General features: G+C 73.1%; 50 protein-coding genes and 3 pseudogenes (1 of these 53 cut by a window edge). 26 read left to right on the top strand and 27 right to left on the bottom strand.

Translation table 11 applies throughout. The annotated features are described in order from the left end of the window. Nucleotides 1-660: the 5' portion of an aldo/keto reductase gene (locus tag LG396_RS28645; RefSeq protein WP_225796981.1), read on the bottom strand. 312 nt of this gene lie to the left of the window's left edge; the window shows 660 of its 972 coding nt (coding positions 1-660); the start codon lies at nucleotides 658-660; the stop codon falls past the left edge of the window. A gap of 293 nt (nucleotides 661-953) precedes the next feature. Between LG396_RS28645 and LG396_RS28640 the strand changes: the two genes are divergently transcribed. From LG396_RS28640 to LG396_RS28620, 5 genes and pseudogenes are all read left to right on the top strand, one after another. Continuing rightward, on the top strand, nucleotides 954-1,511 hold the full coding sequence (locus tag LG396_RS28640) for a MarR family winged helix-turn-helix transcriptional regulator (protein ID WP_225796980.1): 558 nt from the start codon (nucleotides 954-956) through the stop codon (nucleotides 1,509-1,511). 221 nt (nucleotides 1,512-1,732) lie between these two features. After that, a pseudogene (locus LG396_RS39970) lies at nucleotides 1,733-1,826 on the top strand (transposase); the annotation flags it as partial. 496 nt (nucleotides 1,827-2,322) lie between these two features. Then, nucleotides 2,323-3,012: an ankyrin repeat domain-containing protein gene (locus tag LG396_RS28630; RefSeq protein ID WP_225796979.1), complete on the top strand. Its 690-nt coding sequence runs from the start codon at nucleotides 2,323-2,325 to the stop codon at nucleotides 3,010-3,012. A gap of 148 nt (nucleotides 3,013-3,160) precedes the next feature. Further along, nucleotides 3,161-4,375: a polysaccharide deacetylase family protein gene (locus tag LG396_RS28625; RefSeq protein WP_263979705.1), complete on the top strand. Its 1,215-nt coding sequence runs from the start codon at nucleotides 3,161-3,163 to the stop codon at nucleotides 4,373-4,375. A gap of 133 nt (nucleotides 4,376-4,508) precedes the next feature. Next, on the top strand, nucleotides 4,509-5,414 hold the full coding sequence (locus LG396_RS28620) for an NADP-dependent oxidoreductase (RefSeq protein ID WP_225796978.1): 906 nt from the start codon (nucleotides 4,509-4,511) through the stop codon (nucleotides 5,412-5,414). A 29-nt stretch (nucleotides 5,415-5,443) separates the two neighbouring features. Here the strand turns inward: LG396_RS28620 and LG396_RS28615 are convergent, their stop codons facing one another. Beyond that, on the bottom strand, nucleotides 5,444-5,854 hold the full coding sequence (locus LG396_RS28615; RefSeq protein WP_018839056.1) for a DUF2000 domain-containing protein: 411 nt from the start codon (nucleotides 5,852-5,854) through the stop codon (nucleotides 5,444-5,446). A 77-nt stretch (nucleotides 5,855-5,931) separates the two neighbouring features. On the opposite strand from LG396_RS28615, the gene LG396_RS28610 reads away from it, so the two are divergent. Beyond that, complete coding sequence (locus LG396_RS28610; protein ID WP_027767998.1) at nucleotides 5,932-6,777, top strand: AraC family ligand binding domain-containing protein; 846 nt, start codon at nucleotides 5,932-5,934, stop codon at nucleotides 6,775-6,777. 12 nt (nucleotides 6,778-6,789) lie between these two features. Here LG396_RS28610 and LG396_RS28605 read toward each other — a convergent pair whose 3' ends face one another. From LG396_RS28605 to LG396_RS28535, 16 genes are all read right to left on the bottom strand, one after another. Further along, nucleotides 6,790-8,772 (bottom strand): hypothetical protein, encoded by a 1,983-nt coding sequence (locus LG396_RS28605; RefSeq protein ID WP_225796977.1) that lies wholly within the window; start codon nucleotides 8,770-8,772, stop codon nucleotides 6,790-6,792. A gap of 107 nt (nucleotides 8,773-8,879) precedes the next feature. Further along, entirely contained in the window at nucleotides 8,880-9,359 is a 480-nt protein-coding gene (locus LG396_RS28600; RefSeq protein ID WP_225796976.1) for a hypothetical protein, read from the bottom strand. Nucleotides 9,360-9,689: 330 nt separating this feature from the next. Continuing rightward, a complete protein-coding gene (locus LG396_RS39435) occupies nucleotides 9,690-9,821 on the bottom strand; it encodes a hypothetical protein (RefSeq protein ID WP_263979704.1) in 132 nt (43 codons plus the stop codon). Nucleotides 9,822-10,014: 193 nt separating this feature from the next. Next, entirely contained in the window at nucleotides 10,015-10,815 is an 801-nt protein-coding gene (locus LG396_RS28595; RefSeq protein WP_225796975.1) for a hypothetical protein, read from the bottom strand. Nucleotides 10,816-10,970: 155 nt separating this feature from the next. Beyond that, nucleotides 10,971-11,234: a hypothetical protein gene (locus LG396_RS28590; protein ID WP_160310979.1), complete on the bottom strand. Its 264-nt coding sequence runs from the start codon at nucleotides 11,232-11,234 to the stop codon at nucleotides 10,971-10,973. Between the two features lie 445 nt (nucleotides 11,235-11,679). Continuing rightward, a complete protein-coding gene (locus LG396_RS28585; RefSeq protein ID WP_225796974.1) occupies nucleotides 11,680-12,807 on the bottom strand; it encodes a PD-(D/E)XK nuclease family protein in 1,128 nt (375 codons plus the stop codon). Then, entirely contained in the window at nucleotides 12,804-13,505 is a 702-nt protein-coding gene (locus LG396_RS28580) for a GIY-YIG nuclease family protein (RefSeq protein ID WP_225796973.1), read from the bottom strand. Before LG396_RS28580 ends, LG396_RS28585 begins: the two co-directional genes overlap by 4 nt. A gap of 594 nt (nucleotides 13,506-14,099) precedes the next feature. Then, the gene (locus LG396_RS28575; protein ID WP_225796972.1) at nucleotides 14,100-15,629 is read right to left on the bottom strand and encodes a UDP-N-acetylglucosamine 1-carboxyvinyltransferase; all 1,530 of its coding nucleotides are present in this window, start codon (nucleotides 15,627-15,629) and stop codon (nucleotides 14,100-14,102) included. Nucleotides 15,630-15,667: 38 nt separating this feature from the next. Continuing rightward, nucleotides 15,668-16,645, bottom strand: coding sequence for an ECF transporter S component (locus LG396_RS28570; protein WP_225796971.1), 978 nt, complete (start codon nucleotides 16,643-16,645; stop codon nucleotides 15,668-15,670). Next, nucleotides 16,642-18,285, bottom strand: a complete 1,644-nt coding sequence (locus LG396_RS28565; RefSeq protein ID WP_225796970.1) for an ABC transporter ATP-binding protein — start codon at nucleotides 18,283-18,285, stop codon at nucleotides 16,642-16,644. The genes LG396_RS28570 and LG396_RS28565 overlap by 4 nt, the downstream gene beginning before the upstream one ends. Then, on the bottom strand, nucleotides 18,282-19,571 hold the full coding sequence (locus tag LG396_RS28560) for a CbiQ family ECF transporter T component (protein WP_225796969.1): 1,290 nt from the start codon (nucleotides 19,569-19,571) through the stop codon (nucleotides 18,282-18,284). The genes LG396_RS28565 and LG396_RS28560 overlap by 4 nt, the downstream gene beginning before the upstream one ends. After that, on the bottom strand, nucleotides 19,568-20,341 hold the full coding sequence (locus tag LG396_RS28555) for an SCO2322 family protein (protein WP_225796968.1): 774 nt from the start codon (nucleotides 20,339-20,341) through the stop codon (nucleotides 19,568-19,570). Before LG396_RS28555 ends, LG396_RS28560 begins: the two co-directional genes overlap by 4 nt. Next, nucleotides 20,338-21,663 (bottom strand): SCO2321 family membrane protein, encoded by a 1,326-nt coding sequence (locus LG396_RS28550; protein ID WP_225796967.1) that lies wholly within the window; start codon nucleotides 21,661-21,663, stop codon nucleotides 20,338-20,340. Before LG396_RS28550 ends, LG396_RS28555 begins: the two co-directional genes overlap by 4 nt. A gap of 380 nt (nucleotides 21,664-22,043) precedes the next feature. Then, the gene (locus LG396_RS28545) at nucleotides 22,044-23,114 is read right to left on the bottom strand and encodes a prenyltransferase/squalene oxidase repeat-containing protein (RefSeq protein ID WP_225796966.1); all 1,071 of its coding nucleotides are present in this window, start codon (nucleotides 23,112-23,114) and stop codon (nucleotides 22,044-22,046) included. After that, a complete protein-coding gene (locus LG396_RS28540; protein WP_037749551.1) occupies nucleotides 23,111-23,836 on the bottom strand; it encodes a class I SAM-dependent methyltransferase in 726 nt (241 codons plus the stop codon). Before LG396_RS28540 ends, LG396_RS28545 begins: the two co-directional genes overlap by 4 nt. Further along, nucleotides 23,830-25,176, bottom strand: a complete 1,347-nt coding sequence (locus LG396_RS28535) for a glycosyltransferase family 4 protein (RefSeq protein ID WP_225796965.1) — start codon at nucleotides 25,174-25,176, stop codon at nucleotides 23,830-23,832. Before LG396_RS28535 ends, LG396_RS28540 begins: the two co-directional genes overlap by 7 nt. Before the next feature lie 161 nt (nucleotides 25,177-25,337). Here LG396_RS28535 and LG396_RS28530 point away from each other — a divergent pair, with 161 nt between their 5' ends. Both LG396_RS28530 and LG396_RS28525 read left to right on the top strand, forming a co-directional pair. Next, nucleotides 25,338-25,973, top strand: coding sequence for a TetR family transcriptional regulator (locus tag LG396_RS28530; RefSeq protein ID WP_225796964.1), 636 nt, complete (start codon nucleotides 25,338-25,340; stop codon nucleotides 25,971-25,973). An 88-nt stretch (nucleotides 25,974-26,061) separates the two neighbouring features. After that, complete coding sequence (locus tag LG396_RS28525; protein ID WP_225796963.1) at nucleotides 26,062-26,856, top strand: maleylpyruvate isomerase N-terminal domain-containing protein; 795 nt, start codon at nucleotides 26,062-26,064, stop codon at nucleotides 26,854-26,856. Between the two features lie 195 nt (nucleotides 26,857-27,051). Here the strand turns inward: LG396_RS28525 and LG396_RS28520 are convergent, their stop codons facing one another. From LG396_RS28520 to LG396_RS28510, 3 genes are all read right to left on the bottom strand, one after another. Further along, the gene (locus LG396_RS28520; RefSeq protein ID WP_018839072.1) at nucleotides 27,052-27,936 is read right to left on the bottom strand and encodes a hypothetical protein; all 885 of its coding nucleotides are present in this window, start codon (nucleotides 27,934-27,936) and stop codon (nucleotides 27,052-27,054) included. Nucleotides 27,937-28,147: 211 nt separating this feature from the next. Continuing rightward, entirely contained in the window at nucleotides 28,148-29,065 is a 918-nt protein-coding gene (locus tag LG396_RS28515; RefSeq protein ID WP_225796962.1) for an N-acetylmuramoyl-L-alanine amidase, read from the bottom strand. A 30-nt stretch (nucleotides 29,066-29,095) separates the two neighbouring features. Continuing rightward, on the bottom strand, nucleotides 29,096-29,752 hold the full coding sequence (locus LG396_RS28510) for a class I SAM-dependent methyltransferase (protein ID WP_225796961.1): 657 nt from the start codon (nucleotides 29,750-29,752) through the stop codon (nucleotides 29,096-29,098). A 165-nt stretch (nucleotides 29,753-29,917) separates the two neighbouring features. On the opposite strand from LG396_RS28510, the gene LG396_RS28505 reads away from it, so the two are divergent. Further along, nucleotides 29,918-31,372 carry an MFS transporter gene (locus LG396_RS28505; protein ID WP_225796960.1) on the top strand — a complete coding sequence of 485 codons (1,455 nt, stop codon included), beginning with the start codon at nucleotides 29,918-29,920 and terminating at the stop codon, nucleotides 31,370-31,372. 91 nt (nucleotides 31,373-31,463) lie between these two features. Here the strand turns inward: LG396_RS28505 and LG396_RS28500 are convergent, their stop codons facing one another. Further along, entirely contained in the window at nucleotides 31,464-32,654 is a 1,191-nt protein-coding gene (locus LG396_RS28500) for a CapA family protein (RefSeq protein ID WP_225796959.1), read from the bottom strand. Nucleotides 32,655-32,953: 299 nt separating this feature from the next. Between LG396_RS28500 and LG396_RS28495 the strand changes: the two genes are divergently transcribed. Beyond that, nucleotides 32,954-33,832: a MaoC/PaaZ C-terminal domain-containing protein gene (locus LG396_RS28495; RefSeq protein WP_225796958.1), complete on the top strand. Its 879-nt coding sequence runs from the start codon at nucleotides 32,954-32,956 to the stop codon at nucleotides 33,830-33,832. A gap of 93 nt (nucleotides 33,833-33,925) precedes the next feature. Here the strand turns inward: LG396_RS28495 and LG396_RS28490 are convergent, their stop codons facing one another. Then, complete coding sequence (locus LG396_RS28490) at nucleotides 33,926-35,185, bottom strand: hypothetical protein (RefSeq protein ID WP_225797066.1); 1,260 nt, start codon at nucleotides 35,183-35,185, stop codon at nucleotides 33,926-33,928. Between the two features lie 444 nt (nucleotides 35,186-35,629). Between LG396_RS28490 and LG396_RS28485 the strand changes: the two genes are divergently transcribed. From LG396_RS28485 to LG396_RS28465, 5 genes are all read left to right on the top strand, one after another. Next, nucleotides 35,630-36,544: a Nif3-like dinuclear metal center hexameric protein gene (locus tag LG396_RS28485; protein WP_225796957.1), complete on the top strand. Its 915-nt coding sequence runs from the start codon at nucleotides 35,630-35,632 to the stop codon at nucleotides 36,542-36,544. Then, nucleotides 36,541-37,284 (top strand): zinc ribbon domain-containing protein, encoded by a 744-nt coding sequence (locus LG396_RS28480; protein ID WP_225796956.1) that lies wholly within the window; start codon nucleotides 36,541-36,543, stop codon nucleotides 37,282-37,284. The genes LG396_RS28485 and LG396_RS28480 overlap by 4 nt, the downstream gene beginning before the upstream one ends. Continuing rightward, the gene (locus LG396_RS28475) at nucleotides 37,284-38,501 is read left to right on the top strand and encodes a bifunctional RNase H/acid phosphatase (RefSeq protein ID WP_225796955.1); all 1,218 of its coding nucleotides are present in this window, start codon (nucleotides 37,284-37,286) and stop codon (nucleotides 38,499-38,501) included. The genes LG396_RS28480 and LG396_RS28475 overlap by 1 nt, the downstream gene beginning before the upstream one ends. A 120-nt stretch (nucleotides 38,502-38,621) precedes the next feature. Next, nucleotides 38,622-39,209, top strand: coding sequence for a TetR/AcrR family transcriptional regulator (locus tag LG396_RS28470; protein ID WP_027743877.1), 588 nt, complete (start codon nucleotides 38,622-38,624; stop codon nucleotides 39,207-39,209). A gap of 65 nt (nucleotides 39,210-39,274) precedes the next feature. Beyond that, complete coding sequence (locus LG396_RS28465) at nucleotides 39,275-40,798, top strand: MFS transporter (protein ID WP_225797065.1); 1,524 nt, start codon at nucleotides 39,275-39,277, stop codon at nucleotides 40,796-40,798. 179 nt (nucleotides 40,799-40,977) lie between these two features. On the opposite strand, the gene eda is transcribed toward LG396_RS28465, so the two are convergent. Both eda and yaaA read right to left on the bottom strand, forming a co-directional pair. Next, nucleotides 40,978-41,622, bottom strand: a complete 645-nt coding sequence (gene eda, locus LG396_RS28460) for a bifunctional 4-hydroxy-2-oxoglutarate aldolase/2-dehydro-3-deoxy-phosphogluconate aldolase (RefSeq protein WP_225796954.1) — start codon at nucleotides 41,620-41,622, stop codon at nucleotides 40,978-40,980. 108 nt (nucleotides 41,623-41,730) lie between these two features. After that, the gene (gene yaaA, locus LG396_RS28455; RefSeq protein WP_027767983.1) at nucleotides 41,731-42,528 is read right to left on the bottom strand and encodes a peroxide stress protein YaaA; all 798 of its coding nucleotides are present in this window, start codon (nucleotides 42,526-42,528) and stop codon (nucleotides 41,731-41,733) included. 234 nt (nucleotides 42,529-42,762) lie between these two features. Here yaaA and LG396_RS28450 point away from each other — a divergent pair, with 234 nt between their 5' ends. Next, nucleotides 42,763-44,721 carry a right-handed parallel beta-helix repeat-containing protein gene (locus LG396_RS28450; RefSeq protein WP_225796953.1) on the top strand — a complete coding sequence of 653 codons (1,959 nt, stop codon included), beginning with the start codon at nucleotides 42,763-42,765 and terminating at the stop codon, nucleotides 44,719-44,721. Nucleotides 44,722-44,798: 77 nt separating this feature from the next. Here the strand turns inward: LG396_RS28450 and LG396_RS28445 are convergent, their stop codons facing one another. After that, nucleotides 44,799-45,830, bottom strand: coding sequence for a chitinase (locus tag LG396_RS28445; protein ID WP_018844751.1), 1,032 nt, complete (start codon nucleotides 45,828-45,830; stop codon nucleotides 44,799-44,801). A 109-nt stretch (nucleotides 45,831-45,939) separates the two neighbouring features. Then, nucleotides 45,940-46,692: a chitinase gene (locus LG396_RS28440; RefSeq protein ID WP_018839088.1), complete on the bottom strand. Its 753-nt coding sequence runs from the start codon at nucleotides 46,690-46,692 to the stop codon at nucleotides 45,940-45,942. Between the two features lie 374 nt (nucleotides 46,693-47,066). On the opposite strand from LG396_RS28440, the gene ureA reads away from it, so the two are divergent. The 10 genes and pseudogenes from ureA to LG396_RS28390 form a co-directional block, all read left to right on the top strand. Further along, nucleotides 47,067-47,450 carry an urease subunit gamma gene (gene ureA, locus LG396_RS28435; RefSeq protein WP_037749600.1) on the top strand — a complete coding sequence of 128 codons (384 nt, stop codon included), beginning with the start codon at nucleotides 47,067-47,069 and terminating at the stop codon, nucleotides 47,448-47,450. Nucleotides 47,451-47,460: 10 nt separating this feature from the next. Further along, nucleotides 47,461-48,045 carry an urease subunit beta gene (locus LG396_RS28430; protein ID WP_225796952.1) on the top strand — a complete coding sequence of 195 codons (585 nt, stop codon included), beginning with the start codon at nucleotides 47,461-47,463 and terminating at the stop codon, nucleotides 48,043-48,045. A 31-nt stretch (nucleotides 48,046-48,076) separates the two neighbouring features. Next, nucleotides 48,077-49,951: an urease subunit alpha gene (ureC, locus tag LG396_RS28425; RefSeq protein ID WP_225796951.1), complete on the top strand. Its 1,875-nt coding sequence runs from the start codon at nucleotides 48,077-48,079 to the stop codon at nucleotides 49,949-49,951. Nucleotides 49,952-49,959: 8 nt separating this feature from the next. Then, nucleotides 49,960-50,613, top strand: coding sequence for an urease accessory protein UreF (locus LG396_RS28420; protein ID WP_225796950.1), 654 nt, complete (start codon nucleotides 49,960-49,962; stop codon nucleotides 50,611-50,613). Between the two features lie 31 nt (nucleotides 50,614-50,644). Continuing rightward, nucleotides 50,645-51,235, top strand: a pseudogene (gene ureG, locus LG396_RS28415) (urease accessory protein UreG); the annotation flags it as partial. 197 nt (nucleotides 51,236-51,432) lie between these two features. Next, nucleotides 51,433-52,203: an urease accessory protein UreD gene (locus LG396_RS28410; RefSeq protein ID WP_225796949.1), complete on the top strand. Its 771-nt coding sequence runs from the start codon at nucleotides 51,433-51,435 to the stop codon at nucleotides 52,201-52,203. Nucleotides 52,204-52,423: 220 nt separating this feature from the next. After that, on the top strand, nucleotides 52,424-53,158 hold the full coding sequence (locus LG396_RS28405) for an alpha/beta hydrolase (protein ID WP_225796948.1): 735 nt from the start codon (nucleotides 52,424-52,426) through the stop codon (nucleotides 53,156-53,158). Nucleotides 53,159-53,320: 162 nt separating this feature from the next. Next, nucleotides 53,321-53,833: a tetratricopeptide repeat protein gene (locus LG396_RS28400; RefSeq protein WP_225796947.1), complete on the top strand. Its 513-nt coding sequence runs from the start codon at nucleotides 53,321-53,323 to the stop codon at nucleotides 53,831-53,833. An 82-nt stretch (nucleotides 53,834-53,915) separates the two neighbouring features. Continuing rightward, nucleotides 53,916-54,215 (top strand): annotated as a pseudogene (locus LG396_RS40030) (ATP-binding cassette domain-containing protein); the annotation flags it as partial. A 1,738-nt stretch (nucleotides 54,216-55,953) separates the two neighbouring features. Next, nucleotides 55,954-56,797, top strand: an 844-nt coding sequence (locus tag LG396_RS28390) for a beta-ketoacyl synthase N-terminal-like domain-containing protein (protein WP_225796946.1), incomplete at its 3' end; no start/stop codon positions are given.

The following is a 56,797-nucleotide window of genomic DNA, read 5'->3' as shown; positions in this document are numbered from 1 at the left end:
GTCGTCCAGGCCGTCCAGGGTGCGGATGTCACCGGTGAGAAAGCCGTGTCCCAGCGGTGCATAGGGAACCAGTCCGATGCCGAGCTCACGCAGCGTGGGCAGCACCTCGGCCTCCGGGTCCCGCGTCCACAGCGAGTACTCGCTCTGGACAGCGGCCAAGGGATGGACCGCATGGGCCCGGCGGACGGTCGCCGCTGCCGCCTCCGACAGTCCGATGTGGAGGACCTTGCCCGCCTCCACCAGCTCACTCAGCGCCCCCACCGTCTCCTCGATGGGAGTGTTGGGGTCGACCCGGTGCTGGTAGTAGAGGTCGATGCGGTCGGTTCCGAGCCGCCGCAGTGAGCCGTCGACAGCCGTGTGAATGCTGGCGGGGGTGCTGTCCGGGCCCGGCCGACCGGTGTGGGAGACGAGGCCGAACTTGGTGGCGAGGACGACTTCGTCCCGGCGGCCCTTGATCGCGCGGCCCACCAGTTCCTCGTTGACGTAGGGCCCGTACACCTCGGCGGTGTCCAGATGGGTGACACCGAGGTCGACGGCGCGACGAATGGTGCGGATCGACTCGGCTTCGTCCCGACCGGCGCCGGTGTAGTACGCCGACATCCCCATGACACCCAGGCCGATGCGCGAGACATCGAGCCTGCCTAGCGACGTGGACTGCATCTGTTGTCCTTTCCTGAACCTCTCCGCCGGCCCTGCGGTTCCCAAAGGGCAGGCCTCAGCGCCGCAGAAGGGTGTGTAACGGCGTCGATGGCACATTGCGCCGCTATCGGTTAGGCGCTCGGTCGGCAGCGAAGAGAACTTGACGCGTCAAGTTCTACTCCATCAAACTTGACGCGTCAATAAGCGTCTAGGATGTCCTCATGGCGAGCACGGCAGATGACACGAACGGCCAGCGAGGTCGGCGTCCACGGACCGGGTCCGAGGCGGCGGCGCTTGCCGGAGGAAGCTCCGGCTTGAAGAAGTCCACTGGTCCGGTTGCCGAGACGCGATGGCTGAACGGCGACGAGCTGGCGGCGTGGCTGGCCAACTCCGCGATCATGATCAGCCTGCCGGCTGCGCTGGATGCGCGCATGCAGCGCGAGGCTCAGCTGACTTTCTTCGAGTACATGGTGCTCTCGGTCCTGTCCGAGCAGCCGGATCGCACCATGCAGATGAGCGCCCTGGCCGCGCGAACGGCGGCGTCGCTGTCGAGGCTGTCCCATGTCGTCGGTCGGCTTGAGAAGCGCGGACTGCTCGCACGGAAGCGGATCCCTGGTTCCGGAAGGCGCACCACTGCGACGCTGACCGAGGCCGGTTACGAGGTAGTCGTGGCAGCGGCGCCGGGACACGTCGCCGCAGTCCGCGAGTACCTGATCGATGATCTCGAGCCCCACGAGCTGGCGGCACTGCGCCGCATCGGTGCTGCAGTGGACGCGGCCATCAAGCGCGGGCAACCCGATGCGAGCTCTGCGGCTTCGCCTCCGCCCGAAGCGCCGACGATCCACAGCGGACCGAGGCGTACTGCGGACTGATGGAGGAGCAGCGCCACGCGGGTCCGCCAGCACGTCCGCGGCGCGTCCTCGGCGTTCTATGGCCTGTGGGGGTCGTGATCATTCGGTTGGTAGAACACTCGCGTGGCGAGGCGTGAACTGAGCGATGACGAATGGGCGTTGGTGGGGCCGCTGCTCCCGATAGGCACCTACGCCCGTATCCGCACCGGCTGCGGGATCACTTCGAGAGCGTGATCTGGAGGTTTCGCTCCGGAGCCCAGTGGCGGGAGGCCCCGGAGGAGTTCGGGAACTGGTCCACGGTCTACGACCGGTTCCGCCAGTGGCGCGACGCGGGCGTCTTCCAGGCCCTGATGGAGGCGGTGATCGCTGAGGCCACACGGCGGGACCAGGTGGACCTTTCCCTGGTCAGCGTCGACTCCACCACAGCGAGAGCGCATCACGGCGCGGCCGGCATGGGGGTGGACGCCAAGACGCTGGCAGCGCTGGAGAAAGCGCTGACGGAGGAAAGGGGGGCCGTGGGAAGGGACGACGGGACTTTCGACAGACCCTGGGCGCCCGCGGCAGTCGCACTCCCCGGGCCCGGCCCGACAGATCCGGCAGACCCGCGGCCGGGCCCGGGGCCCCACGAACGGCCCCGGCCGGCCCGTTACCGCGTACGGGCCGGCCGGGGTCGCACGCGGTAACGGGCCGGCCGGGCGCCGCACGTACGGACAGCCCCGCACCCCGCCGCGTAGACTCCCCGACTCCCGCGCCGGATCCGCCGCCGGGGAGCGGTCCCGGAACCGTTGCGCGACACTGTCCCCGCTCCCGACCGCGGAGAAGTGGAGAGCCCGTGCTGGGTCTGCTGATCGCCCTTGTGACCTGCCTCGTCGTCGTCGGCTCCGGGCTGCGCGTACGCCGCCGCCGGAACACCTTTCTCGGCGCCGTGGTGCGCGGCGATCCCGCCGAGGTGCGCGCCCTGGTGGACAGCGGCTACGGCGTCGGCATCGCCGACAACCGGGGCGACACGGCGCTGCACTACGCCTACTACGCGGGCGACGACGACCTCGTGCAGACCCTCCTCGCCCTCGGCGCCCGCCAGGACGCCCACAACCGCGACGGTCTGCTGCCGCACCAGCTCGCCGAAGTGGCCGAGGTGGAACTCCGGATCGACGAGCTGGCCGCACTCCGCCAACCGGCCGGCGACGAGGAGGTGTCCCGGGCCGCGGAGCTGGCCGAGGAGCTGCGTCCATACCACCCCGACCCCGTCTACCCCGCCGCGCTGACCAACGTCCTTGCCAGGACCGCCGACGGCGAGCCGCTGCGGGGGGTCCTGGAGACCGCCGTCCGGCTCGGCCGCGCGGACCTCCTCGCCGTGCTGGAACTGGAGCTGCAGAGCAGAGGGGACCGGGGGATCGCCGAGGACTTCCTCAACAGCGGCTCGCCGCGGCTCGGGTACGCGGCCCAGCAGTGGGCCGCCGGCCACGGCTTCGCGATCACGGCCCACGGCCGGGGCGACCGGGCGGCCTGGGGCGGGCTCTGAAGCGCCGTCGCCGCCCGGTCCCGTAGCGCATCAGGACCAGGGGCGTCGTCCGGGCGGTGTACCTGTCCGGGCAGCCGGGTGAGCATCCGGTATTTGTATGTTTTTCGGGTTATCACTCCAGCGAATCGGCGCGGGAGAGAGGTGACCCATGGGCAGGGCGAGGCGTGCGGTGGTCGGCGCGTGTGCGGCGGCGGTGCTGGTGCCGGTGGCGGCGGCCGGGTGCTCGGCGGGGCCGGGAGGCGGCGGGGAGGACGGCGGGACGGGCGGCAAGGGCAGCGAGCGCGCGGCCGCGCGGAGCGACGCCCGCGGCACTGCGCAGCAGGGCCGCGCCGTACGCCTCATCGGCGACGGCTCCACCGCCTACACCGGCGCGCAGCCCCGGCAGCCGCGGGTGCGCAAGCTCGCCGACGGCGAGAAGCCGCCGCAGTTCGTCGTCTTCTCCTGGGACGGCGCCGGCGAGATCGGCGACGGCCTCTTCGAGCACTTCCGCGAGGTCGGGCGGAAGTACGACGCCGCCATGACGTACTTCCTCTCCGGCATCTACCTCCTCCCCGAGTCCGAGCGCTCCCTGTACGAGGCCCCCGGCCACGCCCCCGGCGCCTCCGACATCGGGCTGCTCAGCGACGCACACATCAAGGACACCGTCGAGCAGGTCCGCGGCGCCTGGCTCGACGGCAGCGAGATCGGCACCCACTTCAACGGCCACTTCTGCGGCCCCACCGGGGTGGCGAGCTGGTCGAAGGAGGAGTGGAAGAGCGAGATCGCGCAGGCCGAGCGGTTCGTGACCCGGTGGAAGACCCACACCGGCCTGCGCGACGCCGCGCCGCTGCCCTTCGACTACGCCAAGGAGCTGACCGGCGCCCGCACCCCCTGCCTCGAAGGCGGCGACAACCTCCGCGCCGCCGCCCGCGACCTGGGCTGGCGCTACGACACCAGCGGGGTGAGCGAACAGGTGTGGCCGGCGAAGAAGGACGGCCTGTGGGACCTGTCGATGCAGCTCGTGCCGTACCCCGGCAGCGACCGCGAAGAGCTGACCATGGACTACAACTTCAAGGTCAACCCGCTCACCACCCCCGCCAACGCCGAGGCGCGGATGCGCGACGGGCTGCTCGCCGGCTTCGAGCGCGCGTACACGGGCAACCGCGCCCCGCTGGTCGTCGGCAACCACTTCGAGACCTGGGACGGCGGCGCGTACATGCGCGCGGTCGAGGAGACCATCAAGGAGGTCTGCCCCAGGAAGGACGTGCGGTGCGTGTCCTTCCGCCAGCTCGCCGACTGGCTCGACGCGCAGGACCCGAAGACCCTGCGCAAGCTCCGCGCGCTTGAGGTGGGCCAGGCGCCGCGGGGCGGCTGGGGGGCGTAGGACTCCGTAACGGAGCCGTACGGACCGGCCGTCCCGCGCCCGGGCTTGCACCTGACGCCGACGTGAGGTCCTAGCGTGGCAGGCGCCGGCAGCCGCCGGAAGCCACCCACCGGTCACACGAAGGCAGAACGTCATGCGCGCAGTCCGATACCACCAGTACGGCGGGGCGGAGACCCTCGTGGTCGAGGAGGCGCCCGACCCGCATCCCGGGCCCGGCGAGATCCGCATCCGGGTGGCGGCGGCCGGCGTCAACCCCGTCGACTGGAAGGTGCGTTCCGGCGCGGTGCGCGAGGTGCTCCCCGTGGACCTGCCCGCGGTGCCCGGGCGCGACGCCGCCGGCGTCGTCGACGAGACCGGCGCGGGCGTGCAGGGGGTACGGGCCGGCGACCGCGTCTTCGGGCTGGGCGGCGTCACCGGCGCGACGGCGGAGCTGGCCGTGCTCTCGGCCTGGGCGCCCGCGCCCGCCGCGTGGACCGACGAGCAGGCCGCCGGCGCCGCCCTGGCGGCGGTGACCGCGATGGGCGGGCTCGCCGTACTCGGCCCCCTGCCGGGCCGCACCCTCCTCGTCGAGGGCGCCGCCGGCGGCGTGGGCAGCGCCGCGGTCGAGATCGCGGTGGCCCGCGGCGCCACCGTGATCGGGACGGCCAGCGAGCGCAACCACGACTTCCTCCGCTCCCTCGGAGCCGTCCCCACCACCTACGGCCCCGGCCTCGCCGGGCGCGTCGCCGCCCTGACCCCCGGCGGTGCCGACCTCGCGCTCGACACCGCCGCCTCCGGGTCCCTGGCCGACCTCGTCGCGATCACCGGCGACCCGGCCCGCGTGGCGACCATCGCCGACCACGCCGGCGCGCAGCGTCTGGGCGTCCACCTGGCCAACGCGGAGAACGACCCCGCGCTCCTCGCGGAAGCCGCCGAACTCGGCCGGCAGGGCCGCTACACACCGCGCGTCGAGCGGACCTATCCGATGGCGGAGACCGCGGCGGCGCACGCGTACGCCGAGCGCGGGCAGACCCGCGGGAAGGTCGTCGTCCGCGTCTGAGCCGGCCCGCCCGGGAGGCCGGGGAAGGCTCAGGTGTGCAGGGAGAGGCCCTTGACCGTGCGGTCGACGGCGTTGCGCGGCCCGTAGACCGCCAGCCCGGCCAGGGACAGGCCGTCGGCGGGGACGTCGCGGACGGCGGCGCGGTTGTCGTCGTCGTTGCCGGTGGCGAACAGCTCGTCGGTGTAGACGGCGGCGGCCAGGCCGCGGCCGAGGGCCCGGGTGTGGGTACGGGTCAGGCCCGCGGCGTCGGCGGCGAAGACGAGGACGGGCTCGCGGAACATCGGCAGGTAGGTGTTGCCGGAGGCGTCCTCGTACGGCTTGCCCATGATGTCGTCGGCGGCGTGGGCGATACCGCTGCACAGGAAGGCGGTGACGTTCAGCCGCTGCCAGGCGGCCAGGTCGTGCCGTACGACCACGGCGATCTTGGTCTCGAAGCGCATGCCGCCCAGCGTGCCCCGGCGGGGCGGCGGGCGTCTTGAACGCTCGTGCGCCGGGCGGGCCGCGCGGGTGCGGCACCATGGAGGACGTGAGCGACTGGGTCTCGTACTGGCGGGACGCGCAGCGGCCGGTGGAGGCCATGCGCGCCCACTTCGAGGAGCACGTCTTCCACCGCCACAGCCACGACGCGTACTCCTTCGGCCTCACCGAGACCGGCGCCCAGCGCTTCGTCTGCCGCGGCGGCACGCACACGTCGGCCGCGGGCCTCGTCATGGCCTTCAACCCCGACGACCCGCACGACGGCGAGGCGGCGACCGAGCTGGGCTTCACCTACCGGATGGTGCACATCGGCCCCGACGTCGTACGGGACGTCCTCGCCGACGTCGCCGTGCACGCGGGCGCCCGCGCCGCCCTCCCGCTGTTCGCCGACCCCGTGCACCGCGACCCGCGGCTGTGGCGCGCCCTGCTGCGGCTGCACGCGGCGCTGACGGAGGGCGCGGGCCCGCTGGTACGCGACGAACGGCTGACCGCCGCCGTCACGGCGATGGTCCACCGCGCCGCGACGGCCCCGCCGCGCACCCGCACGCTGCGCCCCGGCGGCCCGCGGGCCGGTGCCGCGCGGCGGGCGCGGGCGGTGCTGGAGGAGCGGTTCGCCGAGGAGATCCCGGCGGCGGAGCTGGCCGCGGCGGCAGGCTGCAGCCGCTACGCGCTGTACCGGGCGTTCCAGACGGAGTACGGGATGTCGCCCAGCGACCTCCAGCGCCTCCTGCGCCTGCGCGACGCCCGCCGCCGGCTGTCGGCGGGGGCCGGCGGCGCCGAGGCCGCGGCGGCGGCGGGCTTCGCGGACCAGAGCCACCTGCACCGCTGGTTCGTCCGCACCTACGGCATCACGCCGGGCGAGTTCGCCCTCGCCGGGCGGCGGTGAGCGGGAGCGCGGCTACCAGGGCCGGGCCTGCGACCCGTCGGCCTCCACGCCGAAGCGGCTGAGCCGTTGCCCCCGGGCGGCGTCCCCCGTTTCCTCGTACAGCCGCGCCAGGTCCGCCATGGCTTTGATGCGCCCCGCGTCGAGGGCCTGCCGGTACAGGAGTTCCGCCTCCCCGGCCTCCCCTGCGGCCGCCCGCAGCCGCGCCAGGTCCGGCAGGGCCCAGGTGTCCCCGGCGCCGGCGGCCCGCTGGTACAGGCGCTCCGCCTCGTCCGGGTTCCCGGCATTCTCACGGAGGCGGGCGAGGCGGCTCAGTGCCGGGATGTCGCCGTCGTCGATGAGACCGCGGTAGTGGCTCTCGCCCTCGGTCCGTTCCCAGTCCTCGTCGTCCATCGCCTCCCCGCGCCTGTACCAGAGGTTGCTGTGGACCCGGGACCTGCCGTCGAAGTCGACCTCCAGGGCGAGCCGTTCCGCACCCTCCGGATCCCTGGCGTCGCGCAGCCGCACCAGGTGTCTGGCGACGGTGTAGCTGCCCGCCCTGGCAGTCCGGTGGGCGAGCCGTTCCGCCCCGCCGAAGTCCCCGGCCTTCTCACGCAGTTGCGCCAGGACCACCAGAGGCCAGACGTCCCCGGCGGCGTACGCCTGCCAGGCGAGCCGCTCGGCGCCCTCCGGGTCCCCGCACTCCTCGCGCAGCCGCGTCAGGTCCGTCATCGCCGGGTGCCCGGCGTCGAGGGCCTGCCGGTAGAGGCGTTCCGCCTCGCCGGTGTGCCCCGCCGCCGCGCGCAGCCACGCCAGGGCGCTCAGGGCGCGGGTATCCCCGGCGCCTGCCGCCTTGCGGTACAGCTCTGCCGCGATGCGGTAGCGCCCCCGCGTGCCGGCCGCTTCCGCGAGCGCGGAGAGGTCCGCCGCGTCGGTCACGTGGTCCCGTACGGCCGTCCAGAAGGACGCCGGCGGGACGTCGTAGCGGCGGGCGGTGCGGGCGTGGTGGTCGAGGTAGTCGTTCAGGCCGTGGACGTCCGGGACGGCGCCCATCCCCTCGGGTCCCGCGACGGGTTCGAGGGCCGCCGCCACGCCTTTGACCCGCTCCCGCGCGTAGGCCAGGGCGCCGGCGAACCACGTGGCGGGGTCTGCGGCGGCGCGCTGCTCCCCGGTCAGGTAGCCGGGGGCGGCGGCCTCCAGGAGGGCCACCGGCAGATGGGCGGCGTGGCCGAGGCGGCGGGCGTCCAGCGCCGCGGTGATGACGGCGCGTCCGTACGGGCCGTGGGGCCCGGTGGGCTGCCGGTAGTGGTCGACCAGTTGGGGACCTGCCGCGAGGGTCTGGGCGACCTGCCCGCCCGTGCTGGTCGCGGCGGCCGCGGCCAGCGAGGGGTCGCGCCCGACGCGCGGGTCGGCGAGGGCCTCGGCGGTGAAGGCCGCCGGGACGTCGACGACCGCGGCCTGGCCGAGCAGGGCCCGGGCGTGGGGGTGTGCGTCCGCGGCCTGCGCACCGGGCTCGGGGACGGCAGTGAGGCGCCGGTGGTACTCGGGCCACAGCGTGCCCAGGACCACGAGCGGTCCCGGTTCCTCCAGCCGGCGGTGGAGCGCGGCGGCGGCCTCCTCGCCCGCCGGCGAACCGAGGTGGTTCTGGGCCTCGTTGAGCCACAGGACGGTCCGCGGCACGAGGGCGCCCGCGTCGAGCAGGGCCGCGAGCCCGGCGGGGGTCTTGGGGAAGACCAGCTCCCAGTCGTGCAGGCACGCGCGGACGGCCTCGAAGGCGGTACGGGTCTTGCCGGCCGACGACGGCCCCCGCACGAGCACGAGCACCGGGTGCGCACGGTCGGCCGCCGCCCGGCGCAGGCGGTCGCGCAGCCGGCGGTCGTGGTCGCGTTCGACGTACTCCGGGAGTACGAACCCGCCGCTGTCCTCGGGTGTCCCGGTCCCGTGGATGGCGGGGTGGACGCCGAGTTGCCGCGCGCTCCACCCGGCGGCCGGCAGCCGCCGGTCCAGGCGCGCGGTCACCCGCGTCCCGGGGAAGTGCTGGTGCAGGTTCTCGACGGTGCCGGCGGCGATCGCGCCGTGGGTGGCCTGGATCGAGTGGGCGGGGGCCGCGGTGGCGCCGGGAGCGCTCAGCCCTGGGGCGCTCCCGGCGGGGGAGGGTCCGGTACGCCCACGTTGACGCTGCCCATGTGCCAGGCGGCCGCGGAACCGCCGTCGGCCCGGATCTCCACGTCCCCGCCGACGGCCACCCCGCCGTCGCCCGCGGACGCGCCCGCGGCGCGGGCGTACGGGGCGACCAGCTCGCGCAACTGGTCGGCGGCGACGGCGCGCTCGGCCTCGTCCAGGCTCTCCAGCAGGATCTCGATGCGGGTCCGCCAGGCCGCTTCCAGGCCGACGCGCGCCCGCTCCACCGCGTCGGCGTCGGCCGCCGCGAGTTCGCCCGCGGTCCGGTCCAGGCGCGCCGACTCCGCCTGTTCGCGCTCCTCGTCGCCGCGGCCGAACCAGCCTGCCACCGCCCGCCGCAGAGCGGTCCAGCCGTCCGTGCCCGCGGCCTGGACCACCGCCGTCCCGCCCGCCGCCGCCAGTGCGGCCAGTGCCGGATCCAGCATCCCCACCCCTTTACCCGATTTACCCGGGTCGCGGGACCCGGGGCACTCAAGCTACCCGCCGGCCGGGGCGGCCGGGCGGCTTCCGCCGCGGCCGAGTGCACCGCGCCGGTCCCACTCGACGGGCAGGATGGGGGTACGTGGTCAAGAACGTTGCCCAGAACCGGAGGCACCGCGGGCCGACCGCAAGTCACGGGCGGCCGCCGCTGTCGGCGAACGGACGGAGCGCGGTCAGGGGTGCGCGTATCCGCAGGTGACCGGCGGCCGAGCCGCGGTCCGCCGGCCTGGGGCGTGGCCCCGGTTCGGCCGGAGCCGGGCCGTTCTGGCGAACCGTCAGGGGAGGTTCTGCTCGATGGCGGCGATATAGCGCTTGATCGAGTGGTCCCTTACGCCGTCCGCAGCGGGGGCGAAGGCGTCCGCGGTCAGTCCTTTGGCCCGGTCCGCCAGACTGCCGAGCAGAGGCATGGATGGAAGCTCAAGCGGTGAATCGCGCGACCTGATCGGCCATGATTGGCCGGTGCCCTTGTCCTTGGTCGGGCGACAGACCCCGGCGTACAGCCCGACTCGCCTGACGCCACCAGCGGCTTTTCCTTGGATAGGGCCTCCGACGCAGGTCGGAGGCCATGTCTAGTGATGCGCCATCCGAAACGGCACGGCTCTACGCTCGGTCGCGCCTGAGAGTCGTCTCGCAGAGCCCCAGGGCCATGCTGCCCATGAGCTGACGAGCGAAGTCCTCCAGAATCGAGGGGTTGGTAGCTAGGAACTCCATGACCCGCTCAGTTCGCTGCTCAGTCGAAAGCTCTTTCAGTTCCTGCTGCCATGCCAGGGTGGCAGCACCGCCATCCTCGACCTCGGCATTCACGATGAGGCTCCAGAGTGCCTGCTGGGCGTCCTCACGAGCGAGCCAAGTCATGAACATCCGCTGGAACTGCTCGCTCGTCACAGTGACCTTCGGGTCGCTGGGCGCGGTGGTCAGATCTTGGGAAGGCGCGTCAGCCTCGACCCCCGGGACGGCAACGGGAGGTGCCGTCGTGGTCCCGGCCCGCAAGGCCTTCTTCTGGGCTCTGCGGGCCTGCTGCTTCAGCACCAAGGCTTCGCCCTTGGCAACGAGGACCGGCACGGCCTGGGTATGCCACCAGTGGGCAACGCGAGGTTTTGCGATTTCTACGAGAGCACCGATGATCTGGTTCGCGATGACAGCCACGGCCTGTTGGCCGGGGGTGAGCTGAGGACGCTGATTCTCCACGTACTCGGTGACGTAGACGATCTCGGGTTTGTCTGTGGAACCTGACTCCTTTTCGGCCTTCAGGCGGATCTCGACGTGCTCCGGCCCCTTGCCACTCGTCTTGGGAGTGAACCCACGACTCCAGCCTTCGCTCTTCCGCGAGTCGGCGAGGCGCTCGCCCTTGGGGATACGAACAACTGCGTTGACCTCGTCGTACTCCTGGTCCTCGGCCATGCGTCCTCGTCAGTGCTCGGGTCCTCCTCGGCGCTCGGTCGGCGAGGAAGTCGCGGTAGTAGAACCTCACTCCTGACCGTAGCTGCAGCGTCCGACGATTTGGCAGGTTCGGCGAGCATCGCATCAGCCGCCACAGAGCCGCAGGTCCAAGGTTGTCACCAGTCCCCTTGCCGGATCCGCTCGTCGGACACGATCCCGTAGACGTACCGCCCAGAACGTTCGGGGCATCGTGGAATCTCCGACGGCCCCGCGATCGGCCATGCCTCCAGCGCTGACCTGATCTCGTGCCACTGCACGTTGCGCCGGCTCTCGACGATGACCAGGGTGTAGTGGTTGGTCCGGTAGGTGAAGGGCTTGCCGGTCTTCGTGTAGAAGACCTCGCCCTGGTGCTCCTCGATCCGAGGCCTCGCCGTCTCCATGTTGGGACCGACCGGCACCGGCTCGGGCGGAGGTGGCGGCGGCACTGGATGCCCTGCCCACCGGAGCCGTTCCTCGGGCGTTGGCTCTCGGCTACTTCGATGCCAGGATGCGCTCCCCGGCACGGTGGTCGAGGTGACTGCCAGCTCTGTTCCGTCCGGCAGCACCCCACGGCCAGGCTCTCGGTAGGGCTCCGCTATCTTGATGTCACGCCGCTCATAGCCGAGCCTGCTGGCAACTGACTCCAGGTCCCCATCTGAATGTTCCCGACGTACGACCACTGGTCCTCGCTCGCATCGTTCGAGAACTCCACGACGCCGACCAGGTAGACCCCGTTCTCGTTCGGGTCGCCGAAGAGCTGCCGCAAGCGGTCGGGTCCAAAGTCACCCATCATCTATCCGTCCACCCCTGCATCGCCGCTGTCAGATTCTCCGTCGATCAATGCGATCACAGTCTCCCTTGCGGCTGAGTCGCGTGCTTCGCCATCCGGGACCCGATCACAGCCACCCTGCTGAGCACCTCGGTGGCTTCCTTGAGTGTGGTTGAGGGCGGCAGCACGAAGCGCGCGCCGAACTCGACTTCACCGCTGAGCTTGGCCTGCTTCTCGCCGTAGCCAGCGCCGAGGAACGCTGGAGCGCCGAGCGCCTTGAGTCTAGCCACGCCATCCTTCTCCCACTGCAAGGTCTTGCGCGGCGGATGGGGTCTCCACGGAATCCAGTCCTCTTGGGCGAGGTATTCCTGCCAGAGCAGCGCCAGGTGATCCCAGTCGAAGGCCTTGGAGGAGGTGACTCGCTGCTGCACGAGGAAGAAGCGGAAGTCGACCCCGCGAAGCCCGCTGCTGTCGACGAGCTTGCCAACCTCCTGAGTCGGCAAGCTCTCGGTGGCGTCCCAACGGACGGTGTAGCCGCTGCCCGGAATCGGGGCGTCCACGATCGCGACGTACAGGCCACCGGAGCCGATCTCCCGGATGGCCTTCGATGAGCCGCCGGGCAAGGCGACGTTGTCGTACATATAGGCAGCACGAAGCCGGAGGGCGAGGTACAGGTCGATACCGTCGATCTGATTCCAGATTGTGTAGCCATCCACCTCCGGCACCTGGGACTCGATGTGGCTCGTCCAGGCTGTAGCGGTCGTCGCGGCCCACGGTACCGGGGACGAGGCGAAGGGAGCGATGAGCTCCTCCCAGGTGAGGTTCTGCCAGTCCTGGGCATGGGTGGTGTCGAGACGGATGGGCTGAAGCGAGACCGCCACGAACCGGCAGTCGTCTCGGTCCTCCTCGGCGACGTATCTGTAGTACCGCTCCAACTGTTCAATTCCGAGGCCGGCAAGCAGCTTCACCTCGACGACAGCGACAACCTTACCGTTCGCCTCCACCACAAGGTCGGGGCGATCCGATGCCTTCCGGCCCCGCGACTTCGAGACCTCCCGACGGATCTGGAGCGGGCCAACAGCGTCGATGCCGAGGACGGAGCGGGTGATCGCCTGGTCGGCATTCATGAGGGTGGCGAGCAGATCGCTCCACGCGTTCTCGCTGTTGATCGAGAGCAGGAAGCGAAGGTCCGGAAGGCCGCTCACTCGCTGCCCTCTCCCAGCTCCGCGTCGATGTTGAGCGCGCGGATCCTGGACTGCGACTGCGCGAGGAGCACCGCAGCGTTCTCGGCAAGGCGACGGGCGGACTTGAGCCGCAGGTCCAGCTCGACATCGTCACCCCAGCGGACTGACGTTGCGATGGCGAATGCGATCGAACCACCGGACTCCAAGTGGCCGACGATCTCCTTGTGGATGCGGCGGCTGGTGCGCTGACTAGAGCGATCCGTCTTGGCGTTGCGGTAGTTGCTGGCTCGCCTGGCCAGCTCCACGGACTCCCCGATGTAGAGCACACGGATGCCGTCGTCGCCCACACCGAAATCGTAGCGGTAAAGTCCTGGCGCTCGCGGGAGTCCGGGAAACCTCGGCAGACCGGCTTCGTCCAGCGTGATCGGGCCGGCGCTCAGCCACGAGAACGCAACGCGGACGTCGAGTGCCTCCAGTTCCTTGAGCTGGGACTCGTCGAAAGGCCCACGACGAGACGCGCCGGTCAGCCGCGGGATTGAGCCGCTCTCGGTGGCCGAGGATCCGGCACCTATCAAGAACCCGAGGTTCTGCAGCCACCGCCGAGAGGCATGCGACTGAAACCGGCTGCGTTTGGCACCTGTCGCAAGGGAGATGACCTGCTTGACCGGCCAATGCACGCCATCTACCTCGACCCAGTACTCGCGGATCTCCTTCGGCACGTGACCAGCGAGACGCCTACGAACAAGGGTGGGCGTCAGCTTGAAGGATTCGCCATGCCGAAGCCCGTCCCGCCGATCTCCGTGCTGCTACCGGGTCCTCGTCCCCATCCTGACCACCTTGTTGGTTGGGTTCGACGACAACAACACACATCTCACTGCTCACCTGACGCGCTACTGAACAGGGCTGCTGCGTATGCGGCGAGCGCCGCGGTCGGCAAACCACCGCACCGGACGTGGGGGCAGCCGGATGACCGAAGGAGTGCCGGTACGTGTGGGGGGCCGGGCCGGAACTGGCCGTAGCCGTGTGATGCGCGTGCGCGGCGGGGGCTGAACTCCGAATTTAAGGGACGTCAGTGGCGGCGTCGTTGCGGGCATGGCGAGGCCCCTCTGGTGAGCACTCTCCGTAAAGGATGACGGGCGTTCAAGCATGTCTGACGCATCGTCACCCATTCAAGATCATCTTGCGCACGCGTTGCACAAGATGATGAAAAGTAGCGGTGATCAACGGAAGGTCGAGAAAGGGTATAACCACAGCTCGTCGGGCATTTAGAGGTGTCGTGTCCCTTGCCGCCAAGGGGCACGACACCCCGCCGGTCAGATGTCGCGGAACGTCTCGATGCGGGCGCCCACCGAGTTGAGGCGGTCGGCCAGCGACTCGTAGCCCCGGTTGATGACGTAGACGTTGCGCAGCACCGACGTGCCTTCCGCGGCCATCATGCCCAGCAGCACCACCACCGCGGGGCGCAGCGCCGGCGGGCACATCATCTCCGTTTCGCGCCACCGCGTCGGGCCCTCCACCAGGACGCGGTGCGGGTCGAGGAGTTTGACGGCGGCGCCCAGGCGGGTCAGCTCCGTCAGGTAGATGGCGCGGTTGTCGTAGACCCAGTCGTGGATGAGAGTCGAGCCCTGGGCGGAGGCGGAGATGGCCGCGAAGAACGGGACGTTGTCGATGTTGAGGCCGGGGAACGGCATCGGGTGGATCTTGTCGATCGGGGCCTGGAGCTTCGACGGGCGCACGGTCAGATCGACCAGCCGCGTACGGCCGTTGTCGGCGGCGTACTCCGGGGTGCGGTCGAGGTCGAGGCCCATCTCCTCCAGCACCGACAGCTCGACCTCCAGGAACTCCACCGGCGCCCGGCGCACCGTCAGCTCCGACGACGTGACGACCGCCGCCGCCAGCAGGCTCATCGCCTCCACCGGGTCCTCGGACGGGGAGAAGTCGACGTCGCGGTCGATGTGCGGCACGCCGTGCACGCGCAGCGTGGTGGTGCCCACGCCGTCCACGCACACGCCCAGGTGCTCCAGGAAGAAGCACAGGTCCTGGACCATGTAGTTGGAGCTGGCGTTGCGGATCAGGGTCACGCCGTCGTGCCGGGCGGCGGCCAGCAGCGCGTTCTCGGTCACGGTGTCGCCGCGCTCGGTCAGCACGATGGCCCGGTCGGGGGCGATGCCCGGGACGACCTCGCAGTGGTAGACGCCCTCGGTCGCCGTCACGTCGAGGCCGAAGCGGCGCAGCACGGCCATGTGCGGCTGCACGGTCCTGGTGCCGAGGTCGCAGCCGCCCGCGTACGGGAGCCGGAAGCGCTCGGCGCGGTGCAGCAGCGGGCCGAGGAACATGATCACGCTGCGGGTGCGGCGCGCCGCGTCGTTGTCCATGGAGTCGAGGTCCAGCTCGGCCGGCGGTACGACCTCCAGGTCGGCGCCGTCGTTGATCCAGCGCGTCCGCACCCCGATGCTGCCCAGCACCTCCAGGATGCGGAAGACCTCCTCGATCCGCGCCACCCGGCGCAGCACCGTGCGCCCGGAGTTCAGCAGGGTGGCGCACAGCAGGGCGACGCAGGCGTTCTTGCTGGTCTTCACGTCGATGGCGCCGGAGAGCCGGCGGCCTCCGCTGACCCGCAGATGCATCGGGCCCGCGGTGCCCAGGGCGACGATCTCGCTGTCGAGGGCCTCGCCGATCCGCGCGATCATCTCCAGGCTGATGTTCTGGTGGCCGCGCTCGATGCGGTTGACGGCGCTCTGACTGGTGCCCAGCGCGGCGGCGAGCTGACTCTGCGACCATCCCCCGTGCTGCCGGGCGTCACGGATGAGTCTGCCGATGCGCACGAGGTAGTCGTCTGCCATGACTTGGACGCTATCTCACATATGAGATGCCCGCGCATTCAGGCGTTTCGCGCCTCGAATGTCACTGGTGTGCCGAATGCGGCCTTTCGGGTGGCGCGGCGCAGTGCCGCCAGCACGGCCCGGCCGAGGGTGAGCGTGCACACCGCCGTGACCACCGCGCGCGGCAGATCCCAACCCAGCGAGGTGGCAAGGCAGTACGCGACGAAGCGGGCGAGGTTCTCCGGCAGCGGATCGCCCGCGACGAACGACACGCCCGTCGACATGCCGCTCAGATACGGCCACCCCTGGAGATTCATGACCGTGCCGTAAAGAACCGAAGCGATTGCTCCATACGAGGCAAGCAGCCACAACTCCCCCCGCCCCCGCAGCCGCTCCGCCCCCGGTAGCAGCCCGGCGCCCATCGCGACCCAGCCCATGGCCAGCATCTGGAACGGCATCCAGGGCCCGACACCGCCCGTGAGCAGGGCGGACGCGAACATCGTCACGGACCCGAGCACGAACCCGAAGCCCGGCCCCAGCACCCGGCCGGAGAGCACCATGAGGAAGAACATCGGTTCGATCCCCGCCGTCCCGGCCCCGAGGGGCCGCAGCGCGGCGCCCACGGCGGCCAGCACCCCGAGCATGGCGACGGCCTTGGCGTCGAGCCCGTTGTCGGCGATGGTCGCGCCGACGACGGCGACGAGGAGGGGGAGCAGGGCGGCGAAGAGCCAGGGGGCGTCGCCGGAGTGCGCCAGGCCGGAGTCGGGCCCGGCGAGCAGCGGCCAGCCGAAGGCGGCGACGCCGATGGCGGAGACGAGGAGCAGGGCCGCGGCGGAGACGGGGCCGAGGCGGACCACGCGGAGGGCCTGCGGCCGGCGGAGCGGGGCGGGGGCAGGGGCGCGGTCGCCGCCCGGGTCCGCGGCGCCGGTGGTCGGGTACGTGTCGCTGCCGGGTGCCCCGGGTGCGCCGGGTGCCCCGGGTGTGCCGGGTGCGCCGGTGTCGTCCGAGGGCGTGGCGCCGCGCTCCTCGGCGGTCATGCCGCCGCCTCCAGTGCGGTCCGGACCTGGGCGACCGTCAGCCACGTCGTGCCCGTCGCCGTCTCGCTGCCCGCCGGGCTCAGGATCTTCGCCACCTGCGGTGCGAACGACGGCGAGGCGACGACGACCTCCGCCGTCGGCCCGTCGGCGACCACCTCGCCGTCCGCGAGGATCACCACGCGGTGCGCCAGTTCGGCCGCCAGCTCCACGTCGTGCGTCGCCAGCACGATCGCGTGGCCCGCCGCGGCCAGCCCGCGCAGCACGCCGACGAGCCGCGCCTTCGCGGCGTAGTCCAGGCCGCGGGTCGGCTCGTCGAGCAGCAGCAGCCGGGGGCGGGCGGTGAGGATCACGGCGAGCGCCAGCGCGAGCCGCTGGCCCTCCGACAGGTCGCGGGGGTGGGCGCCGTCCGGCACGCCGGGCAGCAGTTCGGCGACCAGGGCCCGGCAGGTGCCGGCCGCCGCCTGCGCGTCGCCGTCGGCGGCGTCGCACTCCGCGGCGACGGTGTCCGCGTACAGCAGGTCCCGCGGATCCTGCGGTACGAGCCCGGCGTGCCGCAGGAGTTCGGCGGGGCGGGTGCGGTGCGGGGCCAGGTCCCCGAGCCGTACGGAGCCGGCGGCCGGCCGGTGCATGCCGACGAAGCCGGCCAGCAGCGTGGACTTGCCGGCGCCGTTGCGGCCCATGACGGCGACGGTCTCGCCCGCCGCGACGGACAGCGACACCGCGCGCAGCACCTCGGCCCGCCCGCGCCGCACCGTCAGCCGCTCGGCGACGGCGGCGGGCCCGGCGAGGGGGACGAGGGGGGCGGCCGGTGCGGGTCCCGGCAGCCCCGCAAGCCGCTCCCGCAGCGGCGCCGCGCGCCGGCGCGCGTCCCGTACGGTCAGCGGCAGCGGCGTCCAGCCCGCCAGTCGGCCGAGCGCCACCACCGGCGGCCGCACCGGCGACAGCGCCATCATCTCCGCCGGCGCCCCGACCACCGGCGCCGCGCCCGGGGACGGCAGGACGATGACCTGGTCCGCGTACTGCACCACCCGCTCCAGCCGGTGCTCCGCCAGCAGCACCGTCGTGCCCAGGTCGTGCACCAGCCGCTGGAGCACCGCCAGCACCTCCTCCGCCGCCGCCGGATCGAGCGCCGACGTCGGCTCGTCCAGGACCAGCACCCGCGGGTGCGGCGTCAGCACCGAGCCGATCGCCACCCGCTGCTGCTGGCCGCCGGAGAGGGAGGCGATCGGCCGGTCGCGCAGCTCGGCGAGGCCCAGCAGGTCCAGGGTCTCCTCCACCCGGCGCCGCATCGTGTCGCGGGGCAGGCCCAGCGACTCCATGCCGTAGGCGAGTTCGTCCTCCACGGTGTCCGTGACGAAGTGGGCCAGCGGGTCCTGGCCCACCGTGCCGACGGCGTCGGCCAGTTCGCGCGGCGGGTGGGTGCGGGTGTCGCGGCCGTCGACGGTGACGCGGCCGCGCAGGGTGCCGCCGGTGAAGTGGGGCACGAGGCCGCAGACGGCGTTGAGCAGTGTCGACTTGCCGACTCCCGAGGGGCCGACGAGCAGCGCGAGTTCGCCCTCGGGGACGGTGAGGTCCACGCCCTGGATCGCGGGCTTCGCGGCGCCGTCGTAGACGACGGACACGTCCTCGAAACGGATCACTGGGCGGTCTCCTCGGTGGTTCGCGGGGTCTGCGGTTGTTGCTGTGGCTGCGGGCTCTGCGGGCTCTGCGGGCTCTGCGGGTTCTGGGGGTTCTGCTGCTTCTGCGGTGCCTGCCGGCGCGGCGGTACGGGGGCGACGAACGCCGGCAGCAGGCCCAGCAGGCAGCTCGCGGCCGGCCACAGCGGCAGTTGCGGCCCGGTCAGCGGTACGACGACGGGGTGCAGGGCGTCCGGCGCGTAGGAGTTGGCGTAGATCATCAGGCCGCCGACGGCCGCGCCGGAGGCGGCGACCAGCCAGGCGCGCGGGCCGAAGCGGTCGGGCCGGTAGCGGCTGCGCACCGCGCGGCGCCCGCCGAGCCACAGCCCGCCGGCCGCGGCGGCCGTGCCGAGCGCCAGGACGGGCGCCCCGTAGCCGGCGCCGGAGGCGGCGAGCAGCCCGTACGTGCCGGCGCAGACGCCGAGGAGCCCGCCGAGGGTGAGCGTGGCGGTGGTGACCCGGACGGCGCGGGGGAGTTTCGCCGTACGGCCGTACCCGCGGGCGTCCATCGCGGCGGCCAGCGCCACCGAACGCTCCAACGCGCCCTCCAGCACGGGCAGCCCGACCTGGACGAGGGCGCGCAGTCCGCGGTCGTCGCGGCCGCGCAGCCGGCGGGCGCGGCGCAGCCGGGCGACGTCGGCGACGAAGTGCGGGGCGAAGGTCATCGCGACGACGACGGCGACGCCGAGTTCGTACAGCGCGGCGGGCAGGGACTTCAGCAGGCGGGCGGGGTTGGCGAGGGCGTTGGCGGCGCCGACGCAGATGAGGAGGGCGGCGAGCTTCATGCCGTCGTAGAAGGCGAAGGTCAGCTGCTCGGCGGTGACCCGGCCGCCGAGGCGGACGCCCTGCGCCCACTCGGGGAGGGGGACCTCGGGCAGGGTGAAGAGGGTGTGGGTGCCGGGGATGGGCGAGCCGAGGAAGGTGGCGAAGAGGAGGCGGACGGCGATGACGAAGAGGCCGAGCTTGAGGAAGAGGGCGTAGGAGCGGGCCCACGGCGCGTCGGTGCGGCGGGCGGCGACGACGTAGCCGGCGACGGCGACGAGGAGCGCGAGGAGGAGGGGGTTGGTGGTACGGGAGGCGGCTGTGGCGAGGCCGAGAGCCCAGAGCCACCAGGCCCCGGCGTGCAAGGCGTTGGCCCGGTCGGCGACCGGGGGGCGCAGGACGCCGCCCCCGCGCCCCGCCGGCGCCGGCGCACTCGGCCCCTCGGCCGTGCGCGGGGAGCCGGGGCGGTGGGGGGCGGCGGGCGTCATGCGCGGCGGCGGCGCAACTGCCAGACCGTGAGGCCGGCGAGGACCGCGACCACGGCGATTCCGCCGACGGTGCCCGTGGACGGACCGGAGTCGCCGTCGTCGGCTGCGCTGTCGGTGCCGGCGGTGCCGTCGGCCGGGGCGGCGGAGAAGTCGGGCCCCGGCTCGTCGGCGGCGCCGGCCCCGCCCTCGCCGCCGGACGCCGGCTCGGCGCAACCGCTGCGCGGGTAGCCGTCGATGGCGCAGAGCAGGCCGTCGGAGTCGTAGCGCAGCGGCTCGGCGACGGCGGCGAGGGCGTCACCGAGGGTGGCGTCCTCGGGGACCGAGGCGCACTCCGTACGGACAAGGGGCGGGGTCTGGCCGCCGGGGGCGTGCGCGGCGGTGCCGAAGTCGAGGACGAGGGCGACGCGCTTGCCGTCGCCTGGCTCGGTGTCGCCGCAGATGGCGTCGAAGTCGGCGGCCCCGCGGGGGCGCGGCCCGCCGCCGGACTCCTCGCTGACGCCGAACCGCACGCCGTGCACGTCGCCGTCGCCGGGGCGCTCGATGCCGGGGCCCTTGGTGGCGTAGACCCACGAGTCGCCGTCCCGGTCCCAGAAGGACCAGTACCGGTACCCCTCCGCGGCCTGCGCCCCGGACGCACCCGCCCCGAGCACCAGCACGACGCCTCCGACCGCGGCCGCGACCGCCCGCCGCAGCCGCCGCAGGCCGGGCCGGACGGCCGATGCCGTCGAACCGGCCCCGGCCCCGCGGCCCGCGCGCGAGCCGGCGTTCATCCGCGCCTCTTTCTGCGGGCGCTCGCCAGCAGGCCTATCCCCGCACCGGCCGCCAGGCCCACCGCCAGCAGGGACCACACCGCCACGCCCGGGCCGCCGTCGTCCGGCGACTCCTCCTCCGCGGCCGTGTCCGCCGCCGGCTCCGCCGCCGTCGGCTGCGGGCCCGTCGCGTTGAGGCGGGCCACCAGGTCGGTGTCGCCGGCGAAGGCGCCGGGGTCGGCGTCGACCGCGGCGGCGGCGAGGATCAGGGTGGCCAGGGCCGCCGGGTTCTCCTTCGACCAGGCCAGGGTGCTCTTGTCCCGCTCCAGCCAGCCGTACGGCTCGCGCGCCGCGCTGCCGTGGCCGCCCGCGGCCAGCGCCAGGACGGCGACCGCGGTCGCGTTGTGGTCGGGGCCCTCGCCGGTCATCATCGGCAGGTGCCCGTCGCCGGCCGCGAGCTTCTGCGCCAGGTACGCCGCGCCGGCGTCCGCCGCCTGCGCGGGCGACGGGTCGTCCGTGCAGGCGCCCGCCTCGACCGGCTCGTCCTTGCCGCCCCCCGCGCCCTTCTCCGCCAGGCCGGCGCCGAGGCCGTTGCCCGTGCCGGCGAGGACCGCGGCCGCGGTGGCGTAGTCGTTGGGGAACAGCGCGCCGTCGTCCTCCGGCTGGTACGCGTACGCCCCCCGCTCCGCCTTCTTGGCGTCGCAGCCGAGTTGCAGCGCCGCCAGCGCGTCGTACGGGCTGCCGCCGTCCGCCGCCGTCTTCGCCGGCTCCTCGCCGACCGCGGCGAGCGCGCCGACGACGACCGCGGTGGAGTTGGCGTCCGTGGGGCCGCCGGGGTTGAAGCCCCAGCCGCCGTCCTCGTTCTGGATCTTCTTCAGCCAGGCAACGCCCTTGTCCACCGCCTTGCGCTCACCGCCCGCCGCGCTCAGCGCCTGCACCGCGGCGGCCGTCGCGTTGGTGTCCTCGGCGGCCGCGTCGCAGGGCTCGGCGACATCCGCGCGGTACGCGGCGAAGCCGCCGTCCGCACACTGCTGCCCGGTGAGGAAGCCCACCGCGGCCGGCGCCGGCCGCAAGTCCTGCGTGCGCTGGGCGAGGATGGCCAGCGACTGCCGCCAGACGCCGTCGAACTCGGGGTCCGCGGTGCCGTACAGCCCCTCGGGCAGCTTCTTCTGCGCGGGTGCGGAGAGTGGGGCGGCATGCGGGGCGGCTTGCGGTGCCGCATGCGGCGCGGTGGCGGCCGAGGCCGCCGTCGCCGAGCCGGCGACGGTCAGGGGCAGCAGCACTGCGGCGGCAAGTGCGGCGCGCGTGCCGCGGGCGGCGGCGGTCCGGCCTATCGGAGCCATGGCGGAGCGTGGGCCTTTCGGGACGGGGCGGCCGGCACAGCCGGCCGCGGCCGCCCGGCCGCGCGCGACGCACGCCGGGGGTGCCGGGCTCAGCTCCGCGTACCGCGACGGACGGGGCCCGGGCCGGCATCGCTGCCGGGCGGGGCCCCTTTGAGCCTGCCGCGCCCCGCGGGTGCTCCGGCTCGTACGGCCACGGGTGGCCGCACTCACGGTTGCGGGTCAGCGCCGGATTCGCACCGGCTTCTCCTGCGGGACGCGGTTGAAGTTGTGCGCTCACCTTACCGCCCCGTACCTGCGGAGGTCAGCGGCGGTCCCGGCCAGGGGGTGCCTGACGAGGGAGTTCCGTACGTGTCGGGCGTCCCGGTGCGGCCCTTACCCCCTCAGCAGCAGCCCGGGTCCGGCACCGCCGGCAGCCCCGCCCCGCCGAAGACCGCCCCCGTCGCCTCCTCGCCGCCGACCGCCGCGAGCGCGAGCAGCAGCGCCCCCGCCGTCCACGACGTCCGCTCCGCGGGCCAGATCGCGTCGTCCTCGAAGACGTACCCCGTCCAGTACATGCCGTCCTCCGCGCGCAGGTGCTTCAGCCAGCGCAGCACCTCCAGCGCCCGGTCGCCGCTGCCCGCCGCCCACAGCGCGAGCACCAGCTCCGCGCTCTCCCCGCCGGTCACCCACGGCCGGTCGCTGACGCAGCGGACGCCGAGCCCCGGCACGACGAAGCGGTCCCACTCGCGCTCGATGCGCGCGACGGCCGCCGGGCCGGTGACCGCGCCGCCGAGCACCGGGTAGTACCAGTCCATCGAGAAGCGGTCCTTGTCGAGGAAACGCTCCGGGTGCCGGCGGATCGCGTGCGCCAGCCGGCCGAGGGCGAGTTCCCAGCCGGGCTGCGGCTCGCCGAGGCGCTCGGCCGCGGCCAGCGCGCAGCGCAGCGCGTGGTGGACGGACGACGAGCCGGTCAGCAGCGCGTCGGTGCGGACCTCCCCGTCCGCGGGCTCGCGCTTCCAGCCCACCTGGCCGCCCGGCTGCTGGAGCCGCAGCACGAACTCCACCGCGCCCCGCACCACCGGCCACATCCGGCGCAGGAACGCCTCGTCGCCGGTGGCCAGATAGTGGTGCCAGACGCCCACCGCGGGGTACGCGCAGAAGTTCGTCTCCCGGCCCCGGTCCGTCGGCCGGGCCGCGTCCCCGTCCGCGTACGCCGCGTACCAGGAGCCGTCCGGGAGCTGGTGCCGGCGCAGCCACTCGTACGCCGCCTCCGCCCGCGCGTGCTCGCCCGCGGCGTCCAGGGCCATCGCCGCCTCGGTGTGGTCCCACGGGTCGAGGTGGTGCCCGCGGAACCACGGGATCGCCCCGTCGTCCCGCTGCACCGCGGCGATCCCGGCGACGGTCTGCGCCACCTCGACGGCGTCCAGCACGCCGGGCAGGACCAGGTGTTCCGTGCGCCCGGGGCTCGTCACCGGCCGCCCTCGTGGGGCTTGGTCGCGTACACGACGACACTCTTGCCCATCACGGGGTCGAGGAGCCGCTCGGCGAGGCGGGTGGCCAGCGGCTTCTTCATGATGTCCCAGACCAGCAGCTTGTGGTACGCGCGCACGGCCGGCGACCGGTCGTTGTCCACGCCGACCGCGCACTTGATCCACCAGTACGGGGAGTGCAGCGCGTGCGCGTGGTGGAGGCCGTAGGGCGAAAGGCCCGACTCGCGGATCCTGCCGACCAGTTCGTCCGCCTTGTAGATGCGGATGTGGCCGCCCTCGACCTCGTGGTACGCGTCCGAGAGGGCCCAGCAGACCTTCTCCGGCCCGTAGCGGGGGACCGTGACCGCGATCCGGCCGCCGGGGCGCAGCACGCGCACCATCTCGGCGAGCACGCCCTTGTCGTCGTGGATGTGCTCCATCACCTCGGAGACGATGACGACGTCGAAGCTGTCGTCGGGGAACGGCAGGGCGAGGGCGTCGCCCTCGACGGCGGTGGCGGTGGCGCCCGCCGGGGCCTCGCCCGCCTCCTTCATCGCGGCGAACCAGCGGGCGACTTCGCGGATCTCGGCGCCGTCGCGGTCGAGGGCGACGACGCGGGCGCCGCGCCGGTAGCACTCGAAGGCGTGCCGCCCCGCGCCGCAGCCGAGGTCGAGCACGCGGTCGCCGGGCGCGAGCGGGAAGCGGGTGAAGTCGACGGTCAGCAAGTCTCCTCCGGAGGGGTGGACGGGAGGCGTACGGGGTCGGTGCGGGGCGGGGGAGAGGAGTGCGCGGCGCGGGCGGCCGTCGCGGTGCGGGCCGCGATCGTCTCGCGGTAGCGCTCAGCGGTCAGCTTCGCCGCCTGCGCCCACGTGAAGCGCGCCAGCACCCGCTCGCGGCCCGCCGTCCCGAGGCGGTCGCGGAGGGGGGCGTCGCCGAGCAGCCGGGTGAGGGCCGCGGCCAGGGCGCCCGCGTCGCCCGGCGGGACCGCCAGGCACGTCTCGCCGTCCGGGCCCGCGACCTCCGGGATCGCGCCGCCGGTGGTGGCGACCAGGGGCGTGCCCGTCGCCATCGCCTCGGCGGCGGGCAGCGAGAAGCCCTCGTACAGCGAAGGCACGCACGCGACCTGCGCGCTGCGCAGCAGGCCGACCAGCTCGTCGTCGCTGATGCCGGTGACGAACCTGATCGCCCCGCCCAGCCCGAACCGCTCGACGGCCTGCGCGACGGGCCCGTCCTCGGCCCGCTTGCCGACCACCACCACGTGCGCGTCCGGCCGCTCCGTACGGATCTTCGCCAGCGCCTCGACGAGGTGGACCAGCCCCTTCAGCGGCACGTCCGCGCTCGCCGTGGTGACGATCCGGCCCGGCACCCGGGCCACTGCCGGGTCGGGGGTGAACAGGTCGGTGTCCGCGCCGATCGGCACCACGTGGACCCGTTCGGGGCGCACCCCGAGCTGGTCGGTGATCTGCGTACGGGACGAGCCGGAGACCGTCAGCACGGCCGGCAGCCGGCGGGCGACGCGGCGCTGCATGCGCGTGAACCCGTACCAGCGGCGCACCGAGTAGCGCCGCCGCCAGTCGGGGGCGGCGGCCAGCTCCAGGTCGCGGTCGACGGTGATCGGGTGGTGCACGGTGGTCACGAGCGGGGCGCCGAGGGAGCGGGTGCCGCCGAGGAGGCCGTAGCCGAGGGTCTGGTTGTCGTGGACGACGTCGAAGTCGCCGCGCCGGGCGGCCAGGTGGCGGCGGGCGCGGAGGCTGAAGGTCAGCGGCTCGGGGAAGCCGCCGGTCCACATCGTGCCGACTTCCAGGAGGTCGATCCAGTCGCGGTACTCGCCGCGCCCGGGGGTGCGGAACGGGTCGGGCTGCCGGTAGAGGTCGAGGCTGGGCAGCTCCGTCAGCGTGACGCCGGGGTCGAGCACGGGGTAGGGCTGGGCGCCGATCACCTCGACCCGGTGGCCGAGGCGGGCCAGCTCGCGCGAGAGGTGGCGGACGTAGACGCCCTGTCCGCCGCAGTAGGGGTTGCCCTTGTAGCTGAGCAGGGCGATGCGCAGCGGCACCTCGGCGGTCACGTACGGCCCCCTTCTCACTGCAGTTTCGCCGGAGCGTAACCGCTCGCGCTAATCTAGAACAAGTTTCAGGCAGACGTTCGGCGGCTTCGAATCTACCGGTTGGTAGCGAGACCTGCCCGCCGGCTCTGCCGTCGGGGGAAGCACGGCACAGATCGGGACACATGACGACAACATCGAGGGCCGTCCCGGGCGGGCCCGGCCGCCGCCCGGAGCGGCCGCAGCTCACCGAGCGGCAGGAGGAGCGCCGCCGCCGCATCCTGAAGGCCACCGCGGAGCTGGCCGGCCTCGGCGGCTTCGACGCGGTGCAGATGCGCGAGGTCGCGGAGCGGGCGGGCGTCGCGCTCGGCACGCTGTACCGCTACTTCCCGTCCAAGGTCCACCTGCTCGTCGCCACCCTCCAGGACCAGTTGCGCCAGCTCCAGGAGACGCTGCGCAAGCGCCCGCCGACCGCCGCGGAGCCGGGCGCCCGGGTGGCGCAGACGCTGATGCGCGCCTTCCGCGCGCTCCAGCGCGAGCCGCAGCTCGCGGACGCGATGGTGCGCGCCCTGATCTTCGCCGACCGGTCGGTGGGCCCGGAGGTCGAGGTCGCCTCCCGGCTGACGTCGGCGATCATCCTGGACGCGATGGGCGCCGGGGGCCGGCCGACGCCGGAGCAGCTGTCGGTGGCGCGGGTGATCGAGCACACGTGGCACGCGGCGCTCATCACCTGGCTGTCGGGGCGCGCGTCGAGCGCGCAGGTGCGGACCGACATCGAGACGGTCTGCCGGCTGGTCGGCGCGCCGGCGGACAGGCCCTAGCAGCCGCCCGGGCGCAGGTGGCGGGGTGTGCGGCCGGCGGAGAACACGGTGGCGGCGGGCGGGGTGTGCGCCCGTAGAGTGCGCTGGCATGAGACTCCCGTACGACCGCTACTGCGCCGAAGTCGTCGCACAGACCGACCTGCTGCGCCGCACCGTCCGCGGTGCCGACCTCGCCACCCGCGTGCCCACCTGTCCCGACTGGAGCCTGGGCGAACTCGCCGTGCACGTCGGCGGCGCGCACCGCTGGGCGGCCGAACTCGTCCGCACCCGCGCCACCGAGGAGCTGCCGGAGGAGACGGTGCCCGGCTACGCCGGTCCCGAGCCGCGCACCGCCGCCGCCCTCGACGCCTGGCTCGCCGAGGGCGCCGGGCTGCTCGCCGCGGAACTGCGCGCGGCGGGGGCGGACGCGGGGGTGTGGAGCTGGGCGGAGGAGCAGCGGGCCGCGTTCTGGGCGCGGCGGATGACGCACGAGACGGTGGTGCACCGGGCGGACGCGGACGGGGCGGCGGGGGTGGAGTTCGCCGTCGACGCGGACGTGGCCGCCGACGCGGTCGACGAGTGGCTGGAGATCCTCACGTTCGCGCAGCGCGGCGGCGACGCGGACCTGGCGGCGCTGCGCGCCCCGGAACTCGCGGGCTCGGGTATCCACTTGCACGCCACGGACACGCCGCCGGAGGCGGGCGCGGAGTGGCTGATCGAGTTGGGGGAGGCGGGGTTCGGCTGGCGCCGGGAACACGCGAAGGCGGCGGTGGCGCTGCGCGGGCCGCTGGCGGACGTACTGCTGGTGTTCTACCGGCGGCTGCCGCCGGACAGCGACCGGGTGCAGGTCCTGGGGGAGGCCGGGCTGCTGGGCAGGTGGCTGGCGGCGACGGCCTGGGGCTGAGCGGCACGGAGCGGCTGCCGTCGCGGGCGTCGCCGTGCGAGCCGTGGGGCGCCGTCCCGTACGGGCCCTGCGCGCTGCCGGGCGGCCCCGTCTCCGTACCGCCGCACGGCTGTCGGCACCCACGGCCGCGAAGACGCGGCTGCCCCCGCCCGAAGTTTCGGGCGGGGGCAGCCGGGGGCGTACCGGGCGGGGCCGTCAGGCGCCGCGCTGGATGCCCGTGGTGTCCTGCAGCACGCCGCGGCGGCCGTCCTGCGTCTGCGCGACCAGGGCGGCACCGCGCTGGTCCACCGCCAGGTACCAGATGCCGGGGGTCAGTTCGGCGATCTGGGCCGACGAGCCGTCCTCGGCGAACAGCGGCCGGGCCGCCGGCACCGCGAACCAGAACGGCGCGAACGAGCCGCCGCCCGCGGGCTGCGGCGCGGCCTGCGCCTGCTGCGGCCGGGCGCCGGCCTGCGGGCCGCCGGGCTGCGGGGCACCCGGGGCGGGCTGGCCGCCGAACGGCTGCTGCTGGCCGCCGAACGGGCTGCCGCCCTGCGGGCCGCCGGGCTGCGGGGCGCCCGGGCCGGGCTGGCCGCCGCCGGGGTAGCCGTAACCGGGCTGCGGCTGGCCGGCGCCGTACGGGGCGGCGGGCGCCGGGGCGCCGGGGCTGCCCAGCAGGTTCGCCTTGAGCGCCGGGACGGTGTGCCCGAGGACCGCGGCCGCGGTCATCGCGAGGTTGGCGATGAGCCCGAGGATCAGGCCGATGCCCATGCCGAAGATGTCTTCACCCACGGCCTCGTTGGCCATGTTGCGCGCGCCGCCGAAGAGCATGAAGAGCGAGCTGAGGAGTGCGGCGGCCGACAGCGCGGTGCCCCACTGGTCGAGCCGGAGCCCGCCGAACTCGCGGTCGCCGGTCTTCACCCGGCCCAGGAAGATGAGCGCGCCGGCGAAGATGCCGGTCAGGAATACGGCAGGCAGCAGGGGGAACTGGTCGGAGTCCCAGCCGTTGGGGACGTCCCCGCAGTCGGCCCCGCCGGGGCAGTCCACCGAGATGCTGCCGAGGAACGAGGCGATAATCAGCAGCAGCGCTGCTCCGATCACTACGCCGTCGCCCCGAGTGAGTGAGCGGATGTTCACGAAATGTCCCTTACGTATTGGTCGTTGTCGCTGTTGCTGGTGCGGATCCCTGCGCCGCGGAGCGCGAAATGCCGCCCCATCGTACGGGTCCGCGGATCGGCCACATCGGGCCCCCTGGCCACGAGTCCCCCTTGTTCCCCCGGTGTGCATTTCCCGGTCTGTCGACGACTTGCGCCTACCCTGCCAGGAAAGCCCCGATGCCGTTCGTGATTCCGTGCGCCGCCCGCTGCCGCCATGCGGCGTCCGTCAGCCGGCCGGCGTCCTTGGTGTCCCGCATATTGCCGCATTCGATGAAGACTTTGGGCACAGTCGAGAGGTTCAGCCCGCCCAGATCGGTGCGCACCGTGAAGCCTGTGTCGTTGCCCACATAGTTGGAGGGCTTACTTCCGGTTTCCTCCGCGAAGTGCGACTTCAACTCTTTGCCCAGCTTCCGTGAGGGCTTCACGATGGCGGTGGTGTCCGCCTTTCCCTCGTCCACCCTGCCCGGCAGGATCACGTGGAACCCGCGGGCGCCGGGCCCGCCGCCGTCGGCGTGGATGGAGACGACCGCGTCGGCCCCGGCCTTGTTGCCGGCCTCGGCGCGCTCGTCGACACACGGCCCGAACTCCCGCTTGCCGTCCTGCGTGAGCCGCACCTCCGCGCCCTGTGCGCGCAGCAGGGTGCGGGCGCGCCGGGCCACGTCGAGAGTGAAGTCCGCCTCGGCATAACCGCCGTTGGTGGCCGTGCCCGTGGTGTCGCACTCCTTGCGCACGGTGCCGATGTCGACCTGCCGGTTGATTTCCGCGGTGTGGTCGCGGTTGTTCGGGTTGTGCCCGGGGTCCAGCACGATCACCTTTCCGGCCAGCGGCTTCTCGCCCACCTCCGGGCCCTTCGGATCCTTCGCGTTCTGCGCGTCGTTCGAATCCTCGGGACCCTCGGCGGTGGGCCGGGTCGGGGAGGAGGACGCCGACGGGGCCCCACCGGGTTCCCGCCCGTTCGCCGCGGAACCGTCGCCGTCCACCGACTGCCACACGAGTACGCCGGCGAAGGCCAGCGGTGCCACGGGTGCGAGCAGAAGATAGGCGCGGAGAGGCCGCCGGTTCTGGCTGGACATCCGTGCGACCGTAGCAGAAGAATCCTGCGCTCAAATTCCCGCGCCGGTACGGCGCAGCACCCGCAGGCTCCGGTGGGCGGCGGTCTCCGTGAACGCCCCGGAGTCCAGCGCGCGGCGGTAGATACGGTACGGTGCCTGCCCGCCGTCCGCGGGTTCGGGGAACACGTCGTGCACGGCCAGCAGGCCGTCGGGCGCGACGTGCGGGGCCCAGCCCTCGTAGTCGGCGGTGGCGTGCTCGTCGGTGTGCCCGCCGTCGACGAACACCAGCCCCAGCGGCCGGTTCCACAGGGCCGCGGCCCGCGGGGAGCGGCCGACGACGGCGACGACGTGCTCCTCGAGGCCGGCCGCGTACAGGGTGCGGCGGAAGGTCGGCAGGGTGTCCGTCAGTCCCGTCGCGGGGTCGACGAGCGCGGGGTCGTGGTACTCCCAGCCGGGCTGCTGCTCCTCGCTGCCGCGGTGGTGGTCGACGGTGACGGCGACGACTCCCGGGCGGGCGGCGGCGCGCGCGGCGGCGGCGAGCAGGATGGTGGAGCGGCCGCAGTACGTGCCGACCTCCAGCAGGGGCAGGCCGAGGCCGGCGGCGTCTGCCGCGGCCGCGTACAGGGCGAGCCCCTCGTCGCGGGGCATGAAGCCGGGGGCGGCCTCGAAGGCGGCGAGGACGGCGGGGGCGGGGTGGGGCAGCTCCATCGGCGGTGCCTTCCTTCGGTCGGTGGGCGTCGTGGCCGGGGCGGCGCCGCCGGTGCCGCGTACCCGCCCGATCCTGCCCCATCGCCCCGGGGCAGGCCCTACGACCCCGGTCGCATGGTCCGTACACCGATATGCCCGTGCGCGGTGCCGGAGGCCGGTGGGACCATGGACTCCATGCACCAGTCACCACCCGGCACCAGGCTGCCCGCGCCGGCCGGGCGCCGTGCCGGCGCACCGCTGTGGGTCGTCGTCCTCACGGCGTGCGCGGGTCAGTTCCTCGTCGTGCTCGACGTCTCCGTCGTCAACGTCGCCCTGCCGTCCATGCGCGCCGACCTCGGGATGAGCGCGTCGGGACTCCAGTGGGTGGTGAACCTGTACACGCTGGCCTTCGCCGGCCTCATGCTGCTCGGCGGCCGGGCCGGGGACATCTTCGGCCGCAAGCGCGTCTTCCTCGTCGGCCTCGCCCTGTTCACCGCCGCCAGCCTCGCCGGCGGCCTGGCGCAGGAGCCGTGGCAACTGCTCGCCGCGCGGGCCGCGCAGGGCGTCGGCGCCGCGGTGCTGGCGCCCTCCACGCTGACTCTGCTCACCTCGGCGGTGCCCGAGGGCCCGGCGCGGGTGCGCGCGATCGGGACGTGGGCGGCGGTCGGCGCGGGCGGCGGGGCGGCGGGTGCGCTCGTCGGCGGGGTGCTGACGGACGCGCTGTCGTGGCGCTGGGTCCTGCTGATCAACGTGCCGGTCGGCGCTGTCGTCCTCACCTGCGCGGCGCTGTGGCTGACGGAGAGCCGCGGGGGGCCGCGGCGCCGGCTCGACATCCCGGGCGCGGTCCTGGTCACCGCCGGGATCGGCACCGTGTCGTACGGGATCGTGCAGACCGAGAGCCACGGGTGGACGGCGGCCGCGGCGCTGGTGCCGCTGTTCGGCGGGCTGGCGCTGGTCGGGGCGTTCCTGGTGGTGGAGGCCAGGACGCGGGCGCCGCTGATGCCGCTGGGGCTGTTCCGGCTGCGCGCGGTGTCCGCGGCCAACACGGCGATGTTCGTCACCGGTGCGGCGATGTTCTCGTCCTGGTACTTCCTCTCCCTCTACATGCAGAACGTCCTCGGGTACACGCCCATCGAGGCCGGCCTCGGCTTCGTGCCGCACTCGCTGACGATCGTGGCGGCCTCGAAGCTGGCGCCGCGGATCCTGGCCCGTACGGGCGCGAAGGCGCTGGCGATCGCGGGCGTGCTGATGGCGGCCGGCGGCTACCTGTGGCAGAGCACGGCGGATGCCGGCGGCACGTACGTCACGGACATCGCCGGGCCCGGGATCCTCATGATGGCCGGGGTGGGCTTCATGATCACGCCGCTGGCGCACCTGGCTACCTCGGGGGCGCCCGCGGGCGACGCGGGCGTGGTGTCCGGGGTGATGAACACGTCGCGGACGATGGGCGGTTCGCTGGGCCTCGCGGTGCTGTCCACGGTGGCGGCCACGCGCATCGGCGGCGGGTCCGGCCCCGAGGTGCTGGCCTCGGGGTACTCGCTGGCGTTCCGGACGGGGGTCGGGATCCTGCTTGGCTGCGCGGCCCTGATGCTGATAGCCCTGCCCCGCCCGGCCGCCGCGCCGGAGCCGGCGAAGGCGTGACCCGGGCGGGGCGCGGCGGGGCACGGCGCGACGGGTCGCGGGACCGTACTGCGCGGTGCGGCCGTACGCGAGCGGTGCCGGCCGCCGGGTGTCACCGGGGCGTGGTCAGCCCGTCCGCCTCCGCGCCGCGGCTGAGGACGACGCCGCTGATGCGGTCGCGTACGCGCTGGTAGCGCTCCGGGGCGCCGCCGCCCGCGAGTTCGGCGTCGAGGTCGACGACCCGCGGCGGGCCCGCGCCCTCGTGGTCCATGAGCTGCGGCAGGTACTCCGCCTTCGTCACACGCCAGCGCGCGCTGTCCGGCGCGGGCGGGGAGAAGGTGAAGCGGGCGATGGTGCCCTGGTTGCCGCGGGGGTCGCGGGCGCCCGCGTTGTTGATCATGCGGCCCGCGATCTGGTCGCCCATGCCGTAGACGACCCAGGTGCCGTTGACCTTCTCGTACGCCTGCGGCACGTGCGCGTGCGTACCGAGGATCAGGTCGACGTCGGGCGCCCCGGCCGAGCGCGACGCGGTCAGCTCGCGGGCGAGCTGCTGCTGCACGGCGTCCGGCGCGTCCTGCCACTCCGTGCCCCAGTGCAGGCTGACCACGACGATGTCGGCGCCGGCCCGGCGGGCGCGGCGGGCGTCGGAGACGATCCGCTCGGGGTCGGTGATGTTGACCGCCCACGGCTGGTCCTGCGGCAGCTCGTCCCCGTTGGTGCCGTACGTGTACGCGAGTTGCGCCACCGTCGCGCCGCCCGCCTCCAGCAGCGCCGGGCGGAGGGCCTCGGCGGGGGTGCGGGCGGAGCCGGCGTGCGCGACGCCGGCGGCGTCGAGGGCGTCGAGGGTGCGGCCGACGCCCGGGAAGCCGTCGTCGAGGGTGTGGTTGGAGGCGGTGGAGCAGGAGTCGTATCCGGTGTCCTTCGCCGCGGCGGCGAGCTGCGGCGGGGAGACGAAGGAGGGGTAGCCGGTGAACGGGCCGCCGGCCGGTCCGTAGACGGTCTCCATGTGGCAGATCGCCAGGTCCGCGGCGGAGATGACGGGCTTGACGCCGGCCAGCATGGGGCGGAAGTCGTGGCCTTCGCCGCCGGCGTCCCGGCGCGCCTGCTCGATGACCGAGTCGTGCGGGAGGATGTCGCCGGTGGCGACGAGGGTGAAGGCAGACCGCGCGTCCTTGCCGGGGGCCTTGCCGTCGTCGGACGTGGTGCCGGCCGGCCCGTGGGCGCAGGCGGTGGCGGCGGCGAGCAGGGCGGCGGTGAGTGCCAGCGCCGCAGTGGTAGTACTAGTCCTTTGATATCCGCGCATGTGTCGAATGCACAGGAGCGGGATAAGGCATACAAGAAGCCTGGCCGGTCAGTCCCCTGAACGGCGGCGCGGGATCGCGCGTATGCGTAGCCGACCGTCCATGGCGCACTGCTGACATAGTGTCAGTAAGGAGCCTTTACGGTCTTCCCAACCGCGGGGGACTGCGTTATACATGTATCCGGCGGTGAGAACGTGTTCTTGTTGCACGTTCCGGCCGCGACCCGAGAGCGACCCCGGCGTGCCGACTGGTGCGGACGGCACGCCGGGGTCTTCGCACGTTCTCGGGAGCCAGCGCCACCATGCCCATCGACCCCGCCAGGGCCCTCGCCGCCGCACCCCGCGAGACCCGCATCTCCTGGACCCGCAAGGACGTCCTCCTCTACCACCTGGGCATCGGCGCAGGCCGCCCCGCCACCGACCCCGCCGAACTGCGCTACGTCCTGGAGGACCGGCTCCGCGTGCTGCCCAGCTTCGCCACGGTCGCCGGCGACGGCGGCGTGGCCGGCGAGGGCGCCGGGCTCGACGCCCCCGGCGTCGACGTCGACCTCGCCGCCGTACTCCACGGCGCCCAGCGCGTCGACGTGCACCGACCGCTGCCGCCTGCCGGCGAGGCGGCCCGCACATCGCGCATCGCCGCCGTGTACGACAAGGGCAAGGCCGCCGTGCTCGTCCTGCGCACCGAGGCCGCTGACGGGGACGGCCCGCTGTGGACGTCCGACACCCAGCTCTACGTGCGCGGCGAGGGCGGCTTCGGCGGCGAGCGCGGCCCGTCGCCGCGCCTGCCCGACCCCCAGGGGCCGCCGGCGTACGTCGCCGACCGCGCCGTCCGCGAGGACCAGGCGCTGCTCTACCGGCTGTCCGGCGACTGGAACCCGCTGCACGCGGACCCGGAGTTCGCCGCCCTGGCCGGGTTCGACCGGCCGATCCTGCACGGGCTGTGCTCGTACGGGATGGCGCTGAAGGCGGCGGTGGACACGGTGCTGGACGGGGACCCGGGGCGGGTGCGGGCGTATGCGACGCGGTTCGCGGGGGTGGTCCACCCGGGGGAGACGCTGCGGATCCGGACGTGGCCGGAGCAGGCGGAGCCGGCGGGTGGCGGGCGGATTCGGCTGACCGCGGGTGCGGTGGAGCGGGACGAGGCGCCGGTGCTGGCGGACACGGTGATCGAGCACGACTGAGCGGGGCCGGGTACGGGGGCGGAGCAGGCGGCCCGCGCTCGATGCCGGGTGCGGGTGCGGGTGCGGGTGTGGCGCTGTGGGGTACCGGGCGCTTCAGAGCGGGGCGTGCCGGAGCGGTATGGGCCGCGTGGGGATGTCCTGTTCGCCGTCGGCTTCCTCCGGGTCGGGGTACGGCCCGTCCCGTACCTCCGCCGCCGCGGCCGCCGCGTCCGCCGCGGCCGGGTCCGGGACCGCCAGGCGGGCCAGGCCGCAGGGGTGCGACGGCGTCGCGAACGGCAGCCGCAGCTCGCCCCACTGCGTCCACAGCCCGCTGCCGGTGATCCACCCCGGCAGCGGCGGCAGTTGGACGAGCCGCCGCGCCGCCGGCCGCCACACCCCGAGCCGGCAGCCGCCGGGCCCGTCGAGCCGCAGCGCCACCCCGCACTGCTCCGGCGTCAGCACCTGCCCCGGCTGCACCGCGAACGGCGTCACCGCCGTGTCCGGCGGGCACAGCGCCTCGGGGAACCGCACCGGCCGCCCGCTGCCGAGCACCCCCCAGCCCAGCCGGTCGCGCCCCGGGGCGTCGGAGCACAGGAGCAGCAGCCCGCTGTCGGGGTCGGCGAGCAGCAGGCGGTCGTTGCTCTCGGCGGTGAGCTCCAGCAGCGGGCTGACCTCGATCCCGCCGCCGTGCAGCCCCACCGTCACGGCCTTCGTCCGCCCGTCCAGCTCCTGGTCGACGGCCAGCGCCCGGCCCGTACGGTCCAGCCAGCCGCGGCCCGCGCACCGGCCCGGCAGTTCGCCGACCCGCTCCGGGTGGACGGTGCCGCCGCCGGCGAACCCGCCCGCGTACACCCGCCACACGGCGGTGGTCTCGCCGCCGGGGCCGGGCGGCGCCAGCGCGTACACCTCGGCGCTCTCCGGGGCGGGCGGCACGAGCGCGAGCCGCGGCGCGGTCACCGAGCCGAGGGCCTGCTCGGTGGTGTCGGGGCCGGAAGGATGCAGGAGGGAGAAGGCCTGCTCGGTGCCGGCGACGAGCCGGCGGATCAGCACACGGCCGTCGGCCAGGGGCAGGACCGTGGTCCCGGGCTCCTCCGGCTGCGTGCAGGGGAGCGGGACCGTGTACGCCTCGGGGCCGTGGAGGGTCCAGCGCTCGGGGAACCAGTTGCCGTCGGCGTCGTTGGCGAGACACGCGCCGTACGTGCCGTCGGCGGTGAGGGTGAACCCGGCCCGGCCGACGGGGCGGCCGGGGGAGGCGGCGGGGGGCGCCTTGGTGGGCGCGGCGGCGTGGCGCGGCACGGGGGCCGCGGCCGGTGGCCCGTAGGCCCCCGAGACCCCCGAGGGCTCGGGAGGCGTGGGCGGGGAGACCGCCACCATCGGCGGCGGCGCCGCCCGCGCGGCGTCCGCCGCGGCCGGGGGTTCTGCCGCGGGCAGGGGTCCCGCCGGGGTCAGGGGCTCCGCCGTCGTCGGCGTGCCCGTATCGGGTGGTTCGCCGCCCGCCCCCGCCTCCGCGCCCCGGTCCGCCGTCCCCGGGCCCGCTGCCGCATCCGCCGACGTCGTCGCATCCACCGCCGCGGTCGCCGGGGCGGTGGCTGGCGCCGTCCCCGTCCGCGCTGACGGAATCGATTCTGCACTGGGCCTCATCCGGTCCCATCACCTCCGCACGCGAAGGTAGTTTTCGCACGTCAAAGCAATCGGCGCGGCGCCGCTCACTTCACACGTACGGATGGCGGATCCGCCGTTCCGCTTCGCCGCGCCGCCGCGTTGTGCTTACGAGCGGCCGCCGCGACCGGCCCGTACGCGCGGAGGTAGCCTTTCCCCGTGCCTGCACTCGCCGACATCGTCGCCGCGCTCGAAGCCCTCTGGCCCGCCGGCCGCGCCGAGCCCTGGGACGCGGTCGGCACGGTGTGCGGAGACCCGGACGCGCGTGTGGATCGCGTGCTGTTCGCCGTCGACCCCGTGCGGGAGGTCGTCGAGGAGGCCGTCGAGGCGGGCGCCGATCTGCTCGTCACCCACCACCCGCTCTACCTGCGCGGTACGTCGACCGTCTCGGCGGGCACGTTCAAGGGCCGCGTCGTGCACACGCTCATCAAGAACGACATCGCGCTGCACGTCGCCCACACCAACGCGGACCGCGCCGACCCCGGCGTCTCCGACGCCCTCGCCGGCGCCCTCGGCCTGCGCGTCACCGGCCCCCTCGTGCCCGACGCCGACGACCCCGCCGGGCGCCGCGGCCTCGGCCGCCTCGGCGAGCTGGACGCCCCGGTCACGCTGCGGGAGTTCGCCGACCGTGCCGCCGCGTCCCTGCCCCGTACCGCCACCGGACTGCGCGTCGCCGGCGACCCGGCGGGCGAGGTCCGTACCGCCGCCGTCTGCGGCGGCTCCGGCGACGGGCTCTTCGACGCCGTGCGCGCCGCGGGCGTCGACGTCTACGTCACCGCCGACCTGCGCCACCACCCGGTCTCCGAGGCGCAGCAGCACGCCGCGCTCGCCGGCGGGGGCCGCCCGTACCTGATCGACGCGGGCCACTGGGCCACGGAGTGGCCCTGGTGCGAGCAGGCCGCCGCCCAGCTGGACGCGATCTCGGACCGGAACGCATGGGGTCTGCGCACCCAGGTGTCGCGTATCGTGACCGACCCCTGGACCACGCACACCCCCGCCCCGGCCGCGCGCCCCGCGGGGTCGCCCACCCCCCACACCAGCCTTGCCCCTACGAGCCCGGAGCAGCCAGCTTGAACGCCGCGCCCGCCGACCAGATCCGCCTGCTGGACGTCCAGGCCCTCGACGTCCGCCTCACCCAGCTCCAGCACCGCCGCCGCACCCTCCCGGAACACGAGGAGGTCGCCGGCCTGGAGGCCGACCTCGCCCAGCACCGCGACCTGCTGGTCGCCGCGCAGACCGAGGAGAGCGACACCGAGCGCGAGCAGACCAAGGCCGAGAAGGACGTCGACCAGGTGCGCCAGCGCGCCGCGCGCGACCAGCAGCGCCTGGACTCGGGCGCGGTGACCTCGCCCAAGGACCTGGAGAACCTGCAGAGCGAGATCGCCTCGCTGGCCCGCCGGCAGAGCGACCTGGAGGACGTGGTCCTGGAGGTCATGGAGCGCCGCGAGACCGCGCAGGAGCGGGTGGCGGAGCTGACCGGCCGGGTCGAGTCCGTGCAGGCCAAGATCACGGACGCCACCGCGCGGCGCGACGCGGCGGTGGGCGGGATCGACGCCGAGGCCGCCAGCGTCACCAAGGAGCGCGCGGACGCCGCCGGCGAGATCCCCGCCGACCTGCTGAAGCTGTACGACAAGCTGCGCGAGCAGCAGGGCGGCGTCGGCGCGGCCCGGCTCTTCCAGCGGCGCTGCGAGGGCTGCCGGCTGGAGTTGAACATCACCGAGATCAACGAGGTACGGGCCGCGGCCCCCGACACCGTCGTACGGTGCGAGAACTGCCGCCGGATCCTGGTCCGTACACCCGAATCCGGCCTCTGATGCCGGGCCCGGGCCGGCGCGCCTTCACCGTCGAGGCGGACGGCGGCTCGCGGGGGAACCCCGGGCCCGCGGGGTACGGCGCCGTCGTGCGCGGCGCGGACGGCGCGGTGCTGGCCGAGGACGCGGCGTACGTGGGGGTGGCGAGCAACAACGTCGCTGAGTACCGGGGGCTGATCGCCGGGCTGCGGGCGGCGCGGGGGCTCGACCCGGACGCCGAGGTCCTGGTGCGGATGGACTCCAAGCTCGTCGTCGAGCAGATGTCGGGGCGCTGGAAGATCAAGCACCCGGGGATGCGCGAACTGGCTGCCGAGGCGCGGGAGGCCTTCCCGCCGGAGCGGGTGTCGTACGAGTGGATCCCGCGGGAGAAGAACAAGCACGCCGACAAGCTCGCGAACGAGGCGATGGACGCGGGCAAGCGCGGCGAACAGTGGAGCGCGGCGGCGTCGCGGGCGGAACCGGACGCGGCTGCGGCAGGTGATGCGGCAGCCGCGGGAGCGGGCGGTGCCGGGGCCCGGGAAGGCGCCGGCAGCGTACGGGCCGCGGGCGGCACCGCCAAGTCCGCCACCCCCGCCGTGGGTTGGGGCGCGGACCTCGGGGCGCCCACCACGTTCCTCCTGCTCCGCCACGGCGAGACGGACCTCACCCCCCAGAAGCGCTTCTCCGGCACCGGCGGCAGCGACCCCGCGCTCTCCGCCACCGGCCGCGGGCAGGCCGCGGCCGCCGCCGGGCACCTCGCCGCCCGCGGCACCGTCCAGGCCCTCGTCAGCTCCCCGCTGCGCCGCTGCCGCGAGACCGCGGAGGCGGTCGCCGGGCGGCTCGGCCTCGACGTGCGGGTCGAGGACGGGCTGCGCGAGGCGGACTTCGGCGCCTGGGAGGGGCTGACGTTCGCGGAGGTGCGCGAGCGCCACCCCGACGACCTCGGCGCCTGGCTGCGCTCCACGAAGGCGGCGCCGAGCGGCGGCGGGGAGTCCTTCGCCGAGGTCAGCCGCCGCGTCGCGGTCGCGCGCGACAAGCTCCTCGCGCGCTACGCCGGCCGCACGGTGCTGCTCGTCACCCATGTGACTCCGGTCAAGACGCTGGTCCGGCTGGCGCTGGGCGCGCCGCCGGAGTCGCTGTACCGGATGGAGCTGTCGCCGGCGGCGCTGTCCGAGGTCGCGTACTTCGCCGACGGGCTCGCGAGCGTACGCCTGCTGAACGACACCTCGTACCTGAGCTGAGCCGCTTTCCACCCTCTTCCGGGCGGCAGCCACCGCCCGGGTTCCCTGCTGCCCGCGTTCTGGTACAGACGTACATGTACAGTGGTACTAGTACAGGCGTACAGCACTGGAGGGATTCGTATGCCCGAGTCCGGAAAGCCCGCCGCGCGCAGCCGCCGCGACCCGCAGGCGCGCCGCCGGGCGATCGTGCGGGCCGCGGCGGACCTGCTGGTGGAGGGCGGTGGCGGCGACATCACCCACCGCCGGGTCGCCGAGCGCGCCGGCGTGCCGCTGGGGGCGACCACGTACTACTTCACCTCCCTCGACGAGCTGCGCGAGGCCGGCCTCCAGGTCCTGGTGGACGAGATCGAGGAGTTCGTCGAGCACGTGCGGAGCGCCTCGGCCGGCGAGCCGCGTGGGCCGGAGGCCCTGGCCCGGATCCTCCACGAGTACTTCAGCGACACCGACCAGATGCGCACCGACCTCGCCCTCTACGGCGCCACGATCCACCGTCCCGAACTGCGCCCGCTGGCGCTGCGCTGGTTCGACGGGATGGTCGAGCTGCTGAGTGACTGGACCGACCCGGCGACCGCGCGGCTGCTGGCCGCGTTCACGGACGGCATCACCCTGCACGTGATGTTCCGGGGCGAACCCGTCGAACTCGACGAGCTGACCCGGGCGATCACCGCCCTGATCCGCTCGGGTCCGGGCCGGGAGGAGGCGAAGTGAGCGGGGACGAGGGCGCGGTGGAGAGCGGCGGTGTGCGTACGGAACCGGCCCTGGCGGACCCGACCGTGGCGGACCAGGCCGCCGGGCTGAGCCGGGGGCGGCGGTGGGCCGCGCTGGCGGTGCTGTCCGCGAGCCTCCTGGTGATCGCCATGGACGTGACGATCCTGAACGTCGCGCTCCCGCACATCACCGCCGACCTCGCGCCCTCCGCGGCACAGCAGTTGTGGATCGTCGACGTCTACGCGCTGATCCTCGCCGGACTGCTCGTCCCCGTCAGCGCCCTCGCCGACCGCTACGGGCGCAAGCGGATGCTGCTCGCGGGATACCTGCTCTTCGGCGGGTTCTCGCTGGCGATCCTGGCCGCCGACAGCGCGGCCGGGGTGATCCTGATCCGCGCGCTGCTGGGCGTCGCCGGGGCCATGATCATGCCGACGACGCTGTCGATGGTCCGGGTCGTCTTCACGGACCCGCGGGAGCGCGCGACCGCGCTGGGGGTGTGGGCGGCGACCTCGGCCGTGGGCATCGCCGTCGGGCCGGTCGTCGGCGGGCTGCTGCTGACGCACGTGTCCTGGCACTCGGCGTTCCTGATCAACGTGCCGCTGATGGCCGCGGCGATCGTCGCGGGCCTCTTCCTGCTGCCGGAGTACCGCACGGCGCACCGGCCGCGCTGGGACGTGCCGGGCACGGTCGCCATCATCGCGGGCATGGTCGCCCTGGTCTGGTCGATCAAGCACTTCGCGAAGGAGGGCTTCGGTGCGCCGGAGTCGTGGGCGGCCCTGGGCGCGGCGGTGCTGGCACTCGGCTGGTTCGTACGCCGCAACCTGCGGCGCCCGGATCCGATGCTGGACCTGCGGCTGTTCCGCCGGCCGCCGTTCACGGCGGGGATCGTCGCGGCGCTGGCGTCGATGTTCGCGCTGGGGGCGCTGCTGCTGCTGGTCGCGCAGTGGCTGCAACTGGTCGACGGCCGCACCCCGTTGCAGGCGGGTGTCGCGCTGACACCGGCGGCGATAGCCATGTGCGTCGCGTCGCCGCTCGCGCCGGCGCTCGCGGCCCGGATCGGTGCCCGGACGGTCCTGGCGGGCGGTCTGGCGATCGCGGGGCTGGGGTTCCTCGTCATCCATCTGGCGCCGAGCCCGATCGGCTACCCGTGGATGGCGGTGGCGCTGGCGCTGCTGGGCGGGGGCGGGGGGTCGCTGGCGGTCGCCTCGGGGATCGTGATGGCGGGCACCCCGCAGGAGAAGGCGGGCAACGCGGCGGCGCTGGAGGAGACTTCGTACGAGCTGGGCAGTGTGCTGGGCGTGGCGGTGCTCGGCAGTATCGCGGCGGCGGTGTACCGGTCCCGGCTGGGGGAGGGGGCGCTGAGCGCGCTGACCCCGGGGCAGGCGGGCGACGCCCGGGAGTCGCTGGCGGGGGCGGTGGAGGTGGCGGAGCGCACGGGGTCGGCGGGGCTCGCGGCGCGGGCGGGGGACGCGTTCGTCGACTCGCTCGCGCTGACGGGGCTGGTGGGGTTCTTCGCGCTGCTGGGCGCGGCGGTGCTGACGGCGGTGCTGGTGCCGCGGAACCTGGACCTCACGAAGCAGTCCCACTGAGGGCCTGCGGCCGGCGCCCGGGGAGAGCGGTGCTCTCGCCCGGGGGAGAGCGAGCGGTGCTCTTGAACGAGAGCGGCGCTCTACGTGGAGAGCGGGTGTCGAAACCGCGTCCGCTGCTCCGTTCCGAGAGCGCTGCTTCCGCCGGTGAGCGGTGCTCTCGCCGCCCCGCCGCCCCCGTCTCAGCCCTTGCCGAGTGCCGCCGCCTCGGCGGCGAGCTTCTCCACCGTGGCCCAGTCCTTCGCCGCCAGCGCCGCCTTCGGCAGCATCCATGTGCCGCCCACGCAGCCGACGTTCGCCAGCGCGAGGTACTTCGGCGCCGACTCCGCCGTGACGCCCCCCGTCGGGCAGAAGCGGGCACGCGGCAGCGGGGAGCCGAGGGACTTCAGGTACGCGATGCCGCCCGACGCCTCCGCCGGGAAGAACTTCATCTCCGTCACCCCGCGCTCCAGCAGGCCCATCGCCTCCGAGACCGTCGACACCCCCGGCAGGTACGGCAGCCCCGAGTCGTCCATCGCGGTCAGCAGCCGCTCCGTGCTGCCGGGGCTGACCAGGAAGCGGGCGCCCGCGGCGGCGGAGGCGGCCACCGCCTCGGCGTCGAGCACCGTGCCGGCGCCGACCACCGCGTCCGGGACCTCCGCGGCGATGGCCCCGATCGCGTCGAGGGCCACCGGCGTCCGCAGGGTCACCTCGACCGCGGGCAGCCCTCCGGCGACCAGCGCGCGCGCCAGCGGCACGGCGTCGGCGGCGTCGTCGAGGACGACGACGGGGATGACGGGCGCGAGGCCGAGGACGGAGGGGCGCGCGGAGGCGGAGTCAGTGGTCACGGCGTCATCGTGCCTCCGGGAGCGCACCGGTGCAACGCACGTTGCGTACCGTGCAACGGGCTCTCGTTCATCACCCATGGACGCCACCCCCGCGAGAGGGCGTGACGGTTACAGCTCCGTCACCACCACGTCCAGCTCCCACGGCTGCCCCGCCCGCCGCGGCGGCTCACCCTCCACCCGGTAGCCCAGGTCGCGCAGCGCCGTCAGCAGCGCCGCCGGGGTGCGGGGCTTCGCGCCGGAGGTGAGGAGGTCGCGAAGCAGGCGGCCCTTCGTCGCCTTGTTGAAGTGGCTGACCACGGACCGCTTCTCCACCCCGTCCACCACCGTCGCGTGCAGCACCCGCACCGCCGCCGTGCGCGCGGCCAGTTCGCCGCGGGGCCGCCAGGCCGTCGCGTACGCTGACGAGCGCAGGTCGAGGACGAGCCCGCGCCCCGCGGCCGCCGGCAGGGCGGCGTCCAGCGGGCCGCGCCAGTACGCGCCGAGCGCGCCGGCGGCCGGGAGGCGTACGCCCATGGAGAGGCGGTACGCGGGGATGCGGTCGCCGATGCGGACGGCTCCCCACAGGCCGGAGAACACCAGCAGCGACGCCGACGCGCGCCGCTTCGCCGCGGCGTCGAGCGTGGCGAGGCCGAGCGCGTCGTAGAGCACGCCGGTGTAGATCTGCCCGGCGGGGCGGGTGGGCGCGGTGCGCAGCCGGGCGTTGCGCGCGACCTCGCCGCGCAGGCCGTCGGTGAGGCCCAGCACGTCGGCGGCCTTCTCCTCGTCGGCGGTGCAGAGGCCGACCAGCTCGTCGAGGACGGCTTCGCGGGCGGCGGTGAGGCCGGGCAGGGAGAGCGAGTCGAGCTTCAGTGCGGCTCCGCGCCTGCCCTCGGCCTTGCCCTCGGACGGTGGCAGCAGTACGAGCACGAGTCCTCCCGCGATGACGTTTCCGGTTCCCCCTCCGCCCTTCGGCAGCCTACCCGCGCGGCGTCGGTGGTCCGGACAAGGCGGTGTGCGCGGACCATTGACAAACCCGCGACCTGCCTCAAAACTCTGACTGCCAATCAGCAAGACATCGACTCAGTTACGCAAACTTACGTTGATTTCTTGCAAGAGAACGGCATGCGCACTCTGTCAGCCCCCCACAGAACAGAGGACACCATGAAGTGGAAGCAGCTCAGACGGCGCGTGGCCGTCGGGATACCGGCGCTCGGCCTGGTCGCGATCGGGGTCCTGCCCCTGTCCGGCTCCGCCCTCGCCGGCGTCGCACCCGAGGGCGGCGGCACGGGCAGTAGCAGCGGCGGCGGCACCGGCCCGGCCGCCGGGGCCGCCGCGGCCGGCGCGGAACTGCCCTACGTCGAGTACGAGGCAGAGGCCGGCACGTACGACGGCACCCTGCTGGAGGCCGACGCGAAGCGGACCTTCGGGCACACGAACTTCGCGTCCGAGTCCTCGGGCCGCCAGTCGGTGCGGCTGGAGAACACCGGCCAGTACGTCGAGTTCACCTCGACCTCGCCGACCAACTCCATCGTCGTCCGCAACTCCATCCCCGACGCCCCGGGCGGCGGCGGCGCGGAGGCGACGATCAGCCTGTACGCGAACGGCGAGTTCGTCCAGAAGCTGGACCTGTCGTCGAAGCACAGCTGGCTGTACGGCAACACCGACGACCCCGAGGGCCTGACCAACAACCCGCAGACCGACGCCCGCCGGCTCTTCGACGAGTCCCACGCGCTGCTGGAGGAGAGCTACCCGGAGGGCACCACCTTCCGCCTCCAGCGCGACGCCGACGACAGCGCCGCGTTCTACGTCATCGACCTGATCGACCTGGAGCAGGTCGCGCCGCCGAAGGAAAAGCCGGCCGAGTGCACGTCGATCACCGAGTACGGCGCCGTGCCCGACGACGGCAACGACGACACCGAGGCGCTCCAGGCGGCCGTCACCGCCGACCAGAACGGCGAGATCGAGTGCGTCTGGGTCCCGCCGGGCCAGTGGCGGCAGGAGCAGAAGATCCTGACCGAGGACCTCGCCGGCGGGCAGTACAACCAGGTCGGCATCAGCAACGTCGACATCCGCGGCGCCGGCATGTGGCACTCGCAGTTCTCCACCCTGACCCCGCCGCACGAGGCCGGCGGCATCAACCACCCGCACGAGGGCAACTTCGGCTTCGACATCGACAAGCAGACCAAGATCTCCGACCTCGCCATCTTCGGCTCCGGCACCATCCGCGGCGGCGACGGCGGCCAGGAGGGCGGCGTCGGCCTGAACGGCCGGTTCGGCGTCGGCACGGAGATCACGAACGTGTGGATCGAGCACGCCAACGTCGGCGTCTGGGTCGGCCGCGACTACTCCAACAGGCCGGAGCTGTGGGGCCCGGCCGACGGGCTGAAGTTCAGCGGCATGCGGATCCGCAACACGTACGCGGACGGCATCAACTTCACCAACGGCACCCGCAACTCCGAGGTCGTCAACTCGTCCTTCCGCACCACCGGCGACGACTCGCTCGCCGTCTGGGCCAGCAAGTACGTGAAGGACCCGGCCACCGACATCGGCCACGACAACGCCTTCCGCAACAACACCATCCAGCTGCCCTGGCGCGCGAACGGCATCGCGATCTACGGCGGTTACGGCAACACCGCCGAGAACAACCTGATCTCCGACACGGCGAACTACCCGGGCATCATGCTCGCCACCGATCACGACCCGGTGCCGTTCTCCGGCGAGACGGTGCTCTCGGGCAACTCGCTGTACCGCTGCGGCGGCGCGTTCTGGGGCGAGGCGCAGGAGTTCGGCGCGATCACGCTCTTCCCGGCGGGCCAGCCGATCCCGGGCGTGACGATCAAGGACACGGACATCCACGACTCGACGTACGACGGGATCCAGTTCAAGACGGGCGGCGGTGAGATGCCGAACGTGAACATCTCGAACGTGTCGATCGAGAAGTCCAACAACGGCTCCGGCATCCTCGCCATGGGCGGCGCCCGCGGCAGCGCGAACCTCACGGACGTCACCATCACCGGCTCGGCCGAGGGCGACGTGGACATCGAGCCGGGTTCGCAGTTCGTGATCAACGGCTGGCCGGGGGCGGAGGACGGCACCCCGGCCCGTAGCGGGAAGGACTGACCGACGCGGTAACGGGGGGGCGGGGCCGGCCGGGACGAGAAGTCCCGGCCGGCCCCGCCGCTTGCTGCTCCCTGCGGTTACGGCAGCTGGTCGACGTGCGGACCGACCTTGTCCGACCAGGCGTTGCCGTTGGTGGCGTCCCAGTTGGTGGACCAGGTCATCGCGCCGCGCAGACCCGGGTACGTCTTCTCCGGCGTGAACGAGCCGCAGCCGGTGCCCCGCGTCAGGCAGTCCAGCGCGTCCGTCACCACGCCCGGATCCACGTACCCGCCGCCCGCCGCCTGCGGCGAGGCGGGCGTGCCGAGGCCGACCTGCGAGGGGTCGAGGCCGTTCTCCAGCTGGATGCAGGCGAGCGCGGTGAGGAAGTCGACCGTGCCCTGCGAGTAGACCTGGCCGTCGCAGCCCAGCATGGAACCGCTGTTGTAGTACTGCATGTTGACGACGGTGAGGAAGTCCTTGATGTTCAGCGCCGTCTTGAAGTACTCGTTCTCCGGCGACTGCATGTCGATGGTCTGCGGCGCCATCGTCACCACCAGGCCGTCGCCGGCGCCCGCGTGGATCGCCTCCAGGGCCTGCGTCATGTACGTGGAGTTGAGCCCGTTCTCCAGGTCGATGTCGACGCCGTCGAACCCGTACTCCTCCATGAGCGACAGGATGCTGGTCGCGAAGGCGTCCGCGGACGCCGCGTCGTTGACGGCGACCGCGCCCCGCTCGCCGCCGACGGAGATCACGACGGACTTGCCGCTCTCCTGCTTGGCGGCGACGTCCGCCTTGAAGGCGTCCTCGGTGTAGTCGAGCGCGGGGTCGAGGGTGAAGTCGACCTGGCCGGGGGTGCCGGTCGCGTCGGCGAAGGCGACGGCGACGATGTCGTACGCCTCGGGGACGTCGGCGATGGTCTGGACGGTGGCGCCGTTGTCGAAGTTCTGCCAGTAGCCGGTGACGGCGTGCGCGGGCACCGCCGCGGCGCCCTGCGCGACCGGCTCGGGGTCGGCGGCGGCCTCGGTGACGGCCACGGCGGCGAGCCCGCCGGCCGCGAGCGACGCGGCGGCGAGGGTGCCGACGAGCCGCTTGCGCGTCTTCCGGAACTTGTGTGTACGTACGCGTGCCACAACTGCCTCCGGGTGGGGGGTGGTTACGTGGGGGGAACGGCCGGGCGCGGCACCCGCCCCGGGAAGGGCGGAACGGGCCCGCGCCCGGCCGTGGTCGAGCCGGCCGGGGTCAGCAGCTCAGGTTGTCACCGGGGGTCGTGCCGAGGATCTGCACGAACTGGGTGTACTTGTCGATCCGGCTCTGCACCTGACCGGGGTTGCCGCCGTTGCACTCGATCGACCCGTTGATGGCCCGGATGGTCTCGCCGAACCCGTGCCCGCCGACGATCGCGTCGTGCGCGGGCATCGACCCGGGCCCGGACTGCGTCATCCAGTACCAGATCCCGGTCTTCCACGCGACGGCGGCGTTCTGCTCGACCTGCCAGGGGTCGTTCAGCAGGTCGATCCCGAGGGCGTCGCCGGCGGCCTTGTAGTTGAAGTTCCAGCTGAGCTGGATGGGCCCGCGCCCGTAGTACGCGGCCTGCCCGGCGGGGCAGCCGTAGGGCTGCGACGCGTCGCAGTAGTGCGGGTAGTTGTCCTGGTTCTGCTCGACGATGTGCACGAGCCCGCCGGTCTCGTGGCTGACGTTCGCGAGGAACGCGGCGGCCTCGCGCTTCTGCGTGGTCTCGTCACCGGTGGCGGCGAACCCGGGGTACGCGCTGAGCGCGTCGGTCAGCCCCTGGTACGTGTAGAAGGAGTTCCGCCCCGGGAACATCTGCTCGAACTGCGCCTCGCTGACGACGAACGCGGCAGCCGCCCTCTCGTCCGCACCGCCCTCGCCCTCGCCGGCCGACGCGGTCACGGGCAGCACGACGGCGAGCGCCGCGGCAAGGGCCCCGATCGCGAGCAGGGCTTTGACCTTCGTTCCGAGTTTCCTCAGCACCTCATCACTCTCCTGGTGGGGGGTCGCCGACGCGGACGCCGGCATGGGAGCTTGACGGGGCGCAGTCAATCACCTTGGTCTACACCAAGACAAGGTGTAGACCAATGGCTTCTGCCCCGGGTCGACTTGTCGGCTTCCGCCGGAGGGCCGGTCCAGGGCGAACTCTCAGGGCCGACGCCGACGCCCTCCGAAGCACGCCTGCGGCGCCACCCTCAGGTTCACCGTCCGACTGACGTGGGCTTCGCTCAGGCGAACGTACTAACACCCATTTGACGGGTGGGAAGCGGTTGTGCGGCTGTGCTGTGGCCGGTCCCACGATGATCGGCATGGCGTCGAGAACCCGCAGGGGATTCCACCACCACCGAGGAGCACGGATGCACCTGATTCCGTCAGAGCAGGAAAAGCTGCTGCTGAGCGTGGCCGGGATGCTCGCCAGTTACCGCAAGGAGCGCGGCATCAAGCTGAATTACCCCGAAGCCGTCGCCTACCTCAGCTGCTGGGTCATCGAGGAGGCCCGGGCGGGCAACTACACGGTCGACCAGATGATGAGCGACGCCGGCACTCCCCTGGAGGAGCGGAAAGGCGACACCCGGGGTGAGGGCGAGAGCGTGCTCACGACCGACGACGTCATGGACGGCGTGCCCGAGATGCTCGACGTCCTCCAGGTCGAGGCGACCTTCCCCGACGGCCGCAAGCTCGTCACCCTCTACGACCCGATCCGCCCGAGGGTCGCCACGCTGCCCGCCCCGATCCGCTGAGGACGCACCGATGCCCTACTTCCAGTCGCCGGCCGCGAATCCCTCGCACCCCGCGCCGGTCGCGGCGCCTGTCGTCACGGCCCCTGACCGAGAGCACGAGTTGCTGCCGCCCTCCGCCCTGGATCCGAGCCGGGTCTGCGACTTCTCCCGGTTCAGGGTGGGGGAGGTCTGGGTCAAGGACCCGGCCGCGGAGCTGGTCCTCAACTCCGCGGAGGGCAAGGCCGTCGTCTACGTGGTCAACGTCGGTGACCGCGACATCCAGGTCGGTTCGCACATTCACCTGGCCGACGTCAACGCGGACCTGCTGTTCTTCAGCGACCTGCGCAACGCAGCCGAGGCCGAAGCCGCCCTGACCGACCCGCACAGCGCCCGGCCCGAGCAGATCGCCAAGGCCCGAGAGTCGGCGCACGACCGGTCGAAGACGCCGGGAGTCGCCCCCTGGGGCTACCGCCTCGACATCGCTCCGGGGGACTCCATGCGGTTCAGCCCGGAGAGCGCGCCCAGCGACGCGATCGAGGTCGTACCGATCGGTGGCGACCGGCGTGTTCCCGGCCTGCGCAAGGACAAGCGGGCCGGCGACGTGGATCTCGGCTGACAGGCCCTCGTAAACGGCAGTTGGAGGAAGCATGGCGAGAATCCGCCGCGACCAGTACGCGAAGTCCTACGGCCCGACCGTGGGCGACCAGGTCCGCCTGGGCGACACCAACCTCTGGATCGAGATCACCGAGGACCTGACCTTCGGTGGTGACGAGGCGGTCTTCGGCGGCGGCAAGACCATCCGCGAGTCGATGCTGCAGGGGACCACCACGAGTGCGCAGGGCGCCGCCGACACCGTGATCACCAACGTGGTCATCCTGGACGTCGCCCCCGCCCAGGAGCGGGAGAACGGCAACGCCGTCGTACGTGCCGACGTCGGGATCAAGGGCGGCAAGATCGTCGCGATCGGCAAGGCCGGCAACAGGGACGTCATGGACGGGGTCACCGCCGGGCTGGAGATCGGCCCCGCCACGGACGTGATCGCCGGCGAGGGCAAGATCCTCACCGCCGGTGCCGTCGACACCCATGTCCACTACATCTCCCCCTCGGCCGTGAGGGAGGCCGTGGCCACCGGAACCACCACGCTGATCGGCGGTGGCGTGGGCCCCTCCGAGGGGTCCAAGGCGACCACCGTGACCCCCGGCCCGCAGCACCTGGTGAACCTGCACCGCAGCTTCGACGACCTGCCGGTCAACGTGATGCTGCTGGGCAAGGGCAACACCGTCAGCAGGGAAGGCCTGGACGAGCAGGCGCTGGCGGGCGCCGGCGGCTACAAGATCCACGAGGACTGGGGCGCCACCCCCGCGGCCCTGGACGCGGCGTTGAAGGCGGGGGAGGAGTGGGGCATGCAGGTCACCCTGCACGCCGACTCCCTCAACGAGGCCGGCTTCGTCGAGACCACCCTCGACGCCGTCGGCGGACGCGGCGTGCACGTCTTCCACGCCGAGGGCGCCGGCGGCGGGCACGCCCCCGACATCCTGAAGGTCGCCGCCGAGGAGAACGTCCTGCCGGCCTCGACCAACCCGACGCTGCCGTACACCAGGAACACCGTGGCCGAGCACATCGACATGCTGGCCTCGGCCCACCACCTCGACCTCGCCAACAAGAACGACCAGGCGTTCGCCGACTCCCGGATCCGTTCCACGACCATGTTCGCCGAGGACGTGCTGCACGACATGGGCGCGATGTCGATCACCTCCTCCGACGCCCAGGCCATGGGCCGCATCGGGGAGGTCGTGACCCGTACCTGGCAGGTCGCCCACGTCATGAAGGAGTGGAGCCACCGGACCTTCAAGGACGCGAACTTCTTCTACGGGGCCGGGCAGGGCAAGGGCGACAACGCCCGTGCGCTGCGCTACGTGGCCAAGTACACGATCAACCCCGCCATCGCCCACGGCATCGACGAGTACGTCGGTTCGGTGCAGGCGGGCAAGCTCGCCGACCTGGTGCTGTGGGACCCGCGCTTCTTCGCCGTACGGCCCGAGACGGTCATCAAGGCGGGCGCCATGGTGCTCGGCAACCTGGGCGACCCCAACGGTTCGGTGTCGACGCCGCAGCCGACGTTCCTGCGCCCGGCGATGGCCGACGCGATCGCCGCCCGGCTGTCCTACTCGTTCGTCTCGGACAAGGTGCTCAACCCGCCCGCAGGCGCCGACCCGTACGACGCGGTGAGGGGCGAGGGCGTCTTCAAGGATTCGCTGCGGGCCACCCTCGGCCTGCGGCGTGAGCTGAAGGGAGCCAAGCCCGTCAAGGGCGTCGAGAAGGCGGACATGGTCTTCAACGGCGAGCGGTTCGGCATCGACATCGACCCGGGCACCTTCAAGATCGCGGTGGAGATCCCGGGGCTCGATGCGGCGCAGGAGCACGGCCTCACCAAGCACAGGACCCGTGAGGGCTTCTGGTATCTCGACCAGCCGAAGCCGCCGAAGAACCTGCCCCTCACCCAGCGTTACCTGATGTTCTGAGGCACCCGGTGAGCACCTCTCCGCTCCTGCTCGCCATGCTGGGCGACGCCCGGCTCCCGTCCGGCGGGCACACGCAGTCCGCCGGTCTGGAGCCGGCGCTACGGGCCGGCCTGACACCCGCCGGGGTTCCCGCCTACCTGCGATCACGCCTCCGTACGGTCACCCGCGTCGAGGCGGGGACCGCCGTCGTCGCCCGCGCGGTGGCGGCGGGCGGCGGCGACCTCGCGGAGGTCGAGGCCGCATGGGCCGCGCGGACCCCCAGCCCGGCGCTCAGGGCCAACGGGCGGCGGCTGGGCCGCGGATACCTGCGCGTCCTGCAGACGCTCTGGCCCGGGCCCGTCGACGCTCGTGCACGCACCTGGTCGCGCCCGGTCGTACTCGGGCTGCTCGCGCACCGCGCCGCGCTGGCCCCTGCCGACGTGGCCCGGCTGGTCGGGTACGACGACGTCCAGACCGCGACGGCGGCCCTGCTCAAACTCGAACCGCAGGACCCGCTGCTCACCGCCGCGTGGGTGAACGGCCTGCTGCCCGACATCGACGAGATGGCCGCGCAGGTCGCCCGCCTGCGCACCCCCGAGCAGATCCCGGCCCACGGCGCCCCTCTCATCGAGCGCTGGGCCGAGACCCACGACACCGCCACGGAAAGACTCTTCAGTGCCTGAGAACACCACCGCCACCGCCCCCGTCCGCGCCATGCGTCTGGGCGTCGCCGGTCCCGTCGGCACCGGCAAGAGTTCGCTCATCGCCACGCTGTGCCGGGCACTCGCCGGCGAACTGCGCCTGGGCGTCATCACGAACGACATCTACACCGACGAGGACGCACGCTTCCTCAGGAGCGCCGGCGTGCTGGACCCCGAACGGATCCGCCCCGTCGAGACGGGCGCGTGCCCGCACACCGCGATCCGCGACGACGTGACCGCCAACCTGCTGGCGGCCGAGGACATGGAGGCCGACTTCGGCCCGCTGGACCTGGTCGTCATCGAGTCCGGCGGCGACAACCTCACCGCGACCTTCTCCCCGGCCCTGGTGGACGCCCAACTGTTCGTCCTGGACGTCGCCGGCGGCGGCGACGTCGTCCGCAAGGGCGGCCCCGGCATCGCCCGCGCCGACCTCCTCGTGATCAACAAGACCGACCTGGGCCCGTACGTGGGCGTGGACGTCGCACGCATGGCCCGGGAAGGCCGCGAAGCCCGCGAGGGCTCCCCGGTGGTCGCGCTGTCCCGGCACGACGAGGCGTCCGTCCGGACGCTGACCGACTGGGTCCGCGACGCCCTCACCCGCTACCGCACCGGCAACCACGCCCCCGTCGACCCCGGCCCCATGGCCCCGCACTTCCACGCCGACCAGGACGCCGGGGACGCCGGGGACGCGCACCCGCACACCCACGCCCACGGCCCCACCCACCCCGACGGCACCACCGATGCCGACGGCACCGCCGACGCCCACCACGGCCACGCCCCGGCGAACGCCGGGCACGGCGCATGACCGGCACGACGGGCCCGACCCGGCTGAGCGTCGCCCCCACGGCGAGCCGCAGCCGCGTCCACCACACGACCGGGCACCTGACCGTACGGGTCATGGACCAGGACGCCGACGGAGCCCGGGTGGGCCTGCTCGCCACCCAGGCGCTGCTGCTGTCCGGTGACCACGTACGCATCGAGGTGGACGTCGCTCCCGGCGCCTGGCTCGACGTCGTGGAGACGACCGGCACGGTCGCGTACGGAGGCGACGCGCCGTCGTCCTGGACGATCGACGCCGCCGTGGGCGACGGCGCCGTGCTGACCTGGGAGGGAAAGCCGTTCGTGGTCTCGGACGGGACCGCCGTCCACCGGGGCACCCGGCTGCGGCTGCACGGCACCGGCAGGGCACTGATGCAGGAGAAGGTCGTGCTGGGGCGCGCCGGGCAGTCGGGCGGAGACCTGACCACGTCCCTGGACGCGACCGACGACACCGGTCCGGTGCAGGTGGAACACCTGGACCTGGGCCGGCAGGCCCGCCGGATGCCGGGCGTCTTCGGAGACCTGCGCTCCATGGACACGGTCACCGCCCTCGGGTGGTCGCCCGGACCGGTCGGCGAACCGGCAGCGGGCACCACCGGGCCCGGGGAGACCTACTTTCCCCTGGACCGCTCCGGCGCCGTACTGCGCTGGATGGGCATCGGCCGGTTCCGCGACCGGCTGTGCGACCCCGCCTTCGCCGACTGGCGCGATGAGGCCATGCGTGCCCGCCCCCATGAGCCGGCTCAGGTCTGACAGCCGTGTCCCGGCAGGTGGTTGAGCGTTCGGGCCACGGAGCCCGCGCATAAACCGATGGCGGGCCGCGGCGGCCGCTGCTACCTTCGCGGAGGCCGTGCGAGAGAGCGAGGAGGTGGTACCCGTGAACGTATCGACGTGGGTGCTCTCCTCCGGGGTCACGGTCGGGCGGTAGGTCGTCCGGGAGCGCCGTTCATGCGCACTCCCGAAAGGCACGACCATGGCCCTTCACTTCACCTCCGAACAGCGCCTCGAAGACGACGTCCGCGAGCGCAGGTTCACCCTCGGCGAGATCCCCGGCATCCTGTGGACGCCCGCGTCCGCACCTGCGCCGCTGATTCTGCTCGGCCACCCCCCGCTCGGACTGGACAAGATGTACCCCCGGCTGGCGGCGCGGGCCCGGCACGCCGCGGCGGACGGCTTCGCCGCGGCCACCATCGAACTCCCCGGCAGCGGCGACCGGCCCCGCTGGGCCGCCGCCGAGGAGGCCCGCGCCGACCTGCGCCGGGCCAGGGAAGCCGGCGAGCCGGTCAGCGACGAGATCATCGACGCCCTCACCCTCCCGCTCGTCGACAAGGCGGTCCCGGAATGGCAGGCGACCCTCGACGCCCTCCTGTCGCTGCCCGACGTCGGCGGCCCGGTCGGGTACTCGGGGGGAGTGATCTCCATCGGCATCCGGCTCGCGGTGGTCGAGCCGCGCATCGTGGCCGCCGGCCTCTTCGCCGGGAGTTACGTGCCGCGCGCCATCTTCGAGCAGGCCTGCCAGGTCACCATCCCGCTGCACGTCCTGCTCCAGTGGGACGACGAAGGCAACGACCGGCAGGCGGCCCTGGACCTGTTCGACGCCTTCGGCTCCGCGGAGAAGTCCCTGCACGCCAACATGGGCGGGCACACCGGAGTCCCGCAGCACGCAGGGGAGGGCGCGGACCGCTTCTTCACCCGCCACCTGAAGTGAGGCCGGACCGCCGGCCCCTCAGCAGACGGATAACTCCCGGCACTCCGTGACTGCTTGCACCGCGGGGCCCCTGCCGACTCGGCAGGGGCCCCGCGCCCGCGTCGCCGGGCAGCGGGGGCACAGGCGGTGTGCTACGGGTGCGGTGTGCCACCGTAGAGCGTCATGAGCGACGATCGCGAGAGGGCCGCGGCGCTGGCGCAAGCCGTTGAGTTGCGGGAACAGGGCCGGGCCGGCCCGGCCCGGGAACAATTGATGGAGCTGGCCGAGCGGTATCCCGGAGATGCCGAGATCGCCTACCAGACCGCTTGGGCACATGACGTTCTCGGCCTGGAGCGCGAAGCCGTCCCGTTCTATGAACGGGCCCTGGGCGGTGCGGGCCTGTCCCCGGAGGATCGTCACGGGGCTTTCCTCGGGCTGGGCAGCACTCACCGCGTCCTGGGCTCCTACGGGGAGGCCGTGCGGATTCTGCGGCTCGGGCTCGAGGAGTTCCCCCACGATCCGGCGCTGCGGGCTTTCCTCGCCATGGCGCTGTACAACGAGGGCGAAGGCCGCGAGGCGGTCCGGCTGCTGCTGAGGACACTGACCGCCACCAGCAGCCACCGCCGGGTGCAGGACTACCGGCGGGCGATCGAGCACTACGCCGACGACCTGGACGGCGTGCCGGCAGCTTCGTAACGGGCGCCCAAGTGCACGGTGACGTCGCCCGGCAGGGGCCGCCGCAACGGCGTGGAAAACGACCCCGCCCCGGGCAAGCCCTGCCCTGTCGCCCATGTACACCGTCGGCGACCAACTCGTCGAGGCCATCCGGCTGCACCTGCCGCTGGCGCGGGAGGCGGCCCGCACGCGGGCCGTACAACTGCTGGCGCGGGTGGGCATCCCCGGCGCCGAGCGGCGCATGGACGCCTACTCCTTCCAGCTCTCCGGCGGCATGTGCCAGCGCGTGATGATCGCCATCGCGCCGTCCTGCGACCCCGAGCTGCTCATCGCCGATGAGCCGACCACCGCGCTGGACGTCACCACCCAGGCCCGGATCCTGGACCTCCTGACCGAGATCCAGGCATCCGCCGTTGCGAGGGCTCACGGTCGGGAAGGCCAGCCGGGGTGGGGACGCCGCGGAGGTGCTTTTCCCTGTCGGGGGTTCCGCCCTTGGCTCGGACCGGCTCGTAGGAGTCGGCCTCCCGGCCGTGCGACGCTGGGGGAGGGCGTTGCGCGGACGTCGGCTTCGGTGGCCAGGGTGACGACGGTCATCGCGCAGTTGGAGCGGGTCGGGGTGTTGTTGAGGATGCGGTCCATGGCCGCGCGGATGCGGTTCCGTTCGTCGAGGGCGGGGGGTATTCCCGGGGCACCTGAGTGGTGACGCGGTGGTTGTGGTGATGGTCGGCGTGTTCCCGGAGCCGGTCGGCTCGCTGGAGCTGGCGCGGGCGGGGGACTATGCGTTCAAGGACCGCGGGCGAGGTGGTTTCCGCCGTCCTCCCGGGCAGGTTTGAACTAGTGGCCGTGGATCAGATGGCGTCTGCTGTCCGGGTGCTCACACCACCGCGCCGCAAGTCCAAGAAAAACGCTTTCGCCTGGCGCGGCGAGCGGCATGATCTCCAGCACAAGGCCCTTCCCGGCGCATCCGGGGCGAACATGGAATCGCGCACTTGAAGAAATTGCTCGCTCTTGCCCGACATCTCGGCCGTCGCGGGCACTCGAGCGACAATATCCATGCCACCGCTGGACTGCTCTCACACCAGCAGATTGCCGCCCGCTCTGCGGGTTTCCCGCGTGACCGCAGTCGGCACGGTCATCCTCGACGAGCTACGGCCGACTGAAATCAAGGTCCGTAGACCGGGGATACGAGGGCGGGCAGGTTCAAGGGCGCGTGGGGTGCCCGTGCGTTCTGGGCTGGTCACCTCGAACGCCTACCGCCAGCGGGTGTGAGCGCTATGCTGTGATCCGCGGCCACCGTCTCATCGTAACCCCACACACGTCACGATGATCAACGGTGGCCGCCCCTTGCCGTACCTGACATCCACCAGCAGGATGACGATCCGCAGCCATCGAAGTGCAAGCCTTCGTCGGCGAAACCGGATGGTGGGGCACATCCCCTGTACACGGTTGGCGTGGTGCAGGGTGAGTGGCGGGCTCGGCTTGTTGGCTCCCATGGTGGCCGCCTCGTGACTGTGCTCGGTCGCGTAGGGCAAGGGCGGCGGCTCAGTCTGCGTTCTTGAGACCGCCGAGGACGGCCCGCGGCGGTGGGTCTTCCCGCCGCATGTCCACATGCGAGCCCGCCGCTTCAGGCCGCCTGCGCTCAGATGGCCAACCCGGCTGCACGGTAGCCGGCCTGGAGCCTTCCACTTCGCAGCTCGGGCTCATCGACCGAGATCGTCTCCGAGAAGGAGATGAGTCGTTGATATGGAGGATCTCCAGAGGTCAGGAAAGTGAATTTCTCCGTGTAATTGAGAGTTTGGGCTACAGTGCGGGATGGGGTAAGTGGAACAAAGGTGGAGGCGCACAGTTGATGCCGTTGGTGTGATGTGCATGATCGGCGGTTCGATCGCGCTTCGTGCAATCAAGCTCGTGGGTGAGGGCTTGGGATTGCTGCATTAACCTAGATCCATTGTGGATCTACCCTCGGCTCCGGTGAACGTCAACCCCTATTGTTCACGGGGTACCCCCTACAGTACTCATGAGACGGCCGGTGAGTTTCTGCACCGGACCCCTGAGGGCGGCGGCAGAGTGTCGTCCATGACGTCACCTCCCTTATAGCGTCATCTGGTTGAAGGATGTGACGACGGAGGAGCCCAGCCGCCATGTCGAATGATCCCGTTTCCAACGAGAAGACTCTACGCGAATATCTGAAGTGGGCTTCTGCGGAGTTGCACGAGACCCGCCAACGTCTTCAAGAGGTCGAGGAGTCGGCGCGCGAGCCGATCGCCATCGTCGGAATGGCATGCCGTTTTCCTGGTGGTGTGAAATCCCCCGAGGAGATGTGGCAACTGGTGCACGAGGGGCGCGACGCGATCTCTCCGTTTCCCGAGGATCGTGGCTGGGATTTGGCAGGTCTCTTCGATCCTGACCCCGATCGCTTCGGGACGTCGTACACCAGGGAAGGCGGCTTTCTCAGTGAAGCCGGCGAGTTTGACGCCGACTTCTTCGATATATCACCCCGTGAGGCTCTGGCGATGGACCCGCAGCAGCGGCTCATCCTGGAATCCTCTTGGGAAGTACTCGAACGCGCTGGCATCAACCCGACCTCTCTGAGGGGTACCAAGACCGGTACCTTCATAGGGTTCAACCTCGTGGACCACGGCTCCACCCTCCCGAAGATCCCTGACGAACTCGAAGGTCACTTTTCGACAGGAAGTTCGGCAAGTGTGCTCTCCGGGCGCGTGGCGTACACCCTGGGCCTTGAAGGCCCCGCCGTCTCCGTCGACACGGCTTGTTCATCCTCGTTGGTGGCGCTGCACCTGGCAGTGCAGGCGCTGCGCAACGGCGACTGCTCACTTGCCCTGGTCGGCGGCGTCACCGTCATGACCAGCCCGGGGGAGTTTGTCACCTTCAGCCGCCAGCGCGGCCTTGCTCCTGACGGACGTAGCAAGGCATTCTCGGCGGCCGCGGACGGCCTTGCCATGTCCGAGGGCTTGGGCATGCTCC

Origin of the sequence: Streptomyces aculeolatus, assembly GCF_020400605.1 — a bacterium.
Taxonomy (GTDB): domain Bacteria; phylum Actinomycetota; class Actinomycetes; order Streptomycetales; family Streptomycetaceae; genus Streptomyces; species Streptomyces aculeolatus.
The sequence above is the reverse complement of the archived record's forward strand: the minus strand, read 5'-3'. Positions and strand labels throughout refer to the sequence as shown.

What these genes read in the sequence shown, in the direction of transcription:
- LG396_RS28550 (WP_225796967.1), bottom strand. Translation starts at nt 21,663, where the DNA reads ATGGCTCCGATAGGCCGGACCGCCGCCGCCCGCGGCACGCGCGCCGCA.
- LG396_RS28560 (WP_225796969.1), bottom strand. Translation starts at nt 19,571, where the DNA reads ATGACGCCCGCCGCCCCCCACCGCCCCGGCTCCCCGCGCACGGCCGAG.
- LG396_RS28475 (WP_225796955.1), top strand. Translation starts at nt 37,284, where the DNA reads ATGCCGGGCCCGGGCCGGCGCGCCTTCACCGTCGAGGCGGACGGCGGC.
- LG396_RS28555 (WP_225796968.1), bottom strand. Translation starts at nt 20,341, where the DNA reads ATGAACGCCGGCTCGCGCGCGGGCCGCGGGGCCGGGGCCGGTTCGACG.
- LG396_RS28530 (WP_225796964.1), top strand. Translation starts at nt 25,338, where the DNA reads ATGACGACAACATCGAGGGCCGTCCCGGGCGGGCCCGGCCGCCGCCCG.
- LG396_RS28505 (WP_225796960.1), top strand. Translation starts at nt 29,918, where the DNA reads ATGGACTCCATGCACCAGTCACCACCCGGCACCAGGCTGCCCGCGCCG.
- LG396_RS28595 (WP_225796975.1), bottom strand. Translation starts at nt 10,815, where the DNA reads ATGGCCGAGGACCAGGAGTACGACGAGGTCAACGCAGTTGTTCGTATC.
- LG396_RS28600 (WP_225796976.1), bottom strand. Translation starts at nt 9,359, where the DNA reads ATGCTGGATCCGGCACTGGCCGCACTGGCGGCGGCGGGCGGGACGGCG.
- LG396_RS28470 (WP_027743877.1), top strand. Translation starts at nt 38,622, where the DNA reads ATGCCCGAGTCCGGAAAGCCCGCCGCGCGCAGCCGCCGCGACCCGCAG.
- LG396_RS28625 (WP_263979705.1), top strand. Translation starts at nt 3,161, where the DNA reads ATGGGCAGGGCGAGGCGTGCGGTGGTCGGCGCGTGTGCGGCGGCGGTG.
- LG396_RS28590 (WP_160310979.1), bottom strand. Translation starts at nt 11,234, where the DNA reads ATGGAGACGGCGAGGCCTCGGATCGAGGAGCACCAGGGCGAGGTCTTC.
- LG396_RS28430 (WP_225796952.1), top strand. Translation starts at nt 47,461, where the DNA reads ATGCCCTACTTCCAGTCGCCGGCCGCGAATCCCTCGCACCCCGCGCCG.
- LG396_RS28525 (WP_225796963.1), top strand. Translation starts at nt 26,062, where the DNA reads ATGAGACTCCCGTACGACCGCTACTGCGCCGAAGTCGTCGCACAGACC.
- LG396_RS28615 (WP_018839056.1), bottom strand. Translation starts at nt 5,854, where the DNA reads ATGCGCTTCGAGACCAAGATCGCCGTGGTCGTACGGCACGACCTGGCC.
- LG396_RS28610 (WP_027767998.1), top strand. Translation starts at nt 5,932, where the DNA reads ATGGAGGACGTGAGCGACTGGGTCTCGTACTGGCGGGACGCGCAGCGG.
- LG396_RS28500 (WP_225796959.1), bottom strand. Translation starts at nt 32,654, where the DNA reads ATGCGCGGATATCAAAGGACTAGTACTACCACTGCGGCGCTGGCACTC.
- LG396_RS28620 (WP_225796978.1), top strand. Translation starts at nt 4,509, where the DNA reads ATGCGCGCAGTCCGATACCACCAGTACGGCGGGGCGGAGACCCTCGTG.
- LG396_RS28450 (WP_225796953.1), top strand. Translation starts at nt 42,763, where the DNA reads ATGAAGTGGAAGCAGCTCAGACGGCGCGTGGCCGTCGGGATACCGGCG.
- LG396_RS28400 (WP_225796947.1), top strand. Translation starts at nt 53,321, where the DNA reads ATGAGCGACGATCGCGAGAGGGCCGCGGCGCTGGCGCAAGCCGTTGAG.
- LG396_RS28405 (WP_225796948.1), top strand. Translation starts at nt 52,424, where the DNA reads ATGGCCCTTCACTTCACCTCCGAACAGCGCCTCGAAGACGACGTCCGC.
- LG396_RS28495 (WP_225796958.1), top strand. Translation starts at nt 32,954, where the DNA reads ATGCCCATCGACCCCGCCAGGGCCCTCGCCGCCGCACCCCGCGAGACC.
- LG396_RS28575 (WP_225796972.1), bottom strand. Translation starts at nt 15,629, where the DNA reads ATGGCAGACGACTACCTCGTGCGCATCGGCAGACTCATCCGTGACGCC.
- LG396_RS28515 (WP_225796962.1), bottom strand. Translation starts at nt 29,065, where the DNA reads ATGTCCAGCCAGAACCGGCGGCCTCTCCGCGCCTATCTTCTGCTCGCA.
- ureA (WP_037749600.1), top strand. Translation starts at nt 47,067, where the DNA reads ATGCACCTGATTCCGTCAGAGCAGGAAAAGCTGCTGCTGAGCGTGGCC.
- LG396_RS28570 (WP_225796971.1), bottom strand. Translation starts at nt 16,645, where the DNA reads ATGACCGCCGAGGAGCGCGGCGCCACGCCCTCGGACGACACCGGCGCA.
- LG396_RS28490 (WP_225797066.1), bottom strand. Translation starts at nt 35,185, where the DNA reads ATGGTGGCGGTCTCCCCGCCCACGCCTCCCGAGCCCTCGGGGGTCTCG.
- LG396_RS28410 (WP_225796949.1), top strand. Translation starts at nt 51,433, where the DNA reads ATGACCGGCACGACGGGCCCGACCCGGCTGAGCGTCGCCCCCACGGCG.
- LG396_RS39435 (WP_263979704.1), bottom strand. Translation starts at nt 9,821, where the DNA reads ATGCCTCTGCTCGGCAGTCTGGCGGACCGGGCCAAAGGACTGACCGCG.
- LG396_RS28510 (WP_225796961.1), bottom strand. Translation starts at nt 29,752, where the DNA reads ATGGAGCTGCCCCACCCCGCCCCCGCCGTCCTCGCCGCCTTCGAGGCC.
- ureC (WP_225796951.1), top strand. Translation starts at nt 48,077, where the DNA reads ATGGCGAGAATCCGCCGCGACCAGTACGCGAAGTCCTACGGCCCGACC.